Origin of the sequence: Mycobacterium sp. 134 (assembly GCF_048282715.1) — a bacterium.
Lineage (GTDB): Bacteria > Actinomycetota > Actinomycetes > Mycobacteriales > Mycobacteriaceae > Mycobacterium > Mycobacterium septicum.
This window is the reverse complement of the sequence record NZ_JBLVUN010000008.1, coordinates 4079325-4135092: the sequence shown is the minus strand read 5'-3', so window position 1 is coordinate 4135092 and position 55768 is coordinate 4079325. Positions and strand designations below refer to the sequence as shown.

General features: G+C 67.3%; 59 protein-coding genes (2 of these 59 only partly in view). 38 read left to right on the top strand and 21 right to left on the bottom strand.

Features of this window, described 5'->3' with window-relative positions:
- From ACNQVK_RS24525 to ACNQVK_RS24505, 5 genes are all read left to right on the top strand, one after another.
- Positions 1-310 carry the 3' end of an APC family permease gene (locus tag ACNQVK_RS24525; protein WP_418031593.1) on the top strand. 1226 nt of this gene lie to the left of the window's left edge, so the window shows 310 of its 1536 coding nt (coding positions 1227-1536); its start codon lies off the left edge, out of view; the stop codon is at positions 308-310.
- On the top strand, positions 307-2283 hold the full coding sequence (locus ACNQVK_RS24520) for a primary-amine oxidase (RefSeq protein WP_418031592.1): 1977 nt from the start codon (positions 307-309) through the stop codon (positions 2281-2283). Before ACNQVK_RS24525 ends, ACNQVK_RS24520 begins: the two co-directional genes overlap by 4 nt.
- A gap of 153 nt (positions 2284-2436) precedes the next feature.
- Positions 2437-2991 (top strand): hypothetical protein, encoded by a 555-nt coding sequence (locus ACNQVK_RS24515; protein ID WP_044517550.1) that lies wholly within the window; start codon positions 2437-2439, stop codon positions 2989-2991.
- Positions 2992-4155, top strand: coding sequence for a glutathionylspermidine synthase family protein (locus tag ACNQVK_RS24510; protein WP_418031591.1), 1164 nt, complete (start codon positions 2992-2994; stop codon positions 4153-4155).
- Positions 4156-4173: 18 nt separating this feature from the next.
- Positions 4174-4629 (top strand): DUF350 domain-containing protein, encoded by a 456-nt coding sequence (locus ACNQVK_RS24505; protein WP_418031590.1) that lies wholly within the window; start codon positions 4174-4176, stop codon positions 4627-4629.
- A 52-nt stretch (positions 4630-4681) separates the two neighbouring features.
- Here the strand turns inward: ACNQVK_RS24505 and ACNQVK_RS24500 are convergent, their stop codons facing one another.
- Together ACNQVK_RS24500 and ACNQVK_RS24495 are read right to left on the bottom strand one after the other, a co-directional pair.
- A complete protein-coding gene (locus ACNQVK_RS24500; protein ID WP_418031589.1) occupies positions 4682-5803 on the bottom strand; it encodes a glycerate kinase in 1122 nt (373 codons plus the stop codon).
- Between the two features lie 73 nt (positions 5804-5876).
- Positions 5877-6308, bottom strand: a complete 432-nt coding sequence (locus ACNQVK_RS24495) for a MarR family winged helix-turn-helix transcriptional regulator (RefSeq protein ID WP_418031588.1) — start codon at positions 6306-6308, stop codon at positions 5877-5879.
- A 45-nt stretch (positions 6309-6353) separates the two neighbouring features.
- Between ACNQVK_RS24495 and ACNQVK_RS24490 the strand changes: the two genes are divergently transcribed.
- The 4 genes from ACNQVK_RS24490 (at position 6354) to ACNQVK_RS24475 (ending at position 9394) form a co-directional block, all read left to right on the top strand.
- Positions 6354-7046, top strand: coding sequence for a class I SAM-dependent methyltransferase (locus ACNQVK_RS24490; RefSeq protein WP_418031587.1), 693 nt, complete (start codon positions 6354-6356; stop codon positions 7044-7046).
- A 147-nt stretch (positions 7047-7193) separates the two neighbouring features.
- Positions 7194-7943, top strand: coding sequence for a UMP kinase (gene pyrH, locus ACNQVK_RS24485; protein ID WP_044517556.1), 750 nt, complete (start codon positions 7194-7196; stop codon positions 7941-7943).
- A 15-nt stretch (positions 7944-7958) separates the two neighbouring features.
- Positions 7959-8516, top strand: a complete 558-nt coding sequence (frr, locus tag ACNQVK_RS24480) for a ribosome recycling factor (RefSeq protein ID WP_044517557.1) — start codon at positions 7959-7961, stop codon at positions 8514-8516.
- Positions 8516-9394 (top strand): phosphatidate cytidylyltransferase, encoded by an 879-nt coding sequence (locus ACNQVK_RS24475; RefSeq protein WP_418031586.1) that lies wholly within the window; start codon positions 8516-8518, stop codon positions 9392-9394. Before frr ends, ACNQVK_RS24475 begins: the two co-directional genes overlap by 1 nt.
- Here ACNQVK_RS24475 and ACNQVK_RS24470 read toward each other — a convergent pair.
- Positions 9305-10255 (bottom strand): DMT family transporter, encoded by a 951-nt coding sequence (locus ACNQVK_RS24470; RefSeq protein ID WP_418034300.1) that lies wholly within the window; start codon positions 10253-10255, stop codon positions 9305-9307. The genes ACNQVK_RS24475 and ACNQVK_RS24470 overlap by 90 nt on opposite strands.
- 197 nt (positions 10256-10452) lie before the next feature.
- Between ACNQVK_RS24470 and ACNQVK_RS24465 the strand changes: the two genes are divergently transcribed.
- On the top strand, positions 10453-11304 hold the full coding sequence (locus ACNQVK_RS24465) for a LysR family transcriptional regulator (RefSeq protein ID WP_418031585.1): 852 nt from the start codon (positions 10453-10455) through the stop codon (positions 11302-11304).
- 13 nt (positions 11305-11317) lie between these two features.
- Positions 11318-12409: a 23S rRNA (adenine(2503)-C(2))-methyltransferase RlmN gene (rlmN, locus tag ACNQVK_RS24460; protein ID WP_044517560.1), complete on the top strand. Its 1092-nt coding sequence runs from the start codon at positions 11318-11320 to the stop codon at positions 12407-12409.
- An 86-nt stretch (positions 12410-12495) separates the two neighbouring features.
- Here the strand turns inward: rlmN and ACNQVK_RS24455 are convergent, their stop codons facing one another.
- From ACNQVK_RS24455 to ACNQVK_RS24440, 4 genes are all read right to left on the bottom strand, one after another.
- Positions 12496-12906, bottom strand: coding sequence for a nuclear transport factor 2 family protein (locus tag ACNQVK_RS24455; protein ID WP_418031584.1), 411 nt, complete (start codon positions 12904-12906; stop codon positions 12496-12498).
- Between the two features lie 75 nt (positions 12907-12981).
- Entirely contained in the window at positions 12982-14466 is a 1485-nt protein-coding gene (locus ACNQVK_RS24450; protein WP_418031583.1) for an aldehyde dehydrogenase family protein, read from the bottom strand.
- A gap of 136 nt (positions 14467-14602) precedes the next feature.
- A complete protein-coding gene (locus ACNQVK_RS24445) occupies positions 14603-15160 on the bottom strand; it encodes a TetR/AcrR family transcriptional regulator (RefSeq protein WP_276129626.1) in 558 nt (185 codons plus the stop codon).
- 43 nt (positions 15161-15203) lie between these two features.
- Positions 15204-16343: a phosphotransferase gene (locus ACNQVK_RS24440; protein WP_418031582.1), complete on the bottom strand. Its 1140-nt coding sequence runs from the start codon at positions 16341-16343 to the stop codon at positions 15204-15206.
- A 55-nt stretch (positions 16344-16398) separates the two neighbouring features.
- On the opposite strand from ACNQVK_RS24440, the gene ACNQVK_RS24435 reads away from it, so the two are divergent.
- Positions 16399-17580 carry a CaiB/BaiF CoA transferase family protein gene (locus tag ACNQVK_RS24435; RefSeq protein ID WP_418031581.1) on the top strand — a complete coding sequence of 394 codons (1182 nt, stop codon included), beginning with the start codon at positions 16399-16401 and terminating at the stop codon, positions 17578-17580.
- Here the strand turns inward: ACNQVK_RS24435 and ACNQVK_RS24430 are convergent.
- Together ACNQVK_RS24430 and ACNQVK_RS24425 are read right to left on the bottom strand one after the other, a co-directional pair.
- On the bottom strand, positions 17568-19790 hold the full coding sequence (locus ACNQVK_RS24430) for a glycoside hydrolase family 3 C-terminal domain-containing protein (RefSeq protein ID WP_418031580.1): 2223 nt from the start codon (positions 19788-19790) through the stop codon (positions 17568-17570). The genes ACNQVK_RS24435 and ACNQVK_RS24430 overlap by 13 nt on opposite strands.
- A gap of 36 nt (positions 19791-19826) precedes the next feature.
- Positions 19827-20363: a TetR/AcrR family transcriptional regulator gene (locus tag ACNQVK_RS24425; protein ID WP_211153883.1), complete on the bottom strand. Its 537-nt coding sequence runs from the start codon at positions 20361-20363 to the stop codon at positions 19827-19829.
- 87 nt (positions 20364-20450) lie between these two features.
- Here ACNQVK_RS24425 and ACNQVK_RS24420 point away from each other — a divergent pair, with 87 nt between their 5' ends.
- On the top strand, positions 20451-21707 hold the full coding sequence (locus ACNQVK_RS24420; protein WP_418031579.1) for a cytochrome P450: 1257 nt from the start codon (positions 20451-20453) through the stop codon (positions 21705-21707).
- 11 nt (positions 21708-21718) lie between these two features.
- The gene (locus ACNQVK_RS24415; protein WP_418031578.1) at positions 21719-21910 is read left to right on the top strand and encodes a ferredoxin; all 192 of its coding nucleotides are present in this window, start codon (positions 21719-21721) and stop codon (positions 21908-21910) included.
- Between the two features lie 3 nt (positions 21911-21913).
- On the opposite strand, the gene ACNQVK_RS24410 is transcribed toward ACNQVK_RS24415, so the two are convergent.
- A complete protein-coding gene (locus ACNQVK_RS24410) occupies positions 21914-23143 on the bottom strand; it encodes a cytochrome P450 (protein ID WP_418031577.1) in 1230 nt (409 codons plus the stop codon).
- A 29-nt stretch (positions 23144-23172) separates the two neighbouring features.
- Between ACNQVK_RS24410 and ACNQVK_RS24405 the strand changes: the two genes are divergently transcribed.
- Together ACNQVK_RS24405 and ACNQVK_RS24400 are read left to right on the top strand one after the other, a co-directional pair.
- Positions 23173-24081, top strand: coding sequence for a cyclase family protein (locus tag ACNQVK_RS24405; protein ID WP_418031576.1), 909 nt, complete (start codon positions 23173-23175; stop codon positions 24079-24081).
- A complete protein-coding gene (locus ACNQVK_RS24400) occupies positions 24078-25250 on the top strand; it encodes an alpha-hydroxy acid oxidase (protein ID WP_418031575.1) in 1173 nt (390 codons plus the stop codon). The genes ACNQVK_RS24405 and ACNQVK_RS24400 overlap by 4 nt, the downstream gene beginning before the upstream one ends.
- On the opposite strand, the gene ACNQVK_RS24395 is transcribed toward ACNQVK_RS24400, so the two are convergent.
- Positions 25247-26074, bottom strand: a complete 828-nt coding sequence (locus tag ACNQVK_RS24395; protein WP_418031574.1) for a thioesterase family protein — start codon at positions 26072-26074, stop codon at positions 25247-25249. The two genes, ACNQVK_RS24400 and ACNQVK_RS24395, sit on opposite strands and share 4 nt — an antisense overlap.
- Before the next feature lie 12 nt (positions 26075-26086).
- Entirely contained in the window at positions 26087-26956 is an 870-nt protein-coding gene (locus ACNQVK_RS24390) for an SMP-30/gluconolactonase/LRE family protein (protein WP_418031573.1), read from the bottom strand.
- 75 nt (positions 26957-27031) lie between these two features.
- Here ACNQVK_RS24390 and ACNQVK_RS24385 point away from each other — a divergent pair, with 75 nt between their 5' ends.
- The 8 genes from ACNQVK_RS24385 to ACNQVK_RS24350 all read left to right on the top strand — a co-directional run bounded on the left by ACNQVK_RS24385 (position 27032) and on the right by ACNQVK_RS24350 (position 35368).
- Positions 27032-27736 carry an NIPSNAP family protein gene (locus ACNQVK_RS24385; protein WP_276129641.1) on the top strand — a complete coding sequence of 235 codons (705 nt, stop codon included), beginning with the start codon at positions 27032-27034 and terminating at the stop codon, positions 27734-27736.
- Positions 27737-27743: 7 nt separating this feature from the next.
- The gene (locus ACNQVK_RS24380) at positions 27744-28970 is read left to right on the top strand and encodes a cytochrome P450 (protein WP_418031572.1); all 1227 of its coding nucleotides are present in this window, start codon (positions 27744-27746) and stop codon (positions 28968-28970) included.
- Between the two features lies 1 nt (position 28971).
- Positions 28972-29940 (top strand): zinc-binding dehydrogenase, encoded by a 969-nt coding sequence (locus tag ACNQVK_RS24375; protein WP_418031571.1) that lies wholly within the window; start codon positions 28972-28974, stop codon positions 29938-29940.
- Positions 29937-30749 (top strand): HpcH/HpaI aldolase family protein, encoded by an 813-nt coding sequence (locus tag ACNQVK_RS24370; RefSeq protein WP_418031570.1) that lies wholly within the window; start codon positions 29937-29939, stop codon positions 30747-30749. Before ACNQVK_RS24375 ends, ACNQVK_RS24370 begins: the two co-directional genes overlap by 4 nt.
- Positions 30750-30760: 11 nt before the next feature.
- Positions 30761-31492 carry an SDR family NAD(P)-dependent oxidoreductase gene (locus ACNQVK_RS24365; protein ID WP_418031569.1) on the top strand — a complete coding sequence of 244 codons (732 nt, stop codon included), beginning with the start codon at positions 30761-30763 and terminating at the stop codon, positions 31490-31492.
- Positions 31474-33006, top strand: coding sequence for a flavin-containing monooxygenase (locus ACNQVK_RS24360; RefSeq protein ID WP_418031568.1), 1533 nt, complete (start codon positions 31474-31476; stop codon positions 33004-33006). The genes ACNQVK_RS24365 and ACNQVK_RS24360 overlap by 19 nt, the downstream gene beginning before the upstream one ends.
- 3 nt (positions 33007-33009) lie before the next feature.
- Positions 33010-33933: an alpha/beta hydrolase gene (locus ACNQVK_RS24355; protein ID WP_418031567.1), complete on the top strand. Its 924-nt coding sequence runs from the start codon at positions 33010-33012 to the stop codon at positions 33931-33933.
- Between the two features lie 196 nt (positions 33934-34129).
- Positions 34130-35368, top strand: coding sequence for a MinD/ParA family ATP-binding protein (locus ACNQVK_RS24350; protein WP_418031566.1), 1239 nt, complete (start codon positions 34130-34132; stop codon positions 35366-35368).
- 34 nt (positions 35369-35402) lie between these two features.
- Here the strand turns inward: ACNQVK_RS24350 and ACNQVK_RS24345 are convergent, their stop codons facing one another.
- Positions 35403-35876, bottom strand: coding sequence for an SRPBCC family protein (locus ACNQVK_RS24345; protein ID WP_418031565.1), 474 nt, complete (start codon positions 35874-35876; stop codon positions 35403-35405).
- Between the two features lie 46 nt (positions 35877-35922).
- Positions 35923-36630: a DUF427 domain-containing protein gene (locus tag ACNQVK_RS24340; RefSeq protein ID WP_418031564.1), complete on the bottom strand. Its 708-nt coding sequence runs from the start codon at positions 36628-36630 to the stop codon at positions 35923-35925.
- Between the two features lie 209 nt (positions 36631-36839).
- On the opposite strand from ACNQVK_RS24340, the gene ACNQVK_RS24335 reads away from it, so the two are divergent.
- Entirely contained in the window at positions 36840-37433 is a 594-nt protein-coding gene (locus ACNQVK_RS24335; protein ID WP_418031563.1) for a hypothetical protein, read from the top strand.
- Entirely contained in the window at positions 37433-38299 is an 867-nt protein-coding gene (locus ACNQVK_RS24330) for an acyl-CoA thioesterase (protein WP_418031562.1), read from the top strand. Before ACNQVK_RS24335 ends, ACNQVK_RS24330 begins: the two co-directional genes overlap by 1 nt.
- Before the next feature lie 22 nt (positions 38300-38321).
- Here the strand turns inward: ACNQVK_RS24330 and ACNQVK_RS24325 are convergent, their stop codons facing one another.
- On the bottom strand, positions 38322-38576 hold the full coding sequence (locus ACNQVK_RS24325) for a DUF2631 domain-containing protein (protein ID WP_044517600.1): 255 nt from the start codon (positions 38574-38576) through the stop codon (positions 38322-38324).
- 87 nt (positions 38577-38663) lie between these two features.
- On the bottom strand, positions 38664-39998 hold the full coding sequence (locus ACNQVK_RS24320) for a cryptochrome/photolyase family protein (protein ID WP_418031561.1): 1335 nt from the start codon (positions 39996-39998) through the stop codon (positions 38664-38666).
- A 51-nt stretch (positions 39999-40049) separates the two neighbouring features.
- Here ACNQVK_RS24320 and ACNQVK_RS24315 point away from each other — a divergent pair, with 51 nt between their 5' ends.
- The 3 genes from ACNQVK_RS24315 to ACNQVK_RS24305 are packed head-to-tail and all read left to right on the top strand — an operon-like array spanning position 40050 to position 42292.
- Entirely contained in the window at positions 40050-40919 is an 870-nt protein-coding gene (locus ACNQVK_RS24315; RefSeq protein ID WP_418031560.1) for a TIGR03619 family F420-dependent LLM class oxidoreductase, read from the top strand.
- A 56-nt stretch (positions 40920-40975) separates the two neighbouring features.
- Positions 40976-41452, top strand: coding sequence for a histidine kinase (locus ACNQVK_RS24310; protein WP_276129653.1), 477 nt, complete (start codon positions 40976-40978; stop codon positions 41450-41452).
- Between the two features lie 21 nt (positions 41453-41473).
- Complete coding sequence (locus ACNQVK_RS24305) at positions 41474-42292, top strand: DUF4097 family beta strand repeat-containing protein (RefSeq protein WP_418031559.1); 819 nt, start codon at positions 41474-41476, stop codon at positions 42290-42292.
- A gap of 75 nt (positions 42293-42367) precedes the next feature.
- Here ACNQVK_RS24305 and ACNQVK_RS24300 read toward each other — a convergent pair whose 3' ends face one another.
- On the bottom strand, positions 42368-42808 hold the full coding sequence (locus ACNQVK_RS24300; RefSeq protein WP_418034298.1) for a nitroreductase family deazaflavin-dependent oxidoreductase: 441 nt from the start codon (positions 42806-42808) through the stop codon (positions 42368-42370).
- Positions 42809-42832: 24 nt separating this feature from the next.
- A complete protein-coding gene (locus ACNQVK_RS24295; protein ID WP_418031558.1) occupies positions 42833-43675 on the bottom strand; it encodes an NAD(P)H-binding protein in 843 nt (280 codons plus the stop codon).
- A gap of 80 nt (positions 43676-43755) precedes the next feature.
- Between ACNQVK_RS24295 and sigI the strand changes: the two genes are divergently transcribed.
- The 7 genes from sigI to ACNQVK_RS24260 all read left to right on the top strand — a co-directional run bounded on the left by sigI (position 43756) and on the right by ACNQVK_RS24260 (position 51722).
- Positions 43756-44610: an RNA polymerase sigma factor SigI gene (sigI, locus tag ACNQVK_RS24290; RefSeq protein WP_418031557.1), complete on the top strand. Its 855-nt coding sequence runs from the start codon at positions 43756-43758 to the stop codon at positions 44608-44610.
- 53 nt (positions 44611-44663) lie between these two features.
- Positions 44664-45836 (top strand): 1-deoxy-D-xylulose-5-phosphate reductoisomerase, encoded by a 1173-nt coding sequence (gene dxr / locus ACNQVK_RS24285; RefSeq protein WP_418034296.1) that lies wholly within the window; start codon positions 44664-44666, stop codon positions 45834-45836.
- Positions 45833-47053, top strand: a complete 1221-nt coding sequence (locus ACNQVK_RS24280) for a M50 family metallopeptidase (protein WP_418031556.1) — start codon at positions 45833-45835, stop codon at positions 47051-47053. Before dxr ends, ACNQVK_RS24280 begins: the two co-directional genes overlap by 4 nt.
- 30 nt (positions 47054-47083) lie before the next feature.
- The gene (gene ispG, locus ACNQVK_RS24275) at positions 47084-48217 is read left to right on the top strand and encodes a flavodoxin-dependent (E)-4-hydroxy-3-methylbut-2-enyl-diphosphate synthase (protein WP_418034294.1); all 1134 of its coding nucleotides are present in this window, start codon (positions 47084-47086) and stop codon (positions 48215-48217) included.
- A 55-nt stretch (positions 48218-48272) separates the two neighbouring features.
- Complete coding sequence (locus ACNQVK_RS24270; protein ID WP_044517610.1) at positions 48273-49127, top strand: GNAT family N-acetyltransferase; 855 nt, start codon at positions 48273-48275, stop codon at positions 49125-49127.
- Between the two features lie 160 nt (positions 49128-49287).
- A complete protein-coding gene (locus ACNQVK_RS24265) occupies positions 49288-51111 on the top strand; it encodes a penicillin-binding transpeptidase domain-containing protein (protein ID WP_418031555.1) in 1824 nt (607 codons plus the stop codon).
- A gap of 23 nt (positions 51112-51134) precedes the next feature.
- Positions 51135-51722, top strand: a complete 588-nt coding sequence (locus tag ACNQVK_RS24260) for a DUF1707 SHOCT-like domain-containing protein (RefSeq protein WP_090425176.1) — start codon at positions 51135-51137, stop codon at positions 51720-51722.
- Between the two features lie 2 nt (positions 51723-51724).
- On the opposite strand, the gene ACNQVK_RS24255 is transcribed toward ACNQVK_RS24260, so the two are convergent.
- From ACNQVK_RS24255 to ACNQVK_RS24245, 3 genes are all read right to left on the bottom strand, one after another.
- A complete protein-coding gene (locus tag ACNQVK_RS24255) occupies positions 51725-52105 on the bottom strand; it encodes a PaaI family thioesterase (protein WP_044517617.1) in 381 nt (126 codons plus the stop codon).
- Between the two features lie 70 nt (positions 52106-52175).
- Complete coding sequence (locus tag ACNQVK_RS24250) at positions 52176-53360, bottom strand: sulfotransferase family protein (RefSeq protein WP_418031554.1); 1185 nt, start codon at positions 53358-53360, stop codon at positions 52176-52178.
- Positions 53357-54418 carry a DUF1214 domain-containing protein gene (locus tag ACNQVK_RS24245; protein WP_418031553.1) on the bottom strand — a complete coding sequence of 354 codons (1062 nt, stop codon included), beginning with the start codon at positions 54416-54418 and terminating at the stop codon, positions 53357-53359. The genes ACNQVK_RS24250 and ACNQVK_RS24245 overlap by 4 nt, the downstream gene beginning before the upstream one ends.
- Before the next feature lie 41 nt (positions 54419-54459).
- Between ACNQVK_RS24245 and ACNQVK_RS24240 the strand changes: the two genes are divergently transcribed.
- Both ACNQVK_RS24240 and map read left to right on the top strand, forming a co-directional pair.
- The gene (locus tag ACNQVK_RS24240) at positions 54460-55044 is read left to right on the top strand and encodes a TetR family transcriptional regulator (RefSeq protein ID WP_418031552.1); all 585 of its coding nucleotides are present in this window, start codon (positions 54460-54462) and stop codon (positions 55042-55044) included.
- Positions 55045-55060: 16 nt separating this feature from the next.
- Positions 55061-55768 carry the 5' portion of a type I methionyl aminopeptidase gene (gene map, locus ACNQVK_RS24235; protein ID WP_090425177.1) on the top strand. It continues 150 nt past the right edge of the window, so the window shows 708 of its 858 coding nt (coding positions 1-708); it begins with the start codon at positions 55061-55063; its stop codon lies beyond the right edge, outside the window.

Here is a 55768-nt window from a genome sequence, read left to right as displayed (position 1 = left end):
GTTCTGGCGCATCCCCGGCGGCATGGTCGGTGTCTGGATCACCGTGATCGTGGGCACCCTCGGCACCATCGGCGGCGTCTACTACTCGTTCGCGAAATCTTGGCTCACCAGTGCCGGGGTCGGGGATGCCGAGTGGATGAAGTGGGTCGGCAGCATCAGTGTCGGCATGTTCGCACTCGGGCTGGTGGTCTACATCTTCGGCCGCCGCTCGGCGCACAAGGTCTCGCAGGAGGATGCCCTGGCCCATCTCGCGGTGTTCGACCTCACCGCTGACGACTCGACCGCAACCAAGGAGGAACTTCCCAGATGACCATGGACAGCACCCTGGTGCCGGCCGAGTCGACCGACGCCACCAGCCGCTATCCGCTCGATCCGCTGACCGGTGCCGAGGTCGAGGCGGCCGCGGCCGTCATCACCGGATCGGACTACGCCACAACGACATTGAAATTTGTCATGATCCAGCTGGCCGAGCCGGCCAAGACTGCCGCGCTGTCCTTCGCGGACATGACCGAGGTGCCGCGTCAGGCCTTTGTGACGATGTACGACGGTGCCGCCAAGCTGATCTATGAGGCTGTCGTCGACCTCGACGCGAGGGTGATCGATTCGTGGACCCCGATTCCCGGCCGGTTCCCGTCCTATCTCGTCGAACACATGACGGGGGTGGAGGAGAAGGTGCGGGAGGACCCGCGATGGCAGGAGGCCATGCGCAAACGGGGTGTCACCGATTTCAGCCTGGCGATGATCGACCCGTGGCCGGCCGGTTACTACGGTGCGCAGGACCACTACGAGAACTCGCCGCTGATCTGCCGACCGCTGACCTTCATGCGCGCGGCACCGTCGGAGAACGGCTACGCGCGGCCCGTCGAAGGCCTGATCGTCACGTTCGACCTGGACAACATGGAGGTCATGGACATCGAGGACCACGGCACGGTCCCGTTACCGTCCAAGGGCGGCAACTACTCGGGGCAGTTCATGTTCGCGCCCGACAACCGGCCCGCGTTCACGCAGTTCCGTGACGACGTCAAGACCATCGACATCACCCAACCTCACGGGCCCGGTTTCACCGTCGACGGATGGAACGTCACCTGGCAGAAATGGTCGATGCGGGTCGGCTTCAACCCCCGCGAGGGGCTGGTGCTGCATGAGGTGACCTACACCGACCGTGGCGAGGTCCGGCCCATCATGTACCGCGCCGCACTGTCGGAAATGGTGGTGCCATACGGTGATTCGTCGCCGACGCACTGGAACAAGAACGTCTTCGACATGGGTGAGGTGGGGATGGGCTTCTCGGCCAACCCGTTGACCCTTGGCTGTGACTGTCTCGGTGAGATCTTCTACTTCGACGGTACGGTCAACGACTCCAGCGGGAACGCCGTCACCATCCCCAACGCCATCTGCATGCACGAGGAGGACTACGGGATCTCCTGGAAGCACACCGATTTCCGCACCGGGGAGGTCGAGGTTCGGCGGTCCCGGCGGTTGGTGATCTCGATGATCTGCACCGTCGGCAACTACGAGTACGGCTTCTTCTGGTACTTCTACAACGATGCGTCCATCGAGATGGAGGTCAAACTCACCGGGGTGCTGACCACCGGTGCGGTTCCCGACGGCGAGACCCCGCGCTGGGGCAAGATGGTGGCGCCCGGGATGTACGGCCCGAACCATCAGCACTTCTTCAACTTCCGCATGGATATGAGCATCGACGGCCCGGGAAACAGTGTGTACGAGGTGGATTCGATCCCCGAGCCGGACCCGGAGCTGAACCCCCATCACAACGCCTGGATCACCCGGGACACCCTGGTGGCCTCGGAGTCCGAGGGTGCCCGGGACTGGGAGTACTCGACCGGCCGGTACTGGAAGGTGGTCAACCCCGCCAAGCTCAACGAGTTCGGCGCGCCGGTCGGCTACAAGTTGATGCCCAAGGACATCGTCCCGGTGATGGTGCAGGAGGGGTCGGTGATCTACGACCGGGCCAGGTTCGTCCAGCACAACCTGTGGGTCACCCGCTACGACCCCAGGGAGCTCTACGCCGCGGGGGACTACATGTATCAATCCGCGGATGCCCAGGGCCTGCCGGAATATGTCGCCGACGACGCGCCGCTGACGGACACCGACATCGTGCTCTGGTACACCGTGGGTGCCCACCATGTGGTGTGCCCGGAGGACTGGCCGGTGATGCCGTGCCACTACACCGGCTTCAAGCTCAAACCGGTGGGATTCTTCGACGGAAACCCGGCGCTGGATGTTCCGCCCTCACCGCCGGCAGCGTGCCACCACCACTGAGTCACGGCCACTGACAGGCGCGGACGCCCCCGGACACCAGTGAATCGGGGGCGCCCGCGCCTGCTCGCGCGGACATTTCGTCAACTGCCGGGGCGGCGAGTGCCAGCTTGCTCTTATGATGACCGGCAGGTGTCACAGTTTGCGGGGGTGTGAATGACGTCTGGGCCAGACGAGCAGCCGAGCGAGGACGTTCGGGGATCGATACGTTGGCAGGATCCGGCTACGACCACGCCCCGGCCGCCTACGGTGGCCGAGGCGCGCCAGCGAGACAAGGCGCAGAAGGCGCGCGAGGCCGCCGAGGAGTGGGCCAGACAGCAGGAGGAGCAGCGCGAACGTCGCGCCGCCACCGGCAAGAAGGTCCTGATGGGCTCGGTGGCCGTGGTCGGTGTCGTCGGGGTGATCGCACTCGGCTACCACCTGCTGCACAAAGAGGAAATCGCGGCGTCGTGCGTCAAGGAGGGCACCAACGAGGTGGTGCCCGATTCGTACTGCTCCAGTGGCCACAGCGGTTCGGGGGGCACGTTCATCTACCTGGGCTCGCCGTACCGGTACTACTACGGCGGCAACAGCGGCGGGGTGGGCACCATTGCCCGGGGCGGGACCATCGAACAGCCCAAGGGCACCACGGCCAAGACCAAGTCGGGGACGTCGATCTCGCGCGGCGGCTTCGGTTCGTCGTCGAGCTACGGCAAGAGCTCGGGGAGCTGAATGCGCCGTCAACGTAGTTCCCCGCGAGCCGGCTGGGAACAGATCGTCGCTGACCAGGGGATGTGCTACGGGACCCCGGCGCGTGACGCGACCGGTGCCGACCGCCCATACTGGGACGAGTCGGTGCACTACGTCTTCGACATGGACGAGGTGCTGTCGATCGAGGCCTCCGTCGAGGTGCTGCACTCGATGTGCCTGGAGGCCGTCGAGAACGTCGTACTGACCGGGCGTTACCGCGACTTCGGGCTTCCCGAATGGAGCTGGGAGCACATCGAGAAGTCCTGGCGGCGCAGTGATCCGCATCTGTACGGCCGCTTCGATCTTCGCTACGACGGCCGCCGGCCGCCGGTGCTGCTGGAGTACAACGCCGACACCCCGACCACATTGCTGGAGGCGGCGATCCTGCAGTGGCACTGGAAGACGGACGTGTATCCGGAGGACGATCAGTGGAACTCGTTGCACGAGAAGCTGGTTGCCCGTTGGGGCGAGATCCGCGACCGCCTGCCGGGGGCCGAGACGTACTTCACCTGGTCGGGCGCCGAGCTCAGCGGCGAGGATCATGTGACGGTCGCCTACCTGCAGGAATGCGCGGCGGAGGCCGGTCTGAACACCGTGGGCCTGGCGATCGAGGACATCGGGTTCGACGCTGACCTCGGCCGGTTCGTCGACCTCGCGGAAGCGCCCATGGACTCGATCTTCAAGCTCTATCCCTGGGAATGGATGCTCGACGACGATTTCGGTCGCAGGGCGGTCGAGCAGATGCCCGCCACGATGTGGGTGGAACCGCTGTGGAAGACGCTGTTGAGCAACAAGGCGATCCTGGCGGTGCTGTGGGAGATGTACCCCGGGCACCCGAACCTGTTGCCCGCCTACGTCGATGACCCACACGAGCTGACCGAGTACGTGCGCAAGCCCAAGCTGGGGCGTGAGGGTGCCAACATCACCATCGTCGGTCCCGGGTACGAGACCGAGACCGGCGGCGTGTACGGCGAAGAGGGCTACGTGTACCAGTTGCTCGATCCGCTACCGCAATTCGACGACATGCGCCCCGCGTTGGGCGCGTGGATCGTCGGCGACGAATCCGCCGGACTCGGGATCCGCGAGACCTCCGGTCTCGTCACCGACAACGGCGCTGCCTTTGTGCCACATCGCATCCCGCAGTGACTTGGAAGGAATACCCCTATGACAACCACTCTGGTTGCGCTCGGCTCTGATTACTGGTCGGTCCTCGGTCACGGGGTGTCGGCGATCGTGCTGTACTCGATTGTCGGTGTGGCGCTGATGGTCCTGGGTTTCTACGTGATCGACTGGACCACCCCGGGCCCGTTGCGGACCCTGGTGCAGGCCGGGCGTCCCAACGCCGCTGCGGTGGCGGCCTCCGGCGTGGTATCGATGGCATTCATCATCGTGCTGGCCATCTACAGTTCGTCGGGTGACCTTATCCAGGGCCTGATCACCACGCTGGTGTTCGGCCTGTTGGGCATTGCGGCCCAGGCGTTCTCGGTCCGGCTGGTCGGCGCGATCAAGGGGATCGACATCGGCGGCGTCCTGGCCTCCGAAAGGTTCACCCCACAGGTCCTGGTCGTGACGGCTTCCTATGTGGCCTTCGGCCTGATCATCGCGGCGGCGATTCTCTAGCCTTTCCCCGCGAGCAGACAGTGGATTTCGGGTACCTAACTGTCTGCTCGCGCTACAGGGTCCGGCAGACTTCGGCGGCCGCCCGGGTCAATGCCGCCGGGCCGTCACGCAAGGCCTGATCGAGCGGGGTCCCCGGCGCGGTGATCGCCACCAGCTTGTCGACGCCGTTGGCCAGCAGTACGTCGGCGTCGGGGGCCACCCGGCCGGCGAAGATCACCACCCGGGCGCCGGTGCGCGCAGCCACCTGGGCGACGCCGAACGGCGTCTTTCCCAACATGGTCTGGGCGTCGACGCTGCCCTCGCCGGTGAAGACCCAGTCCGCCCCGGTCAGCGATTGCTCCAGTCCGACGGTCTGGGCGATCACTTCGACACCGGGAGCGCAGTCGGCGGCGAGGAACTCCAGCAGGCCGAAGCCCAGGCCGCCCGCGGCACCGGACCCCGGGCGGTCGGGCCGGGCGTGGCCGAGTGCGGTGCCGGTCACCTCCACCAACCGGGCCAGCGCGGCTTCGAGCACCTCGACATCGTCGGGAGTGGCCCCCTTCTGCGGGCCGAAAATCGCACTGGCACCACCGGTTCCGAGCAGCGGCGCGGTGACGTCGGACGCGATCCGGACCCGGACATCGGCCAATCGGGGATCTATACCCGAGACGTCGATGTGCTCCAGCCGGACCAGTGCCGCACCACCGGGCGGCAGTGCGGCGCCGTCGGCGTCGGTGAAGGACACGCCCAGGGCGGTGAGCATGCCGGCTCCACCGTCGTTGGTCGCCGAACCGCCGATCCCGATCAACAGCTCGGTCGCGCCCTGATCCAGCGCCGAGACGATGAGTTGTCCGACTCCGAATGTGCTGGCGCGCAGGATGTCCCGGTCCGCCGGCGCCACCAGCTCCAGGCCGGAGGCGCTGGCCATCTCGATCACGGCCAGGCGGTGTTCGGCGACGTAGCCGTAGGTGGCGCGCGCCGGGCGTCCGAGCGGATCGCTGACCTCGACCGTGACGCGATCCCCGCCGAGTGCGTCGACGACGGCGTCCACGGTGCCTTCACCGCCGTCGGCCATCGGTACCCCGATGCACTCGGCGTCGGGAAGTGCCGACCGGACGCCTTCGCGCAGCGCCGCCACCGCTTGCGACGCGGTCATCGACTCCTTGAAGGAGTCCGGGGCCAGCACGATCTTCATTGGCTGGCGACATTACCCACTGTGGCGCCGCCCGGCGCGCCGTAGCGGACCGCCTCGGGCCGGCCAGGGGAGTTCACGTCACGGCATGGGCCAGGAGCCGCTTGAGTTCGCGTCGCTGCTCGGCGTCCAGCCCCTCGAGCACCTCGTCCTCGGCGGCCAGCACCGCGGCTTCGGCCCGTTTCAGCAAGTCAGTTCCCTCGGCCGTCAGTTCGGCCGGCAGCGCCCGTCCGGAGTCCACGGTGGCCGGTCTGCGTACCGCGCCGCGATCCTGCAGTCCGCGCAGCACGTTGTTCATGGCCTGCGGTGAGACGTTGGTGTGGCGCGCGAGTTCCGCGTTGGACTGACCGGGGGCCATGGACAGCAGTCGCAGGCAGACGAACTCCGGCAGTGTGAGCCCGAGCGGTTGCAGTTGTGCGGCGACCTTGGGCTGCAGCACCGCGACGACGCGATACATCAGGTATCCGAGGGGCTGTTCCTCGAGGATGCCACCCATGTCGGAGTTCATATCAAGCATATTGACACATATCAACCAGGTTGATATACCGGACATATGACCACACCAAGCGAAATGTCTGACGCAATGTTCGAATCGGCTTACCGCGGTGAGGCTCCCGAGTTCGCCGGGGCACGCCCGCCGTGGAGCATCGGCGAACCACAGCCCGAGATCGCGGCCCTGATCGCCGAGGGCAAGTTCCACGGGGAGGTGCTGGACGCCGGTTGCGGTGAGGCGGCCACGGCCCTGGACCTGGCGGAACGGGGATTCACCACCGTCGGGCTGGATCAGTCGGCCACGGCCATCGAAATGGCGCGGGCGGAGGCGGCCAAGCGGGGCCTGACCAACGCCAGCTTCGAGGTTGCCGACATCAGCGCGTTCACCGGCTACGACGGTCGATTCGGCACCATCGTCGACAGCACGCTGTTCCACTCCATGCCGGTGGAACTTCGCGACGGTTACCAGCAGTCGATCGTGCGGGCTGCCGCACCGGGCGCGTCCTACTTCGTGCTGGTGTTCGACAAGGCGACGATGGGCGACACCGGACCCGCCAATCCGGTCAGCGAGGACGAATTGCGCGAGGTCGTCGGCAAGTACTGGGTGATCGACGATGTCCGGCCGGCCCGCATCCACTCCCACGTGCCGGCGGAATTCGCCAACTTCGCCGATTTCGCCGGAATGGACCTCCGCGACGAGGGCAACAACCGCAAATCGATCGCCGCCTGGCTGCTTCAGGCGCACCTCGGGTAGCTGCCGGGCTGACCTGGTCCCGCCGGCGACACTCGGTCTGCGAGGGCTCCCCCCGCTAGGTGTGCTGCCCGCCATAGGGCAGGATAGAGAGGCCGTCCAGGGGTAACCCGGGTGGCTCTCTACATGCGAGGAGTGCCGAGGAGACCGATGGCGGATCCGAATGTCGCCGGCGAGGGCGCAGCACCCATTCGTCCCTTCTACACGAGGGTTCTGCTGAAGCTTGGCGGAGAGATGTTCGGCGGCGGCGAGGTCGGTCTCGACCCCGACGTCGTGCATCAGGTAGCCCGCCAGATCGCCGCCGTCGTGCGCAGCGGGGTCCAGGTCGCGGTCGTGATCGGCGGCGGCAACTTCTTCCGCGGCGCCCAGCTGCAGCAGCGCGGGATGGAACGCACCCGTAGCGACTACATGGGCATGCTCGGGACCGTGATGAACAGCCTTGCGCTGCAGGACTTCCTGCAGAAGGAAGGCATCGACACCCGCGTGCAGACCGCCATCACCATGGGTCAGGTCGCCGAGCCGTACATCCCGTTGCGGGCCGTGCGGCACCTGGAAAAGGGTCGCGTCGTCATCTTCGGTGCCGGCATGGGCCTTCCGTACTTCTCCACCGACACGACCGCTGCGCAGCGCGCCCTGGAAATCGGGGCCGACGTGGTGCTGATGGCCAAGGCCGTCGACGGCGTCTACACCGCCGACCCGCGTGAGGATCCGGACGCCGAGCTGCTCACCGAGGTCAGCCATCGCGAGGTCATCGATCGCGGCCTGCGGGTCGCCGATGCCACCGCCTTCAGTTTGTGCATGGACAACCGGATGCCGATGCTGGTGTTCAACCTGCTCACCGAAGGCAATATCGCCCGCGCGGTGGCGGGTGAGAAGATCGGAACACTGGTCACCACCTAAACGGGAGAAGCCGACGTGATCGACGAAACTCTCTTCGACGCTGAAGAGAAGATGGAAAAGGCCGTGAGTGTGGCCCGTGACGACCTGTCCACCATTCGGACCGGCCGGGCCAATCCCGGCATGTTCTCCCGTATCAACATCGACTACTACGGGGCGATGACGCCGATCACGCAGATGGCGAGCATCAACGTTCCCGAGGCGCGCATGGTCGTCATCAAGCCTTACGAGGCGTCGCAGCTCAAGCCGATCGAGGACGCGATCCGCCATTCCGACCTCGGGGTCAATCCGACCAACGACGGCAGCATCATCCGGATCTCCATCCCGCAGCTCACCGAGGAGCGTCGCCGCGACCTGGTCAAGCAGGCCAAGTCCAAGGGTGAGGACGCCAAGGTGTCGGTGCGCAACATCCGCCGCAAGGCCATGGAAGAGCTCAGCCGGATCAAGAAGGACGGCGAGGCCGGCGAGGACGAGGTCGGACGGGCCGAGAAGGACCTCGACAAGACCACCCACACCTACACCAGCCAGATCGACGACCTGGTCAAGCACAAGGAAGGCGAACTGCTGGAGGTCTAGTGGCCGATCAGCAAATACCTTTCGTGACAAACACACCGGTCGGAGAACCGCAGAAAAAACAATCCCGGGCCGGCCGTGATCTCCCGGCCGCCATCGCCGTCGGCGTCGTCCTCGGCGCCCTGGCGATCGGGACCCTCTTGTTCGCGCCGATCTGGTGGCTGCCGTTGCTCGCGGTGGCCATCGCCATCGCCACCCACGAGGTGATCCGGCGGCTGCGCGAACACGGTTACGTGTTGCCCGCCGTCCCGCTGCTACTCGGTGGCCAGGCGATGATCTGGTTGACCTGGCCGTTCGGGGCAGCCGGTCTGCTGGGTGCCTTTGGGGGCACCATCGTCGTCTGCATGGTGTGGCGTCTGGTCGGGCAGGGGCTGGACCAGCAACCGGTCAATTACCTGCGCGATGTCGCCGCCACGATCCTGCTCGCCACCTGGGTGCCGTTGTTCGCGGCCTTCACCGCGCTGCTGATCTTCGCCGACCACGGCGGAGCCCGGGTGTTCACGATCATCGTCACGGTCGTCTTCGCAGACATCGGCGGTTATGTCGCGGGCGTCCTGTTCGGCAAACACCTGCTGGCGCGGGCGATCAGCCCCAAGAAGTCCTGGGAGGGCCTCGGCGGTTCACTGCTGTTCGGTACCGCCGCTGCCGTTCTCTCTGTGACGTTCCTGCTGGACAAGCCCGCGTGGGTGGGTGTGCCGCTGGGCTTGCTGCTGGTCATCACCGGCGTGCTCGGTGACCTGGTCGAATCGCAGATCAAGCGTGACCTCGGGATCAAGGACATGGGCACGCTGCTACCGGGCCACGGTGGGATCATGGACCGCATCGACGCGATGCTGCCGTCCGCTGTCGTCGGCTGGATTGTGCTGACGCTGCTCGCCTAGGTTGCGTCCGCTGCGTGCACCTGAGGCGTTCAGCCAGCAGGCGACCGCACCCAAGACCAGTCCCGCGGCGATACCGAGGTTCACCCGCTCGCCGAGCATGAACCAGGACAACACCCCTGCGACGGCGGGAATGACGCAGAACAGCATCGCGACCGCCGAGGCGCCGTGCAGATTGATGGCCCGCACGTACAGCGACACCCCGAGCATGGCGTTGAGCAGCACCACGCCGGCCACCGCCAGCACGGCCTTGGTGGCGTCATGCACCTCGACCGGTGTGGTGAGCGCAAGCGCCAAGGCGGGGATGAAGGCGACGGCGTTCTGCACGGACGTCGAGGCCCGGAAGTCGACATCGGAGCAGAATCGCTGTTGATACACCCCGCCGGCGGCCAGGCCGAGCAGCGCGGCCAACAGCAATCCGACCGCGGGGTCGATTCCGCCCGACTGCACCAGCCTCGTCGCGCAGGCCGCCAGCACGGCGGCAACGCCGAGCACCAAGGCGAGCACCCGGCGCGGCGTCAACCGATCGCGCAGGAATATTGCCGCCAGCAGTGCGGTCGCGACCGGGTTCATCGCGATGACGACCGCGCACAGCACCGCCGGGGCGCCATGCTGAATCGCGATGTACAGGGCACAGAACTGCACGGCCTGCATGAGTAGACCCGCCACCGCGACGTGGAGCAGCTTGCGGCCGGTGGGAAAGCCGACCCGGGCCAGTGCCGCCCACGTCCCGAGGAACATGCCCGCGAGCCCGAACCGGAAGGCCAACACCGCCATCGGTGAGAGCGCGTGCACCGCGAGGTTGCCGATCGGATAACCCAGGGCGTAGAAGAACGTCACGGTCGTCGCCGTGCGCATCGGCATCGGCTGGATTGCTCCGTGCGTGCGCAGTGCAGTGGGCGCCATGACGCCAATGGTGGGTGAGCTCCCCACGTGCGGTCCAACGATTATCGGCAATCGCGATTGATCGTTGATGCTAATCAATCAAGCGGAATAACTCGGTGAATAGAAGGAAACGCCTGGTTTTTGATCGTAAGCACTGATCGGAGTACGTTGGCCGCATGGGTCAGGTGCTGGATATCGCACCGCTGCGCAGCCTGGTGGCGGTGGCGGACTGTGGCGGGTTTCACCGCGCCGCCGCGGTGTTGCACATGACGCAGTCCGCCGTCAGTCAGCACGTACGGCGGATCGAGGCCGTCGTCGGCGGTCCCGTCGTCGAACGGTCTGGGCGCGGTGTCGCCTTCACCGAACTGGGGCATCGCGTTCTCGGTCACGCCCGGGGCATCCTTGCCGCGCACGACGCGGCGCTGGCCGATCTCGGTGCGGCCGAAGAACAAGTGCTGCTGATCGGCGCCACCGAGCACGGCGCCGACGTCATGTTGCCCGCCCTCACCGCGGCGCTGGGCGAGCGGTTGCCCAACTGGCGGCTGCGGTTTCGCCTCGACCGCAACGTCATGCTCGCCGACGCCCTCGAACACGGTCTGGTCGATCTGGCCGTGATGCTCGACGGTTCCGGAATGGATCCCGCTCATGCCTCCGGAACGCTTGCGCTGAAGTGGGTTTCGGGCCGCGGCTTCGGCGTGGGTGCAAACCAGCCGTTGCCGGTGGTGATGTTCTCCGAACCGTGCACCTTGCGCGAACCCACGTTCGCCACGCTCGACCGATGCGGGACCGACTACCGCATCGCCGCCGAATCCGCGAACCTGTCCGGCCTGTTCGCAGCGGTGCGTTCCGGCCTGGGCGTGGCACTGCTGCCGATGATCGGCCGACTGCCCGACGGGCTGTGCCTGGCCGAGGGGCTGCCTCCGGCCAGCCGCGCATCGGTGTTCGTCCGCGGCCGCGCCGGGGTGGACACCGGAGTCCTGGACACTGTTGAGCGGACCGTTCATGACGTTCTCGCCGGACAAGCCTGATACTGGAAAAGACATGAAGCAGGAATTGGTCTTCGAAGCCCCGCGACGCCGCATGCCGCCGCGGCACCTTGCCGACCTCGACGAGGACGGCCGTGCTGCTGCCGTCACCGAGCTGGGTCTGCCGAAATTTCGTGCCAAGCAGCTGGCCAATCAGTACTACGGTCGCCTGATCGCCGATCCGAAGCAGATGACCGACCTGCCCGCCGCCGTGCGGGATCAGGTGGCCGAGGCACTGTTCCCGGCGCTGATCGATCCGGTGAAACAGATCCAGTGCGACGCGGGTGAGACCCGCAAGACGCTGTGGCGCGCGGTCGACGGCACGACATTCGAATCGGTGCTGATGCGCTATCCGCAGCGCAATACGGTGTGCATCTCGTCGCAGGCAGGCTGCGGCATGGCCTGCCCGTTCTGCGCCACCGGCCAGGGCGGTCTGATGCGCAACCTGTCCACCGGCGAGATCCTCGAACAGGTGCGGTCGGCGTCGTCGGCCATGCGGCTGGAGCATGACGGGCGGCTGTCCAACATCGTCTTCATGGGCATGGGTGAGCCGTTGGCCAACTACAACCGGGTGCTGGCGGCCGTCAAGCGCATCATCGCCCCGCCGCCGAACGGTTTCGGGATCAGCGCCCGCTCGGTGACGGTGTCGACGGTGGGGCTGGCCCCGGCCATTCGCAAACTCGCCGACGAGCGCCTCGGCGTCACCCTGGCCGTTTCCCTGCACACTCCCGACGACGAACTACGCGACACACTGGTGCCGGTGAACAACCGGTGGAAGGTCGACGAAGTCCTCGATGCCGCGCGGTACTACGCCGATGTCACCGGACGCCGGGTGTCCATCGAGTACGCGCTGATCCGTGATGTCAACGATCAGCCGTGGCGCGCAGACCTTCTCGGCAAGAAGCTGCACGCCAAGCTGGGGCAGCTGGTGCACGTCAACCTCATTCCGCTCAACCCGACACCGGGCAGTGAATGGGACGCCAGTCCCAAACCGGTCGAGCGGGAGTTCGTCAAACGCGTTCAGGCCAAGGGGGTCTCGTGCACCGTGCGCGATACCCGGGGGCGTGAGATCGCCGCGGCCTGTGGCCAGCTGGCCGCCGAGGGCTGAGTCGAGGCGTTGACGCAGCGTTGACTTTGAACTGAGGTCGCAAAAGGCCGAGAAGGCGTCTGCGTGGATTCAATGTCAACGTATCGTCAGGCTTGACCCGGCGGGTTGGTGAACCAGAGATTCTCCTCGCGCAGGCTGCGGCTGCGCCAGCCGTCGGCCGTGCGCACCAGTTCGTGGTGGTAGTACCCGCCGCACGCACTGATCTCCGCCATCCCCGGCAGCTGCATGGGGTTGTAGAACATCGCTCGCACGCTCGCGGTGTCCCCGTCGGTTTCGAGGATCTCGATGTTGGTGATGTAGTGCATGCTCCACGGGATCACCCCGAAGTTGGCAGCGAACCAGTCGACCACCTCGTCACGTGTTCCCACCATGGCGCCCGCTGACGAGTAGTCGATGTGGGCGTCCTCGGTGAACACCGACCGGTACAGCTCCCAGTCTTTGGAGTCGACTGCCCGCGCGTAACGCGTGAGCAGATTGCTGATCTGTAATTCGTCCATCGTTCTCCTCCCGCGAGCGTGCACACAGATCGTGTTCTGGGGCCGGATCGCGATCTGTGTGCACCTTCGGCACGGCTACTCCGGCATCCCGATGGTCTTCGACTCGAAGTACTCCTTGAAGCCTTCCTCGCCGTTACGCCGGCCCAGGCCGCTCTGCTTGGAGCCGCCGAACGGGCTGTTGATGCCGAAGTGGCTGCGGCTGTTGATCGTGACGTTGCCGGTGCGGATGCGGCGCGCGATGCCGAAGGCCCGGTCCACGTCCCCGGACGAAACCTCCCCGGACAGGCCGTAGATGGAGTTGTTGGCGATGGCGACCGCCTCGTCGTCGGAGTCATACGGGGTGACCGTCAGCACGGGACCGAAGATCTCCTCCTGCGCGACCTGCGAATCGGGGTCGACGTCGGCGAGCAGGGTGGGCTGGGTGTAGTAGCCCGTGGGCAGGTTCTCCGGAATGCCTCCGCCGGTGACCAGGCGGGCTCCGGAATCGATGCCGGATTTGATGAGCCCCAGCACCTTGTCACGCTGGGTCGCGCTGATCTGTGGACCCTGCATGATGCCCGGTGTCCACGGGTCTCCGACGGGGAAGTTCTCCATCGCGCCCTTGAGGAGCTCGAGGCCTTCGTCGTAGCGGCTGCGGGGGAGCAGGATTCGGCTGGGCAGGATGCAGGACTGCCCGCTCATGACGCAGGCCATCATCGCGGCGATCGGGAGCGCCGAGTTGAAGTCGGCGTCGTCGAGCACGATGTGGGCCGACTTGCCGCCCAGCTCGAGCATGGTCTTCTTGACCGTGGAGGCACCGGCGGCCAGGATGGCGCGCCCGGTCGCGGTGGAACCGGTGAAGGTGATCATGTCCACCCGCGGGTCCGCCGACAGCGCGGCACCGACCTCGTTGGCATTGGACACCACGACGTTGAACACGCCGGCCGGGATGTCGGTGTGTTCGGCGACGATGCGGCCCAACTCGGTACCCGACCACGGGGTGAGCTGCGCGGGCTTGAGCACCACGGTGTTGCCGGCCATCAACGCCGGCACCGTCTCGGCGATGTTGAGGTAGAACGGCACGTTCCACGGGGTGATCGCGCCGACCACGCCGACCGGCTCGTAGGCGATCTTGCGTCGCGCCGGCCCCAGCTGGGTCTGGTGCACGCCGTTGTCGACGACGTAGTCGAAGCTCCTCCCGTGCTCGGCCCAGTGCTTGACCTCGCCGATCGGGTCCTCGATCTGTGAGCCCGTGACGGTCACCGGACAGCCGACCTCGGTGACCAGCACCCGGCGCAGCCGCTCCTTCTCGGATTCCAGCGCGTCGTGCAGCTGCATCAGGCAGTGGTAGCGGAACTCGACGTCGCGGCTCCAGTCGGTTTCGTCGAATGCCCTTCGCGCGGCGCCCACGGCGCGCTCGATGTCGGCCACCGTGCCGTCGGTCGCCTGGCCGGCCACCTGCTCGCTGGCGGGGTGGATGACGTCGAATTTCGCACCGCTGCCGCTGTATTGGAGTTCACCGTCGATGAGCATCCGCTCGTCACCGGCGAGCACGCCGGTGTCACTCTGCACCTGAGTCATAGGAGACAGCTTTACAAAAATTGCGTGTCGTGTCACCCCTTTGGGAGAAGGATTGACCGATCGGCAAGACTCTGCGATCGTAGAGTGCCGTTGACGCGGGGGCAGGAGGTACCGATGGGCGAACGGTAGAGACGGATCAGTTCGTGTCGGGCTGTTTGATGCCGACGGCGTGGCGCAGTTGTGCGAGGAATTGATCGCCGTCGTCGCTGCGCACGATGTAGTGCGAGATCGCCACCCGGATCGCGGTGGCGGCCTTGACCGGCGCGTTGGCGCCCGACAGGAGTTTGAGCAGCCGCGCCCGCATCAGCGGGATGACGTTGGCCAGTTGGGCGATCACGACTTCGGGCTCGATGTCGACCAGCCGTACCCCGGAATACGACTGTTGGTACTGCACGATGAAACGCAGTGCGGCGTCGAGCTTCTCGGTGCCCCTCAGGCCGACGGTGGCACGGCTCATGCCGTGGTCGAACATCTCGCGCTCGTAGGTGCCGAACGCGGCGAGGAGCTCCTGTTTGTCGGCGAACCACCGGTAGAGCGTGGGCCGGGAAACGCCGGCCTGCAGCGCCACCTCGGAGAGGCTCAGTTTGGTCTGGCCGCTGCGAGCCAGTACCTCGGCAGTCGCGACCAGGATTCGGTTACGCGTCGAGGTGTCGTCTAGCGATAGGTCCCGCTGCGCGGGTACAGGTTCATTCACGTCCAGGCCTTGGTTGATCGTGGTTCACCAAATGGTAGGACCATCACAGCAACTTCTTGAGTATTGCCACAGTCTCCAGGTCTGCCAAAGCTGCCACACCCCGTCTCGCACCCTCCAGCGCGATGCCTTCGTCCTGCATACCGCCGAGTCCGGCGGTGATGACGGGTGCGGTGTACGCATAGATCGCCCCGAGGCGATAACGCTCCCACAACTCGTCGTGCTCCAGGGTCGGGCCGCCCGCCGCGGCGAGTGCCCGCCGGTACTCGTCGAGCAGGTCCCGCTCGGCGGCCTGCCGATCGGCCGTGGTCATGCAGGTGACCAGGGTGTATGCCAGCTCGCGGCCCGGATGGCCGCGGCGCACCGCCTGCCAGTCGAGTAGGCCCGCTTCGCCGTTGCGGAAGAACAGGTTGCCCGGATGTGCGTCACCGTGCATCACGGTGTGCGGCGGGCGGTCCAGCAGCTGTGCCGCCGCACGGTAGTTCTCGTCGATGAATCGGCCGTCGGCCACCGGGATGTCGGTGTTCTCGGCCAGTCGTTTGGTCGACATCTTCAACAGGGAGCCGGTCATCAACGAGGTGTGGTCGCCCGATGCCGAGTACAGCCAGCCCAGCGGCCCGGTTCCGCTCTGTTGCGGCAGGCGGCCCCAGAACGACGCGTGCACGCGGGCCAGCAGCTCAACCGTCATGGCGGCCCGGTCCTTGTCCAGCGGGTGCAGGGTGTCCGGGAACTCGCAGGGACTCAGTGCCAGGTCTTCCAGGACGAGCACGTAACGCCCGGTGAGGGCGTCGAAGGCCGCGCCGTAGGGGCGGGGAACGCCGGGCAGGCCGTCGGCCAGCTGCTGGTAGAACCGAACCTCGGTATGTCCCAGCCGGCCCAGCTCGCCCATCATCCGGGTGGCGCCTGTCTCGGCGGGCATCTTGACGAAGACCGATTCCGGCACGCCGGTGCCCGACAGTGCCAGCCGGGCACGTGACGACGTGCCCGCATCGCCGCCGACCACCGACACCGATTCGACGCGGCACCCGGTCAGTTCGGACAGGTAGGCCGCGTCGAGGTCGGCGATCCGGCGGGGCAGTGACCGCATGCGCCCGATGACCGCGTCGGTTGCGATACGTTGCACGCCGTGGCCGATATGTGCGGCCAGGCCGGCAGCGGGGACGAGGCGGCGGGCCGATGTGAGCATCCGGCAAGTTTACAATTGCGATCGAAATTGTAAAGCGGTTTCGGGAAGGAGCGGCATGGCGGGTCCGATGGAGGGTTTTCGGGTCGTCGAGTTGGGTGTCTGGGTTGCCGCACCGGCGGCCGGCGCGCTCCTTGCCGACTGGGGCGCCGATGTCATCAAGATCGAACCACCCTCGGGCGACCCGGCGAGAACCTTCGGCCGCATGCTCGGCCTGGATCCGGACCTGGGTGTGGCGGCCAACCCGCCCTTCGAGATGGACAACAGGTCCAAGCGCAGCATCGTGCTCGACCTCGGTACCGCCGAGGGGCGGGAGACCGCAGGCGAATTGCTCTCCACCGCAGACGTTTTCCTGACCAACGTGCGGCCGGCCGCGTTGCGCCGGCTGGACCTCGACTTCGAGACCGTCGCGGCACGCAATCCGCGCCTGGTGTACGGGCTGATCACCGGATACGGACTGACCGGACCCGAGGCGGACCGCGCGGCCTACGACGTCGCCGCGTTCTGGGCCCGCGCCGGGCTTGCCGACCTGCTCACCCGGCCCGGGGACACCCCGCCGTTCCAGCGTGGCGGGATGGGCGACCACTCCGCGGGGATGACGCTGGCGGCTGCGGTGTGTGCCGCACTGCTGGCCCGAAATCGCACCGGGACCGGCCAATTGGTCAGCACCTCGCTCTACCGGCAGGGCGCCTACACCGTCAGTTTCGACCTCAACACCGTGCTGATGAGCGGTGAGCAGATCGCGATCGGTCAGCGTGAGGCGATGGCCAACCCGTGCATGAACAACTACACCACCGGTGACGGGAGGCGGTTCTGGATCGTCGGGCTCCAGGGGGACCGGCACTGGCCCGCACTGTGTCGCGTGGTGGCCCGCGAAGACTGGCTGACCGACGCACGTTTCGCCACGGCGCGTGATCGATACGTCAACGCCCGCGAGCTGATCACCGATCTGGACGCCATCTTCGCCGAGCATCCGATGGAGCACTGGGCAACACTGTTCGACGAGGAACCCGACTTCTTCTGGTCACCGATCAACAGTCTCGACGACGTGATCGCCGACGAGCAGTTCCACGCCGCCGGCGGGATTGTCGAAGTCCCCGACGGACTTTCGACGGTGCCGATGGTGGCCAGCCCGGCCGACTTCTCGGCCACCCCGTGGCAGCCGCGCATGGTCGCCCCGGCGCTCGGCGCCCACACGGACGAGATCCTGGCCGAGCTGCGCGGTGGTCAGGATCGCTGAGCGTTGATGCCCGCGAGCAGTTCATCGAGCTGCTCGCGGGTGATCTTGCCTGCCGAGAATGCGGCCATCCGCCCGATCGGCACCGATTCCAGCATTCGCAGCAGATTGCTGCCGAAAGCGGAATCGGCTGTGCCGAACGGGGACGAGCTGCCCAGTATCGCGAGAATCGTCCGCGCCGCCGCCGGGTCGGCAAGCAGCTCGGCCAGCGTCGAATCGCGGGTGAACGGCTGGGTCGGTTCATCGCCGGCCAATGCCACGGTCGCGGCCAGCCGCAGGTCCCGGCTCGATGCGCCGACCGACACGGCATACTCGCCGGATTCGACGACCCAGCGCCCGGCCGTCGTGCTCCAGTACGCGAGTTCGCTTCGACTGACCGGGATTTCGACGGCGCATTGCTCGCCCGGTTCGATCGTCACCGCGGCGAAACCGGCCAGCCACCTCACTGGCCTGCCGACGGTGGATCCGGGCAGCCCGACGTAGGCCTGCACCACCTCACGGCCAGACCGGGCGCCGGTGTTGGTCACCGTGAGCCGCACGGACAGTCCCTCGCCGACGGCGTCGACTTCGAGACCGGAGTAATCGAACCGGGTGTAGGACAGGCCGTGGCCGAACGGGAACGCCACCGGCATGTCCCTGCTGTCATACCAGCGATAGCCGACGAATATCCGTTCGCCGTAGACGGTATGGCCGGATTCGGACGGAAAGTTGAGGTAGGCGGGTGAATCCTGCAGCCGCAGTGGCACGGTCTCGGCCAGCCGGCCCGACGGGTTGACGACGCCGAACAGTGCATCGGCCAGCGCGCCGCCCCCGGCCTGCCCGAGCAGGGCCCCGTCCACGACGGCCGGGGCCAGGGCCGCGACGGTGTCGAGGCGCACCACGCCGCCATGGGACAGGACCACCACGGTGCGGGGCTGGACCTCGACCACGGCCCGGAGCAGATCCAGCTGGGCGGCGGGCAGATCGATGTGCTCGCGGTCGTAGCCCTCGGACTCCTCTTCGGCGGTGAGCCCGAGGAAGACGATTGCGGTGTCGGCGGATTCAGCGGCACCGACCGCGGCCGCGATGTCACTTCCCGAACAGTGGCTCACCGGCTGATCGCCTGCGAGCCTGCGGATCTCGTCCAGCGGGATGTCGAGGCGGGTCGGGTTCACATGGGAACTCCCGCCCCCCTGATACCTCGGCTGTTGGGCGAACTCGCCGATGACCGCCAGCGGCGACGGCGCCAGCGGCAGCAGATCGCCGTCGTTCTTCAGCAGCACGATGGCCCGCTGTGCCGCCTCGCGGGCCAGCTCGTGGTGCGCTTCGATATCGACAGCACTGAATGAAGCTGCGGCGGTGCCGGTTTCGGTGACCCGCTGGATCAGTTGAGCGACGCGCCCCGCGGCGCGGGCGACGACGTCGGCGTCCAGGGATCCGGCATGCACCGCGTTCACCACCTCGCTGTCGGAGAGGCCGCCGGTCGTGGGCATCTCCAGGTCCAGGCCCGCGGCCACGGCCGCCACCCGGTCCGCCACCGCGCCCCAGTCGCTGACCACCACGCCGTCGAAACCCCACTCGTCGCGCAGCACCGTGGTCAGCAGCCAGAGGTTCTCGGACGCGTAGACCCCGTTGATCCGGTTGTAGGAACACATCACGGTCCAGGGCCTGGCCTGGCGCACCACGATCTCGAAAGTCCGCAGATAGATCTCCCGCAGCGTCCGGACGTCGACGTCCGAGCTGGCCCGCATCCGGTCGTGCTCGGCGTTGTTCACCGCGAAGTGCTTGAGCGATGCACCGACACCGCGGCTCTGGACACCGCGCACCCACGCCGTGCCCAGCGTCCCCGACAGCAACGGATCCTCCGAGTAGTACTCGAAGTTGCGCCCGCACCGTGGGTCACGCTTGATGTTGACTCCCGGCCCGAGCAGCACGTGCACGCCGAGTGCGCGGCTTTCGTCGCCGAGTGCCCGGCCGACTCGCTCCACCAATTCGGGATCCCAGGTCTGGCTGAGTCCGACCGCGGGCGGAAAGCAGGTCGCCGGCTCGCTATCGGACAGGCCCAGATGATCTGCGGCGCTGCCGGATTGCCTGCGCACCCCGTGCGGGCCGTCGGTCAGCACGATCGCGGGCACCGCGCCGATCGCCTTGGTGGTCCAGAAGCTGGCGCCGCTGCCCAGCGCGGCCTGCTCGGCCAGGTCGAGCCCGACGATGGGATCAGCTGAGTCCGTCACCGAGACCAGGGTAGTGCCGGAAGTGAAAAGACCTGGTCAATGCTGATGTTTTACCCGGGCGGCGTGGCGTAGCTGCGCCAGAAAATCGTCGGCGTCGTCGCTGCGCACCAGGTAGTGGCAGACCGCCACCCGCACCGCGGTGGCCGCGGCGATGTCGGCATCCGGCCCGGTTGTCAGTCGCTGCAGGCGTTCCCGCATGAGCGGGATCACCTGGGTGAGGCGCTTGATGACATGTTCCGGTTCGATGTCGACCATGCGTAGTCCCGGATAGGACTGCTGATACTCGACGACCGTGCGCAGTGCGGCGTCCAGGTGTTCGTTGTCGGGCAGGTCGGCGGAGGCCTGGGCCACGGCCTGTTCGTAGTACTTGCGCTCCCACACCACGAATGCGTCGAGCAGTTCCTGTTTGGAGGCGAACCAGCGGTAGAGCGTGGGCCGGGAAACCCCGGCCTGCTGGGCGACCTCGGACAGGCTGAGCTTGGTCATGCCGTTGGCGCCGAGCACCTCGGCGGTCGCGGCCAGGATCCGTCCGCGGGTGCTGCTGTCGTCGTCGATGGACGATATTTCCGCCATGCCCACAGCTTTACAAACTATCGACGAACTGTCACGCTAATTCGTGGCGCGACACCGTTGTCGGACGCCCGTGCAGGAGGGAACACCGTGACAGTTGCCAGCTCACCGCAGGCACGCGAATACAGCCCATTCGACATCACGTCGCACGATTTCTGGAGCCGGCCCTTCGCCGAGCGTGACGAGACATTCGCGCAGTTGCGCGCCGGTGAGGGCCTCAGCTGGCATCAGCCGCTGCCGACGCTGTTCGACGTCGAGGAGCCCGGTTTCTGGGCCATCACCCGCCGCGCCGACATCCAGTTCGTGAGCCAGCACCCCGAGTTGTTCACCTCGACCCAGGGCGTTGCGCTGGATCCGATGCCGGCCGACGTGCAGAAGTTCGCCACCTTCTTCCTGATGATGGACCCCCCCGAGCACACGACGTACCGACGCTTGATCAGCTCGGCGTTCACCCCACGCAATGTGCGCAAGATCGAGGAGCAGATTCACCGCAACGCTGTTGCCGTCGTCGACGACCTGATCGGTGCCGGGGACGTCGACTTCGTCGAGGCATGCTCGGCGCAGCTGCCGATGCGGACGATCTCCGACATGCTCGGTGTACCCGCTGCCGATCAGCCCGCGCTGGCCAAGGCGGCCGAGAAGCTGTTCAGCATGAGCGATGACGAGTACTCGTCGCTCGAAGAGCGGGCCATGGCCACCATCAACGAGATCATGCTGATTTCGAACACGGGTGTGGAGCTGGCCAAGTTCCGGCGGTCCAATCCCGGTGACGACCTGATGACCAGCATCGTCAACGCCGAGGTCGACGGGCACCGGCTGACCGATGAGGAGATCGGGGCGTTCCTGATCCTGCTGGCCTCGGCGGGCAATGACACCACCAAGCAGACCACCACCCATGCGATGCTGGCGCTGGCTGCCAATCCGGACCAGAAGGATTGGCTGTTGGAGGATTTCGACAACCGGATCGGTCTGGCCACAGAGGAATTCGTGCGGTGGGCCACCCCGGTGATCCAGTTCGCGCGGCACGCCACCGAGGACGTCGAGCTGGCCGGCCAGCAGATCAGGGCAGGCGAGAAGGTAGGCCTGTTCTACTGCTCGGGCAACCGGGACGAGTCGGTGTTCACCGACCCTCGGCGTTTCGACCTCAGCCGTTCTCCCAATCCGCAGGTCGGGTTCGGCGGTGGCGGCCCGCACTTCTGTCTGGGTAACCAACTGGCCAAGACCGAGTTGCGGCACCTGTTCCGCGAGCTGCTGACCCGGCTGAAGACCGTCGAATTTGGTGAGCCCGAACTGCTGTACAGCAGCTTCGTGCACGGCATCAAGCGCGTGCCCGCGCACGTCGCGTAGGCCGGCGCCCGATGCGCGTCGAAGTCGATCTGGGCAAGTGCACCGGGCATGGCATCTGCGAATCGATCGCCGAGGACGTGTTCGAGGTTTCCGACGAGGGCTGGGTGCACATCCATGGCGATGATCACCCGGAGAGCGACCGGGAACGGTTGCAGCAGGCCGTGACTCAATGCCCGGCGACCGCCCTGCGGATGCAGGGCTGACTTTCAGGCGGCTGCGATCAGCACCCGGCCCGGCCCGCGCACCGTGTAGTTGGTGCCGTAGTCCAGGGGACCGGCCAGCTGCCAATCGTCCACGGTGTCGATCAGCTCCTCGACGAAGATCTGGGCCTCCAGGCGGGCGAGGTTCATGCCGAGGCAACTGTGTAGGCCGAAGGCGAATCCCAGGTGGGACAGCTTGCGCCGGGTGATGTCGAACTCGTCGGGGCGCTCCCAGCGTCGCGGATCGCGGTTGGCCGCGCCCAGCAGCAGGGTGATCCGTTCGCCATCGGCGACGGCGACGTCACCGACAGCCACGCCGTCACCGACCACATCGCGGAAGATGGAGTGCGACACCGTTTCCAGACGGTGCACCTCTTCCGCCGCATCGAGGGCCAAGGCGCGATCCGACTGCAGGATTCGGCGCTGGTCCGGATGGACGGCCAGGGTGGCCACGATCTGGGCGAGCAGCTTGGCGGTGGTCTCGTTGCCGGCGAACACCAATTGGGTATTGCTGGCGACGATCTCCTGTTCGGTCATGTGCTCGCACGCATAGTCGTGGCCGACCATCGTGCCGATCAGATCCCAACTGCCGTCGGCGGGGCGGCCCCGGCGGGGTAGTTGCTCGCGGATGTAGGAATTCAGTTGGGCCGTAGCGTGTTTACCGGCGGCGATCAACTCGGCACCGTGCCCGTCGGGCATGCTGTACCCCTCGGCGGAAGCGCCCATCGCGTCGCTCCACGCGGTGAACTGGCCGACCATCTCCGGTTCCACGCCGAGCAAGTGCGCGATCACCTCGGTCGGGATGCCACGGGTGAGCTCCGAGACCACCTCGACGGTTTCCCCGTCGCGGAGTCTGGCTGCCACCGGCTCCAGCCTGGCGCGCACGATGTCGGTGATCACCGGGCGCAGCTGCGCCAGGGTCCTCGGCCGGAAATCGCCGGACCAGATCGACCTGATCTGGTCGTGGTGTGGGCCGTCGTAGAACTCCATCGTGGGTCCGCCGAACACCGCTGCGTGCTCCACCTGTCCACGTTCGGAGCCGAACCGTGAAGGTGCACTGAGGATCTGCTTGACCAGGTCGAACTCGCCGACCATCCACCGGTTGATCCGCTCGTTGAAGACCACTCCGCCCAGCTCCCGGATCTCGCGGTAGCGCGCCCACGGGGCGGCGACGAACGCCGGGTCGGTGGTGTCGAACGACAGCAGCGGAAAATGGGCGGCGACCATAGCTGCCATGTTGACAATTTTATGCAATTCTGTAAAGCGTGAGTTTCAAGGATCTGGGCCGTGAACTGTCCAACTGGGGTCGGTGGGGGCCCGACGACCAGATCGGCACCCTCAACCTCGTCGAGCCGCGCCACGTGCAGGCCGCAGCGGGTGAAGTCCGTTCGGGCAAGGTGTTTCAGCTGAGCATCCCGGTGGGCAAGGACGGCCCGCAGAGCGGCATCGGCGGCCGGCTCAACCCGGTCCACCTGATGTCGATGCAACCCGACGACTGGGAACCGCACGGGCTGCAGGTCGCCGACGACTGGATCATCATGCCGTTGCAGTCCGGCACCCAATGGGACGCGTTGTCGCACGTCGCCTACGACGACAAGCTGTACAACGGCTACCCCACAGACCAGGTCCGCACCCGTGCCGGAGCCCGTCAGCTGGCTGTCGACGCCTTCACCGACCGGATCGCCGGGCGCGGTGTACTGCTCGACATCGCCCGGTTGCACGGCGTGGACTGGCTCGAAGGCGGTACCGCGATCACCCCGGCCGACCTCGAGGCCGCCGAACAGGCACAGGGTGTGACCGTCGGAGAGGCCGACTTCCTGCTGGTGCGGACCGGCTGGCGGGGCAGACTGCTGGCCCACGGCCGCGACGACTGGATGTCCACCGAACCGGGCCTGGGCATCGACTGCGCACGCTGGTTGCGCGACCGCGGTGTCGCGGCGGTGGGCAGTGACAACTGGGCCATCGAGGTGATCCCCAGCGAGACGGGGGAGACGCTGCCGCTGCACTGCATCCTGATCCGCGACATGGGCATGCCGCTGGCCGAGATCCTCGACCTCGACGCGCTGAGCGCCGACTGTGCCGGCGACGGGGTGTGGAGTTTCCTGTTCGTGGCGCCGCCGCTGCACATCAGCAATGCCGTGGGTTCGCCGGTCACGCCCATCGCGATCAAATGAGCCCGGCCTTCCAGTACCGGCTGCGTACCCCCGCCCCGTTGGTCAGCGTCGAGGACTACCGGCGCGCGGCGCGCCGGGCTCTGCCCGCGATGGTCTGGGCCTATCTCGACGGCGGGGCCGAGGACGAGCGCACATTGCGCGCCAATCGCGGGGCCTTCGCGAATTGGTCACTGCGCCAACGGGTCCTGGCCGGGCATCCTGGTGTTGAGCTGGGGGTGACGATCGACGGGCAGCGACTCGAACTGCCGGTGCTGCTGGCTCCCACCGGGCTCACCGGGCTGGCGCACTGGTCGGGTGAGCTGGCCGCCGCGCAGGCCGCCGAACGGGCAGGCACCCGATTGACACTGTCGACGGCGTCGTCGTACTCCATCGAGGAGGTGGCCGCAGGCACCTCGGCCGACCACTGGTTCCAGCTGTATCCCTGGGGCGATGGCCCGTTCTCGGATTCCATGCTCAGCCGGGCCCGTGACGCCGGTTATCGCACCCTGGTGGTGACCGTCGACGTTCCGGTGCAGGGCAACCGCACCGGGGAGCGGCGCACCGGCATGGGGCACCCGCCGATCCTCACCCCGCGCCGCATCGCCGACGCCGCGATCCGGCCGCGCTGGTGGTACGGACTGCTGCGGCACCAGCGGATGACGATGCGCAGCCTCACCCACACCGCGGGCGCCAAGGGTGCGGTGGAATCCGTGAGCATCCAGAACCGCCGGATCCGGCCCGACCTGAGTTGGCGTGACGTGGCAACGCTCCGCGAGCGCTGGGACGGGCCGTTCGTGGTCAAGGGCGTGTTGGAGCCAGACGACGCGGTGCGTGCGGTCGACGACGTCGGTGCCACCGGGGTGGTGGTGTCCAATCACGGTGGGCGCCAGCTCAATGGCGTGATCGCCTCGGTCGACGCGTTACCTGACATCGCCGACGCCGTCGGCGGACGCGCCACGGTGCTGCTGGACAGCGGTGTGCGATCCGGTAGTGACATCGTGACGGCTCTGGCCCTCGGAGCCGATGCCGTGATGATCGGTCGGCCCTACATCTACGGGCTGGCCGTGGCCGGCGGCGCTGGGGTCGGCGCGGTGCTCGACATCCTGGCCGCCGAGATGCGCTCGACGCTGACGTTGATGGGTGTGGCGAGTGTGGCTGACCTGAACCGGGACTCGCTGGTCGCCCGCTAGCCGCGGGGCGGCTTGGGTGGGCGGGGCCGCACCAGCACCGACTGCTGGATCGCGCCCACCGCGCCGGTCTGGTCGAACAGCGTCCCCACCGTGGCGCCGATGCCGTCGGGACCGTAGTTGGTGTCGGCGCGGATGCCGATCCACTCGCCGTCGGGCACACGGTGGATGTGCACCACCAGGTCCGTGTTGAGGAACGTCCACTTGCGGATGTCGATCTTGGAGCCGATGCCGTTGGCGTCGTCAGCGACGGCGAACAGGCGCTGGAGCGGCGTCATCGACTCGCCCTTGAGCAGGTCGACGGTCGGCTTGAGCCAGGATTCACCCGGGCCGGGCGCCTGCGGCACGGTCAGCCAGCGCCAATCCACGCTGTGCACGTAGTTGGGCTCCCAGTTCTTGGCCATGTCGTGGCTACGGGCCTGCTCCAGCGGCGGCAGCGGTTCGGCAGAGGCGTGCGCGATGGCGGCGGTGTCCAGTTGCAACATCCGCCAACCGCCGGCCCGCGCCACCACCCGGGGAGCACCGTCGGGGCCGGGCGCCAGCATCTCGGCGCTGACCAGTTCGATCTGCTTGCCCGGTCGTTCCAGCTGTGCGCGCACCCACAGGTCGCCTTCCGAAGGCACCCCGCCCATCAGATCGATGGCTACCCGGCTCAACCGGGTGTCGGCGCGGTACTCACAGCGCTCCAGCGCACGCACCAGCAACGCTGACACCGGCGCACCGTGCTGGATGGCCGCCGACCAGGTGCCGCGCGCCATGTCGGTGGCGCGAAACTTCTCGCCGATCGGATCGTTCTCATCGATCAGCTCGTAGTAAGAGTCAGACATATCTACCTGTCGTCAGTGGTGGTGATGTGAGTCGTGATCGCCCGGTGCGGGGGTTTCGACCATCAGCGCGTCGACCCGCGACAGTTTGGTGCCGATCAGGCGTTCCGGATAGGCGTCGGTGGTGGTGACCAGAAACAGGGTGCGCCCCTCGGCGCCGCCCAGGGCACACGCGATCGCGGTGCGGCCGTCGGTGTCGACCCGGTGCGTGACCGTGGCCTCGCCCTGTCCGTCGGCCGCGAACCGCTGGAACTCCTGTGCCAGGGTCAATGCCGCCCACACCCCGCCCTCGACGTCGATCGCGAGGCCGTCCGGCGGGCCATCGAGACCCTCGGCGAACACCCGCCGGTCGGCGAGGCCGCCGTCGGCATCGATGGCGAAGGAGCTCAGTCGTCGCGCGGTGGACTCCGCGACGATCAGGGTGGTGCCATCCGGGGTGATCACCATGCCGTTGGGGAAGTCCAGCTGTTCGGCGACAACCGTCACCTGATCGTCGGGGTCGATACGCACGATTACCCCGTCGGTGCGGGCCTGGGATCCGACATAGGCCCGGCCGTGCTCGTCGACCACCATGTCACCTAGGGCTGCGGGGACCAGGTCGCTGAGATCGGCCAGCAGTTCGACGGTGTCGCCGTCGTAACGCAGCACCTGGCGGCGCTCGGTGGACACGATCAGCAGGGTGCCGTCGGGCCGGAAACCCAGCCCGGACGGCGAATGTCCGGGTACGGGCAGGGTGGTCATGGAGCCCGACAGCGTGACCGTGTGCACGGCTTCGCCCAGCATGTCGGAAAACCACAGCATGCCCTCGAACCAGCGCGGCCCCTCGCCGAAACAGAAACCGTGCGCCAGTTCGGTTGTCCCGGTTTGTTCGGTTCCCGCAGTCATGTCCTCGCGCCTTTACAAAACACGGCTCAAGTGTCACGCTCGCATGGTGCCACTGTCAACTATCGGAGCGGTGTGATGAAGAAGTTCTACGGCCACACGCTGCTGTATTTGCACGAGACCATCGACCTGGGATCAGGTCGGACCGACCAGTTCACGGAGACCTTCGGTGAGGTCTACCGGCCGATGATGGAGGACCTCGGCGCCCGGCTGTTCGCGATCTGGGAAACCACGCCCTACAACGGGCACTGGCCGCAGGTGACGATCATCTGGGAGATCGACGCCTTCGCCGACTACGCCCGTATCGGCAAGGCGCAGTCGGTCGGCGGCAGTCATGAGAAGCCCGCACTCCAGTGGGCGGCATACTTGTCCGAGCTCGGCGCCCGCGGTGAAGGCCGGATCATGTACGCCGGCAAGTACAACAGGACCCTCGCGCAGCTCCAAGAGGCGAACTTCGGTGCGGGCCTGGTGATTCAGGAGATCATGGAGACCAAGCCCGGGCGCCAGGACGACTACATCCGGGAACTCGAGCGGCTGTATGTGCCGTGGTCGGAGAGCACCGGGAAGCGCTGGCTGGGCTCGTTCATCACCACCTTCCGGTTCAACGAGGTGATCCACTACTGGGCGCTCGACGACGACTGGGACTGCTTCGAGAACCACTACCCGTCGTGGAAGGGCAGCCCGCCCGCGGAGATCGTCACCTGGATGAGCGTGGCCCCCGCGCTTCGCGACGGCTGGGAGGATTCCATCCTCTCGGCCCTGCCGCCCTCACCGCTGAAGTAGGCCTGACATGAATCAGCCTGTGCTGCAGGAGTTCACCTACGACCCATTCGATCCGAACGTGATGGCCGACCCGCTGCCGTACTACCGGATCCTGCGTGACGAGCACCCGGTCTACTACATCGACAAATGGGACACCTACGCGCTGTCCCGATTCGACGACATCTGGAACATGCTCGGCGTCAACGACGGCACCTTCGTCGCCTCCGAGGGGACCCTGCCGGCCGCGAACGTGCTGGCACATCGCAACGACGGCCCGGTGCCCGATCCGCCGCAGCATCCCATGCCCTTCCATGCCAATTTCGATTCTCCGCTCTACGAGAACGTGCGGAGGTGTACGTCGGCGCAGTTCCGGCCGCGATCGGCGGCCAAACTGGCCGAGAGGATCCGGACGTTGGCCAACGAGCGTCTGGATGAACTGCTGCCCCGCGGCACGTTCGACCTGACGCAGGACTACGGTGGCATCGTCGCCGCCGCGATGGTCTGCGAATTCGTCGGATTACCTGCTGATCTCGCGCCTGAGGTGCTGGCCACGGTCAACGCGGGCAGCCTCGCGCAACCTGGGGAGGGGGTCGAGGTCGGCAACGCCGCCGGCTACCTGTCCTATCTCACCCCGATCATCGAGCGGCGGCGTGCGGCAGGCCATGACGGCAGCGTGCCGATCGCCGATGCCCTGATCGACTTCCGGCTGCCCGACGGGTCGGCCTTCGGGGACATGGAAGCCGCGGTGCAGATGCTCGGCGTGTTCATCGGTGGTACCGAGACGGTCCCGAAGATCACCGCGACCGGGCTGTGGCAGCTGCTTCGGCACCCCGACCAGTTGGCCGCAGTGCGTTCCGATCTCGACGGCAATGTGCCGGTCGCCCGTGAGGAGATCATCCGGCACAGCGCCCCGGCGCAGTGGTTCGCCCGAACGGTGCGGCGGCCCTACACGGTTCACGGCACCACCATCAATCCCGGCCAACGTGTCATCACGCTCTTGGCCTCGGCGGCCCGCGACGAACGGGAATACGACAATCCGGACGATTTCGTGTGGAACCGGCCCATCGACCGGCTGTTGTCGTTCGGCCACGGGCAGCATTTCTGCCTCGGTGTACACGTGGCCCGGCTCGAGATCACGATCATGCTCCAGGAGTTCCTCAAACGCGTGCCCGACTATCACATCGACGAGGCCGCGGCATCCCGGCCGCCGTCGAGTTTCCAGTGGGGCTGGAACAACATCCCTGTGGAGGTGTGACGTGTGGTCGTATCGGCTCGTCGCTCCGTATGTGTTTGAGCGGACAGATATTTCAGAACCATCGCCGGAATCGTTGACCGACGGCCAGGTACTGCTGGATTTCCTGGCCGCCGGGATCTGCGGCAGCGACCTGCCCGGATTCCGTGGCACCCAAGGCAAGCTGCCGGGGGACACCGGATGCTGTGCGGCGGAGATGACCGGCTTCCCGATCCACGAGATCGTCGGAGAGGTACTGGCCAGCCGACATCCCGATCACCGACCGGGGGAGCGCGTGGTGGGTTGGGCGTCGGGCTTCGATGGCCTGATGGGCCGCGTGATCGCCGACGGAGCCGGGCTCGTCTCCTACGACCCGGCACTGACCCCGGAACTGGCCGTCGGCCTGCAGCCACTGGCATGCGTCCTGTACGCCGTCGAGCAACTGCCGGATCTGCGAGGCCGCCACGTCGCCGTAATCGGACAGGGCTCGATCGGCTTGCTGTTCTCCTATGTGGCAAAGGCTTTCGGTGCCGCGCGGGTCACCGGAGTGGACCCGGTGGACCGTTCTTCGGTGAGCGCGCACTTCGGGGTCGACGACGTGGTCCGGGCCACGAGCGACCGTTGGGTCCGGCACCTGGGACCGGCCGGCAAACCTGATGTCGTCATCGAAGCCGTCGGACACCAGGTCGCCACGCTCAACCACGCGTTGGAAGCCTCCGCGTTCGGGGGCACGGTGTTCTACTTCGGGGTGCCCGACGACGACAGCTATCCGATCAGCATGCGCACCATGTTGCGGAACAACCTGACCCTCAAATCCGGTGTCACACTGGACCGTCAGCGCGTGTTGCGCCGGGCCGACGAGTTCGCCCGGGAGCATCCCGACCTGTTACCCAGGTACGTGACTCACACGTTCGGCTCGGACGATGTGCAGGCGGCGTTCGAACTGGCCTGCCGTCCGGTGCCAGAGCGCGTCAAGATCGCGATCACCCGGTGAGCCCGAGCAGACTGCAGGACGCGTTGGCCGCCAACGCCCAGGTCTGGGGCGGCTGGGTGGTCGGGCCGACGATCCTCGGCCCCGAGGAGTTCGCGGCGGCGGGTTACCACTACGTCGGATTCGACGTCCAGCATGGCTATCTCGATGATGCGGATGTGGCGCTGCTGCTGCGACGGCTCGAGCATGTGCCGATCGCCACCGCGGTGCGGCTGCCCTCGGCCGACCCCGCGCCGATCGGCCGGGTGCTCGACGCGGGCGCCGACGCGGTGATCGTCGCCATGGTGGAATCCGCCGAACAGGCCGCTGCTGCGGTCGCGGCCACCCGTTACGCCCCGGCCGGGGTGCGCAGCTTCGGGCCGCTACGGGCGAGCCTCGGACACGACACCGCCGAGCTGGAGGCCCGGGCGAGTGTGTTCGCGATGATCGAGACCGCGCGGGGTCTGGCCGCTGCCGAGGAGATCTGTGCGGTACCCGGCCTCACCGGGATTTACGTCGGCCCGGCGGACCTGGCCATCTCGATGGGATACCAACTCTCCGATGCCTGGACGCACCCCGAGGTGCGGGCGGCGATGGTCGCGGTTCAGACTGCTGCCCGTGCCGCCGGGCTGGTCTCCGGAATCCATGCCGGGGCAGGAAGGCTCGGAAAGTCCATGGCCGACTTGGGTTTCCAGATGATCACCCTGGCCTCGGAATCTCAGGCGCTGCGCCGTGGTGCCGCCGAGCACCTCGATGAGGCAACAGGAAGGGCCGGCGGTCCGCCCGCATCCGGGCAGGCTGAGACCGGCACCGAACGAGGAGGCTACAACTGAACGCAGGAGCAGTGCCGAGCGGCGACCGGGTCGTGCTGGTGACCGGCGCCGCACGCGGCCAGGGCGCGGCCATCGTGCGCCGACTGGTGGCCGACGGCTACCGGGTGACAGCAGCTGATCTGCTGATCGACGAACTGACTGCCAGCACAGCCGAATTCGGTGACCGGGTGCTGGCCGTCCAGCTGGACGTGACCTCGGCCGAGCAGTGGCAGGCCGCGGTCCGGGCCACCGTCGAGCGGTTCGGTGGCCTCAACGCGCTGGTCAACAACGCCGGTGTGCTGCATCGGGCCCCGATCGCCGAGGAAACGGCGGCTGGATTCGAAGGTTCCTGGCGCGTCAACTGCCTGGGGCCGTTCCTCGGATTGCAGGCGGCTCTCGAGTCGCTCCGGCAGGCCGAAGGTGCTGCCGTGGTGAACACCTGTAGCACCGGCGCCGTCCGGCCGTTTCCGAACCATGCGGCCTACGGGTCGTCGAAGTGGGCACTGCGCGGGCTCACCCAACTGGCGGCCGCCGAACTGGGCCGCGACGGTATCCGGGTCAACGCCGTGTTCCCGGGCCCCGTCGAGACACCGATGCTCGATGAGTCGACCCAGGCGCGCCTGGCCGACCGGGCCACCCTGGGCCGGTTGGGCAAGCCGAACGAAATCGCCGACGCCGTGGCGTTTCTGCTGTCGGGCCAAGCGACCTTCATCACCGGCTCGGAACTCCTCGTCGACGGCGGCCAATGTCTGCAGATCGGATAGTGCGCATGTCCAGCTCACCCTCAGTGGGGATCATCGGTGCCGGCCCGGGTGGGCTGGCGCTCGGAATCTTCCTGAAAAAGGCGGGTTTCGACGATTTCACCATCTTCGACCGCGAAGACGGGGTCGGTGGAACGTGGCGGATCAACACCTATCCGGGCCTGGCCTGCGACGTGAAGTCCCACCTGTACTCCTACTCCTTCGATCTCAACGCCGGCTGGAGCCGGCTGTGGGCCGGGCAACCGGAGATCCTGGAGTACTTCGAGCAGTGCGCCGAGCGCTACCGGCTGGGTTCGCATCTGCGGCTGAACACAGAGATCGTTGCGGCGCAGTGGAATTCCGGAGCCAACAACTGGGTGTTGACCACCGGGTCCGGTGTGCAGCACCGCTTCGACATCGTGGTCTCGGCGATCGGCCTGTTCACCCAACCGCTGCAGCCGGATCTGGTACAGGAGGAGCCGTTCACCGGCACCCTCATGCACACCGCCGAGTGGGACCACGGCGTCGCCCTCGATGGGGCCCGGGTGGCCGTACTCGGTACCGGATCGACTGCCTCCCAGGTGGTTCCGGAGATGGCGAAGGTCGCAGAGAAGGTGTATTCGGTCCAGCGCTCGGCGACCTGGGTGCTGCCGAAACCCGACCGGCCGTACACCGAGCGGGAACGCTGGCTGTTCGCCCACGTGCCGTTCGCGAAGAAGATCTACCGGACCCGGCTCTGGCTGCGCAGCGAGTCCAACATCGCCGTCATCGAGAACGGCAGCGACAAGACCCAGGAGTTCAAGGCGCTCGCGCTCAACCTCCTCGAATCAACCGTGGCCGACGAGGAACTGCGGGCACGGCTCACCCCGGACCATCCGCTGGGTTGCAAGCGGCTGGTGTTCTCGCCGGATTTCATCGCCACCCTGACCCGGCCCAACGTCGAGGTGGTGTCCAGCCCGGCCCGCGCGTTGCGGGCCCGGTCCCTGGTCACCGAGGACGGTCGAGAACTCGACGTCGACGTGGTGGTGTGCGCCACCGGGTATGCGGCCGCCGACTATCTCGGGCAGATCGAGGTGACCGGCGAAAACGGGGTGTCGCTGCACGACACCTGGAATGACGGGGCATTCGCCTACCTGGGGATGGCGGTGCCCGGCTTCCCCAACTTCTTCATGCTCTACGGACCCAACACCAATGTCGGCTCCAACAGCGTCATCTTCATCCTGGAGGCGCAGGCCCGATACGTGGTTCGGGCACTGAAACACCTTCGGCGCAAACGCAAGTCCTATCTGGCGGTGCGTCCCAGCGCCATGGCCGCGTTCCTCGCCGACATCGACCGGTGGATGCAGGGCACAGTGTGGCTGACCCGGTGCAGCAGCTATTTCCGGGCACCCAGCGGCCGGGTGGTCACCCAATGGCCACGCAGTGCCCGCGCATTCTGGTCGATGACCCGCCGGTTCCGGTCCGCCGACTACACTTTCGAACCGCCCACCAACTACCCGGCCCCGGTCTCCGTGGCCGCCGATCGGACGGACGGCTGAGCCATGCCCTGGCTGGAGCGCCTCGACCCCGCGTTGCACGGATTTGCCGAGGCGCGCACCGACCTGTCCACGGAGCAGTTGGGCGTCGTGCGGACCTCACTGGATCAGCGGCGCCGGGACGCTGCGCAGGTCCTGGACACGCCCGGCGTGGAGATCGTCGGCGCCCGCGTCGCGCTCGGGCGACGCACCATCCCGGTGCGGATCTACCGCGGTGGACCCTCGCCGTCGCCCGCGGTGGTGTACTGCCATTCCGGTGCCTTCGTGCTGGGCAACCTCGACACCGACCAGATCCAGTGTGTGGAGTTGGCCCGGCGGGCGCGGTGCACGGTGATCGCGATGGACTACCGGCTCGCGCCCGAGAATCCCTACCCGGCCGCCTTCGATGACGCGATGGTGGTGCTCAACTGGGCGGCCACGCTGGCCGGCGAGCTCGACATCGACGCGGGCCGCATCGCGGTGGCCGGCAACAGCGCGGGCGGCTCGCTGGCCGCGCTGCTGGCGCAGCATGCCGCGGCCGGCTCCGCGCCCCCCATCGTGTTCCAGGCGCTGCACCAGCCGGTGCTCGACGACCGGCCCACCCGGTCGAAGGAGGAGTTCGCCGACACCCCGGGCTTCGACGGTCCGGCGACCGTCGCGATGTGGCGGCACTATGTGGGCGGCCGGGACGTGCCGGAGTCGGCTGTGCCCGCCCGGGCCGTCTCGCTGGCCGGTGTGGCGCCGGCCCTGATCACCTGCTCGGAGCTCGATCCGCTGCGCGACGAAGCGCTCGACTATGCGCGTCGGCTGTTGGCCGAGGGCGTTGCCACGGAACTGCATCTCTTTCCCGGGACGTGCCACGGCTTCGATTCGCTGCTTCCGGAGTGTGAGGTCAGCCAACAACTTTTCGCGCTTCAGGGCGCCGCGCTGCGCCGTGCACTGCATGGTTGAGCTGGTAGCTGGGGCATCCGGGCGGTCGCTCGGCGGTGGTTGTGATCGACGTTGTGGGCAATAATGCAGGTCTGTTGCAAGTGGAACTCGCGCGGACAATCGGTACGGCCGGTGCGACGATGGCCTCGGCGGTGCGGCGGCGCACCCGAGGGCAACCTGGTCGCGTCGGGAGCGAGTGAGCGATTGAGAGGTATTTATGTCGGCCGACGACGACCGGCTTATGTACTCCGGAGATGCCAAACACGCCAGGGACCCGCTGGCGTACGGCGGGCTTGACGCCCTCTTGGGCGGCCCCGTCGCGGCGCTGCCGACCGGGCGGTCCCGGCACGGCGACGCCAGGGTATCGACGCCACCGATCGTTCTGACCTCGAATTTCGCCGCTCCCCGGGAAGCGGAGATCACCACCAAGCTCCCCGTGGTCCCGGGCCGCCCGATCAGCGGGTCGTCCTCGGCGGGCAGCTGGATCCTGGAACAACCGATCCCGGCGGCCGCCCCCGGCGAACCGCGCGCCATCGACAACCTCTCCCGCGTCGGCGTGCGTTCCTCGGTCAAGATGCAGCCACGACGCGGCTGGCGGCGGGCGGTCTACGTCACCACCCGCCTCAACCTCGGGTTGTCCCGCGACGAACTCTACGAACTGGACCTGTATGCCCGGGTGCGCCGCACGGCCCGCGAGTCCCACCAGATCGGGGTGTTCGGCCTGAAGGGCGGCGTCGGCAAGACCGCCGTCACGGTGGCGCTCGGATCGGTGCTGAGCGCGGTGCGCGGCGACCGGATCCTCGCCGTCGACGCCGACCCGGCCGGCGGCAATCTGGCCGACCGGGTGGGACGGCAGTCCGCGGCGACGGTGAGCGACCTCCTGGCCGCCAAGGACCTGTCGCGGTACAACGATGTCCGGGCCTTCACCAGCATGAACGAGTCCAAGCTCGAGGTGCTGTCGAGCGATGAGTACAGCGGTGCCAGCCGAGCCTTCAACGATGCCGACTGGAATGCCGCGACCGCCACGGTCTCCAAGCACTACAACCTGGTCCTGGCCGATTGCGCGGCGGACATGTTCGCCTCCGCGGGCCGCGGCGTGCTGGCGACGGTTTCCGGTGCGGTGATCGTGGCGAGTGCCTCGATCGACGGTGCCCGGCAGGCCGCGGTGACCATGGACTGGCTGCGGCACAACGGCTACCAGGATCTGCTGAACCGCTCCTGCGTCGTGGTCAACCACGTCGGCCCGCGCAAACCCAATGTGAACACCGGCGACCTGGTGCACCAGTTCCAGAAGCATGTGGCCCCGGGCCGGGTGTTCGTGTTGCCGTGGGACAAGCACATCGCCGCGGGCACCGAGATCCATTTCGATCTGTTGCGACCGGCGTTCCGGCGCCGCACGCTGGAGTTGGCGGCGGCGCTGTCCGACGATTTCGAGGGCGGCGCCGCGCTGGTTTGATTCGCGGCTCAGCCGCGCTGGCTTGATTCGCGGCTCAGCGCAGGGCCAGCTCCCGACCCACCGCGGCGTGATACTTGTCGATGTTTGCCGGATTGACCACTCGGAACAGCGCGTCCGGCAGTGGGGAATCCTTGTAGGCCTCGATGGTCATCGTGCGGCTGAACAGTGTGATGTCATTGCCCGGTCGGGTGAACTGGTACTGCACGGTGATCCGGCCTTCCATACCGCCGTTCCCGTCGCTGTCGTGGCCGAGCCGGCCCACCGAGTTGAACACCCACATGCGCGGACGCATGGCGATCGCCAGGTGCCAGGTGTAGATCTGTGCGCCGTCCGGTCCGGCCTCGGTCCAGGTGTCACCGACCTGCAGCGGCAGCCGCTCCGGTAGTCCGCCGATGTGCGCGCTGCCCGGGTACGTCTTCACCCAGTTCGCCGGGTTGGTGACGAAGTCGTAGACCTCCTCGGCGGATTGGGTGAAAGCCGTCTCGGAGCTGGTGGTCACGATGCCCAATGTCGGTTGCCTTCCTCGGTGGTGCGGGTGGTCGTCGGTTTGCAGGTCAGAGTTCGCAGCCGCACGTTGCCGACGTCCCGGACGAGGGGAGTTCGGCGAGCACGTCGACGCGCGTAGCGTCGAAGCTGAGGAACCCCTGGATGGGCAGGGATTCCGGTGGCGTGTCGGGGTAGCTCCAGGCCACATCGGCGATCACGGTGTCGCCGGCGACCGCCGACCAGTAGGCGGCCGTGCCCTTGTAGTTGCAGTACGACGTGGTCGGGCTGGGCCGCAGCAGATCGGTGCGGACCCGGGCGGGATCCACATAGAGCCGCGGTTCCAGGGCCGTCTCGAACACGATGACGGTGTCGTCGGTGTCGACCAGGACCGCGTCGCCGGCGGTCACCCGCAGGCCGCGGCGGGTCGGACGGCAGTCGACCCGGTGGTAGGGGTTGGGCGGGTAGTGCACCAGCTTGCGTCCCTCTTCGAACCACGCGTCGACGGCATCCCAGGGCACCGCGACATAGCCCGGTGCCTCGACCACCGGCTCGCGCGGAAGGTCGCCGACCTCATCGCTGCGGAACGCATAGCTGAGCGGGTGACCGGCGCGGTGCACCATCAGGGCGTGCTCGGTGTCGAGCAGCGCGGCATCGCCGCGGAAGGCCTGGATGCGGCGCGGGTGGGGCTCGATGTAGACCGTGCCATCTGCCAGCGGGGGCGTGAACCAACCGGCCGGTTGTGTACTCAACGGACCCCGCCCTGCGACGAGACTCATTGCAACACCTCCAATTTGGCTGATGGGCCGGGACCCGGGCGCGTCTGTGGGACGCATCGGTGCCGATCGTCCGGCCGACCGCTGCGTCAAGATAGAAGCTTTACAGATTCTCTTGGAAATGTCACGCTGTTGGGTGAGGCGGGCCACACCGCAACACCCCCGTCGAGAGTGCCGGCCGATCAGCCCCTTGGACCCGGATTGGATGCCCTATGTCCCCACAGTCAGGAATGTCCGCACAGTTGTCCGAGGTGCGCGGCGGCGGCGATGCGCTCGCGGTCCCGTTCGCCCGGCCTCGGATCCGTCCCGAGAAGGCTCTGCAGTACGAGCTGAACGTGGTGGCGGACGATGTCGCCGATGTGGTGTCGGGCATCGGCGGATGGCTGTTCGACCGGGCGATGGCGGGCTGGCGGGTCAGCGTCGCCGCCGACGAGGTCGGAGATGAGCGTGCGCTGGGCATCCTCGGGCTGAAAGCCGTTGGCCCGAGCGGGCTGTGGCGATCGGCGGAGGCGGACGCGGTGGTGATGACGGCCATCGGCACCTCCCGCTTCGAGCCCGGTGACCACGGGCTCACCTTGCGCAATCCGGGTGGCGATGTGGTGTTTTTCGGATCGCGGGGACCAGACGGTCTCGGCCTGCAGATCCAGCGGGCGCGGTACCGGCCGAGCGCGGCCGCGCTGGCGTTCAAGGCTCACGCGTTGGCGGTGGCCGGGATGGACCCGGCGTCGGCAGACACGGTGGAGACCCTGTTCCGGTGCGGGCGGTCCGCGGGCCTGCTCGATGCGGACCTGGTTCCGGTGTGTTGATGCCGGTGCAGGCATCGGTCGCGGGCCTGCTCGAGGTGTTCGACGTGACACCTGCCGGTCCAGATCGATTCGTCGGCGTGACCGGACCGGCCGGAACCGACGGCAGGCGGGTGGCCAAGGGTGCGCAGGCGCTGGGCCAGGCCATCGTTGCGACGGCAAAGCGATTCCCGGACAAGACGATTCGGTCCGCACACGCGGTCTTCACCCGGCCGGTCGAGATCGACTCCACGGTTGAGCTGGCCGTCAGCGTGGTGCACGAGGGGCGCTCGACGGCGACCGCGGTGGTCGCCGTGGGTCAGGATTCACGGCTGTGCGCGACCGTGACTGTGCTGGCCGATGTGCCCACCGACGATGTGGTCAGCCACCATGCATTGCGACCCGACGTCGAGACACCGGACGACGCCCATCCGGCCGGGCGGGCCATGCTCGGCCACGAGTTGCGGCTGGTCGACGTGGTCGATGTCAACAGTCCCGACGAGGTGGGACCGCCCGAACTCTATGCGTGGCTGCGCTACGACCCGATTCCCGAACGCGACGACCTCGCCAAGGCGTTGTTGGCGTATTTCACCGGGCAACTCGGCATCTCGACCACCATGCGACCGCATCGCGGGGTGGGCACAGCGCAGGCGCACGCCACGGTGTCGACGGCGTTGATGTCGACATCGGTGAGTTTCCACGAGGCCGTGGAGTGGGACGGCTGGCTGCTCTACAGCCATGAGAGCACCGCGGCCGGACAGGGAATGTCTTATGTGCGCGGTCAGGTGCACACCGAGGACGGTGAACTGCTGGCGTCATTCGCCCAGGAAGGGCTGATCCGGCCGATGCGGCCGGTGGATACCTCGATCGATGTGCCGGCCCGGTTGTAGGGCCGGCGTGCGCGATGTGCGGCTAGCGAATCCAGCCGCGGCGACGCATCCAGATGTTCCGGGCCACGGCCAGGAAGATGAGCGCCGCGAACGTGATGAGGAACCAGTTCTCAACGTGCCCGATGTGGTTGCCGTGCATCATGACCAGCAGGAAGATCGCGGACAGAATGCCGCCGATGTGGATCACCTTGATGTTCAGATCCGACCAGCCCCACGCTGCCGAGGGCACGTCCTCGACGTCGACGCCGTTGCTGCGCTCCACCTCGGTGCTGACCACTTTTGCTCCTCCGGATCGAACTGGCTTCTGGCTTGGCTTGCGGACATTCTGGCATACGACGCTGTGTCGTATGCCGGCCGTGGGGGGTCAACCCAGGTGTCGGTACCTCCGCAGCGCCTCCAGTCGCTCCTCGGCGTGGTCGGCGATCGGTTCCGGGTACGACACCGGCCGGTCGGTACCCAGTTTGTGCACGTCGACGACATCGGCCAACTCCGGGACCCAGCGTCGGATGTAATCGCCGTCCGGGTCGAACTTCGCTCCCTGCAGGCCAGGATTGAAAACACGGAAGTACGGCGCGGCGTCGGTGCCGCAACCGGCTGCCCACTGCCACCCGTGCTGGTTGTTGGCCACATCGCCGTCGACCAACTGCTCGAGAAACCAGCGCGCACCCCATTGCCAGGGCAGATGCAGGTCCTTGACCAGGAACGAAGCCACGATCATGCGCACCCGGTTGTGCATGAACCCGGTGGCGGCCAGTTGTCGCATCCCGGCATCGACGATCGGGAATCCGGTCCGGCCGTCCTTCCAGGCCTCGAACGCCCGCACGGCCGCATCGTCGTCATCGGTTTCGATCGCGTCGAAATCGCGGTTCCAGTTCTGCCACGCACTGTCGGGCCAGTGGTGCAGCACCGCCGCGTAGAAATCTCGGAAGGCCATCTCCCGCAGATAGGCGTCATCGCCGGAGTCGAGGTCAGCTGCCATGGTCCGAGGGTGGATGGTGCCGAACTTGAGGTGTGCCGACATCCGACTGGTGGAGTCGAGGTCAGGGCGGTCGCGATGGGCCGGGTAGTCGGGCAATCCCTGCTCCACGAATTCCCGCCACTGCGCCCTCGCCGCGCGCTCACCCACATCGAACGTCAGAGCCTCTGTCACAGAAGGAATTTCGATGCGATCGCAGCTGCCCGCCGGTACGTCCGCGGGGTCCATCCAGCGCGCCGATTCGGGTCCGCTGTCCGCTGGAACACGCCAGCCGTGCCGGCGCCAGGCGCGGAAGAACGGCGTGAACACCCGGTACGGCGCGCCGTCCGGTTTGGTTATCCGGCCGGGCGACACCAGGTAGCCCGATCCCGTTGCGCACAGGGCGGTCTCGCCGAGTGCCGCCGCGACCGTGTCGTCGCGACGGCGCCCGAACGGCGCGTGGTCCTGCGAGATGTGCACCGAGGTGGCGCTGACGGCCCGCGCCAGCGCCGGAATCCGCTGCTCGGGTCGGCCGCGGGTCACCAGCAGATTTCCGTCGAGGTTGTCGGACAGTTCGTGCAACGCCCGATACAGATATTGCAGGCGACGCGCACCCGCGGATGCTTCCAATCGCGGATCGAGCACATAGCAGGCGAGTACCTCGCCGTCCCGTTGTGCTGCCTCCAGCAGGGCGGGATGGTCGAAGCAACGCAGGTCGCGCCGAAACCAGAGCAGCGTGGGCATGTGGTCCATGCTGCCTGTGAACACACCGGAAAACACGGAGGGGTTTGGTAGATGCAGTTCTGGAGCGGTACGGCATTCATGGATGTCGCCGACGCGCTGACGGTGGCGCCGTTGCTCGACGAAGCCGGCTACCACGGCATGGTGTGCTCGGACCACATGATCTACCCGCGCGAACTGTCGTCGCCCTACCCGGATTCGCCGACCGGTAAGCCCCCGTGGGCGCCCGAGACCAGCTGGCCGGACTCCTGGGTACTGATCGGGGCGATGGCGGCGCTCACGCGTCGGCTGCGATTCTCCAACGCCGTGTACGTGGCACCCGCGCGTCCGCTGCTCGAGGTTGCCAAGCAGGTCGCAACGGCCGCGGTGATCTCGGGTGGGCGGGTGTCCCTCGGCGTCGGGGTCGGGTGGATGCGGGAGGAGTTCGAGCTCATGGGCCAGGATTTCGACACCCGCGGCAAGCGGCTCGACGAGATGATCCCGGCGCTGCGCGAGATCTGGCGCGGCGGTTGGGTGTCGTACGAGGGGCGCTACTACTCGGTCCCCGAGCTGATGATCGAGCCTCACCCGCCCGGGCCGGTGCCGATCCTGTGTGGTGGTGAATCCGAGGCGGCGCTGCGGCGCGCGGCCCGCTCCTGTGACGGTTGGATCGGCTACGCCTACACCCTGGAACAGGCGACCCCGTACGCCAACAGGCTGGCCGAACTGCGCCGGGAATACGGGCGGCAACACGAGCCGTTCGACATCATCCTGGCCCTGCTCGATCCGCCCTCGCCGGATCTGTACAAGCGGGCCGAGGATCTCGGCATCACCGCGGTGATGTGCGCGCCCTGGCTGACAGCGCCCAACGGTGCCACCGGCGCCGACCGGTTCCGCGGCCCCATCGAGCGGTTCGCGGAGACCTTCATCGCCAAGGTGGGCTAGCGCCGCGCGTCAGAATGACGCTTGCGATGACATCAGAATGATGTCATCATGACATCATGGATCTGCAGCCGTATGTCGAGACCGTCCGGCACGAGCTCGCCGTCGCCGCGGCCGCGGGAGGCGCCGAGGCTGAGGCGTTGGCCCAGCGGCTGACCGCGCCGCTGGAATCGGCGTTGCGGCTCGCACTGCTGGAAGCGCTGTCCGAAGCGGCCGAGCAGATCACGCGTGAACTCGCGCCCGGATCGGTACATGTCCGGCTCAACGGCCGTGACCCCGAGTTCACCGTCGAGCCCGCGGAGGCCGATGTTCCAGCGGCAGCGCCGTCGGTGGATGTCCCCGACGATGACGGCGGCGGCACCTGGCGGGTGTCCCTGCGACTCCCGGAGAGCCTGCGCGCCGGGGTGGAGGGCGCCGCCCGTCGTGACGGCGTGTCGGTGAACACCTGGCTCGTGCGTTCCGCCGCGGCGGCCCTCGGTGGGGCCGGTCGGCAGAGCCGTGGCGGCGACAAGACCTTCAGCGGCTGGGTCCGCTGAACCTGACCGAAGGAGAATCCGATGCCCACGTTCCACACCTCCGAACCCATCACGGCCGTCGTCGAGGTCGTTGCCGGTGCGGTGCACCTGGCAGCCACCGACCGTGACGACACCGTGGTCGACATCGCGCCGCGGGATCCCGAACGGTCCTCCGATGTGCGCGCGGCCGAACAGGCCCGCGTCGATTTTCACAACGGCACCCTGGTGGTGACCGCGGGCAGAAAGGTCTTGTCGTTGGGGCGCGGGGGAGCGGTTCGCGTGGACATCGCCCTGCCGACAGGGTCCCGGCTGAACCTGTCTTCCGCATCGGCCGACATCGACGCGGACGGCGTCTACTCGGACTGCCGCTGTGCCTCTGCCAGCGGTGCGATCCGGGTGGCGACCGTCACCGGGAACATCAAGGCGGACAGCGCATCCGGCGATGTCTCGATCGGCGATGTCGCGGGCAACGCACGCATCGCCACGGCGTCCGGTGATGCATCGATCGACCGCATCGACGGAGACGTCAAGTTCCAGGCGGCCAGCGGCAGCCTGGCCGTCGGGACACTGCGTGGGCACGTCAAGCACCAGACCGCATCGGGTTCCGTCACGGTCGGTGTCGGGGTCAGCGGTGCCCTGAGCGCGCAAACCGGCAGCGGTGAAGTCGAAGTCGGCATTCCCGAGGGCACCGCGGCGCGGCTCGAGCTCAAGACCCACTCCGGCACCGTCGACAACGGCTTGGACGCCTCCGACGGGCCGGTTGACGGCGACGAGACGTTCATGGTGCACGCCCGCACCGGCTCGGGAGACATCTCGATCCGCCGTTCGGTCGCGTCGGCGGCATCCGGTCCGTCCGCTTAGGTTGTGTCCGTGGCGAGGATTGCAGTCACATACTGACCGCAATCCTCGGCGTTATCGCGCGAAAGCCTCGAATCGCTAGGCGGGATCGAACCGAAACACGGTCAGCCGCCCGGCCAGCTTCTCGAATTCATCGGGCGTGCCGTCGATCACGAGACCGCTGCGCTTGGCGAAGCCGACTCCGACCGGAACCTTGACCGCGAACGCGCGCAGCACCGGACGCGACTGGTCGGGCGTCAGTTCGACGATGCGGACCTGTCGGGATCGCCGGCCCCTGGTGAGGGTGCCGGTGCCGGCCGCACGTGCATTGGCCGCCCAGTCCGAGCCGGGATAGCCCGCCACCGTGTACAGGCCACCTTTGTGATCGAACGGCGTCATCGGAGTGCTGCGGAGCTTGCCCGTCTTGCGTCCCGGGACGGTGAGCACCATGGCCGGCCCGGTCGGAAGTCCGAGGCGCTGCACCGCCATCATCACCTTGTTCATGGGTTTGAGCCAGCGTGGTGGTTGCGGCTCGGTCATATTCTGTGACATGTCTTGTCCTCCTCAACTATTGGTGAACAACCCACGATGTGCGTCGACCCAGTCGGCGAACGTCGTCGCGGGGCGTCCGAGAATCTTGTCGACCTCATGGGTCACCAGCGCCGGCCGTTCTACGGTGTCGGCCAGCAGACCCATGTACGCATCGGCGAACGGCGCCGGAAAGCCCAGGTCGACGAACCGCCGGCGCACCACGTCAGTGGGCACCTCGCGGTAGTGCAGCGGCCGCTCCAGCACCCGTCCGATCGTGTCCACCAGCTCGGTGTTGGTCAGTGCCTGCGGTCCGGTCAGCGGGATGCGTTGTCCCACAAGGTCGTCGGTCAGTAGCGCCACGGCGGCCACGGCGGAGATGTCGGCATCGACGATCACCGCGGTGGATGCGTCGGCGTACGGGCCGCTCACCACATCGCCGGCCCGGATCTGCGCCGACCACATGCCCGCGAAATTGGACGCGAACACGGTGGGGCGCAGGCTGACCCATTCCAGGCCGGAGGCCACGGCCAGCTGCTCGACTTCGCGGTTGCGGTCCCCGCGCACGCGCGACGGTTGCCTAGAGTCGTCGTCATCGGCGTTGATCGCCGACAACGCGACCAGACGCTGCACACCCGCGGCCCGGGCCAGTTCGACCGTCGGGGCCAATTCCTGCTCGAGCGCACGGGAGTTGAGAAGTACCGCGGAGGCGCCCGCCACGCCCTCGGCGGCGGATCGGACCAGTTCGACACCGGGCGGAAACCCGGCGGTTTCGGGGCTGCGGGTGAGGGCGCGCACGTGGGCACCGGCACGGACGAGTTCGGTGACAAGCGGGCGGCCGACATTGCCGGTTGCGCCCGTGACGAGAATTGTGTTCATGCCATCAAGGACGGGGCGGTCGCCGGAAAAGTTACAACCGCCACCGGTAACTTTCCGGGCCCCTGATTCGTCGTAAGCACATGAACGGATCAGCGGGTCTCGAGGCGGCCTGGCGGGAACACCACCCGTACCTGGTCAATCTCGCCTATCAGATGGTGGGCGACATCGGCGATGCCGAAGATGTCGCCCAGGAGGCATTCCTGCGGCTGGCCCGTACCGACCGCGAGCACCTCGACGACGTACGCGCCTGGCTCACGGTGGTGACCGGACGGCTCTGCCTCGATCACGTTCGATCCGCCCGTTCCCGGCTCGAGCGTCCCGATCCGGGCGTCGTCCTGGAATCGACGGCGTCGGCGGACGCGGACCCGGCCGACCGGGTCACGCTCGACGACGAGGTCCGCGCCGCCTTGTTCGAGGTGCTGAACCGCCTCAGCCCCGGGGAGCGGGTGGCATTCGTACTGCACGATGTCTTCGCGGTGCCGTTCGACGAGATCGCCGAGACGGTCGGCAGGCCGGTGGGAACCTGCCGGCAGCTGGCGCGCCGGGCCAGGACGAAGTTCACCACCGCCGCGCACCGGCCCGTCGATGTCGCCGTCGTCGAACACCGCCAGGTGATGGAGAAGTTCATCTCCGCATGCGCCACCGGCGATGTGCAGGCGCTGACCTCGGTGCTCGACCCGACCGTGTGGGGCGTCGGTACGGTCTTGGCCTATCCGGCGCCGCCTCCACAGATCAACCACGGCCCCGACGCCGTCGCGACGAACCTGCTGCGCTACCTGGGACCGGGCGCGACCCTGGTGTGCGGGGCGGCCGGGGCTCCGGTGCTCCTGGCATACGACCGCCGCCGGCTGTTCGCGGTCGTCACCCTGACCATCCGCGACGGCCTGGTGCTCAAGATCGAGGCCACCGCCGACCCGTCGGCCCGGATGCGGTGACCGTCGGCGCCACCGGGCCCGGCACGCGGCACAATGGACCGGTGAGCGACAGAATGCGTGTGCTGATACTCGGAAGCACCGGATCGATCGGCACCCAGGCGCTCGAGGTCATCGCGGCCAACCCCGACCGGTTCGAGGTCGTCGGTCTGGCTGCCGGCGGCGGTAACCCCGACCTGCTCGCCGCCCAGCGCGCCGCGACCGGCGTCGGCAACATCGCGGTCGCCGACCAGCGGGCCGCCGACAAGGTCGGCGACGTGACCTACGCCGGGCCCGACGCGGTCACCCGGCTGGTCGAGAACACCGAGGCCGATGTGGTGCTCAACGCACTGGTCGGCGCGTTGGGGCTGGCGCCGACGCTGGCTGCCCTGGCCACCGGCGCGCGCCTGGCCCTGGCCAACAAGGAGTCGCTGGTCGCAGGTGGGCCGCTGGTGCTCAAGGCTGCCGCACCGGGTCAGATCGTTCCCGTCGACTCCGAGCATTCCGCGATGGCCCAGTGCCTGCGCGGGGGCACCGCCGACGAGGTCGCCAAGATCGTCCTCACCGCCTCGGGCGGCCCGTTCCTGGGATGGTCGGCCGCCGACCTGGAATCGGTCACCCCGGAGCAGGCCGGCAAGCACCCGACCTGGTCGATGGGCCCGATGAACACGCTGAACTCGGCGACCCTGGTCAACAAGGGTCTGGAGCTGATCGAGACCCATCTGCTGTTCGGCATCGACTACGACCACATCGAGGTCGTGGTGCATCCGCAGTCGATCGTGCACTCGATGGCCACCTTCACCGACGGTTCGACCCTGGCCCAGGCCAGCCCGCCGGACATGAAACTGCCGATCGCGCTGGCGCTGGGCTGGCCGGCGCGGGTCCCGGGAGCAGCGTTGGCCTGCGACTTCACCACCGCTTCCACCTGGGAATTCCTGCCCCTGGACAACGAGGTGTTCCCCGCGGTGAATCTGGCCCGGCAGGCCGGAACCCGCGGCGGCTGCCTGACCGCGGTGTACAACGCGGCCAACGAAGAAGCGGCGGAGGCCTTCCTTCAGGGCAGGATCAACTTTCCCACCATCGTGCAAACCGTCGGTGACGTGTTGCACGCTGCCGACCAGTGGGCGGTCGAACCCGCTACCGTGGAAGAAGTACTCGACGCGCAGCGGTGGGCCAGAGAAAAGGCACGAGAGGGCATCGGCACGCGCTTTGAGGAGAAATCCATGAGAAAAGGGCTCGTCACCAAATGATGTTCGTTATCGGCATCGCGCTCTTCGCGCTGGCCATCCTGGTATCGGTGGCACTGCACGAATGCGGGCACATGTGGGTGGCGCGCGCCACCGGGATGAAGGTGCGCCGCTACTTCGTCGGCTTCGGTCCCACGCTGTGGTCGACGCGGCGTCCCAACGAGCTGGGAGAGACCGAGTACGGCATCAAGGCCATCCCGCTGGGCGGGTTCTGCGATATCGCGGGCATGACTTCGGTCGATGAGATCGCGCCAGAAGACCGGCCGTACGCCATGTACAAGCAGAAGGTGTGGAAGCGCGTCGCGGTGCTGTTCGCCGGGCCCGCAATGAACTTCATCATCGGCCTGGTGCTCCTGTACGCCATCGCGATCATGTGGGGTCTGCCCAACATCACTCAGCCCACCACCGCCATCGTCGGCGAAACCGGTTGTGTCGCAGCGCAACTGAGTCTCGACAAGATGGACGAGTGCACGGGGCCGGGACCTGCGGCGCAAGCCGGCATCCGATCCGGCGACGAGATCGTCAAGGTCGGCGACACCAAGGTCTCCGATTTCAGCCAGATGGCCGCCGCGGTGCGCAAGCTCGACGGCCCGGTGACCATCGAGCTCAAGCGCGACGGCCAGACCATCACGACCGTCGTCGACGTCACCCAGACCCAGCGATTCACCAGCGCGGACGCCAAGACGCCCGCCACCGTCGGCGCGATCGGCGTCAGCGCGGTCAAGGTTGCCCCGCCCACCCCGTACAACCCGATCGCCGCTGTGCCGGCCACGATCTCGTTCACCGGCGACATGGCCGTCGAGCTCGGCAAATCGCTGGCCAAGATCCCCACCAAGATCGGCGCCCTCGTGCAGGCCATCGGCGGCGGTGAGCGGGACAAGGAAACGCCGATCAGCGTGGTCGGCGCCAGCATCATCGGCGGCGAGACCGTCGAGGCTGGGTTGTGGGTGGCGTTCTGGTTCTTCCTGGCGCAGTTGAACTTCGTGCTCGGCGCGATCAACCTGGTGCCGCTGCTTCCGTTCGACGGCGGCCACATCGCGGTGGCGACATACGAGAAGATCCGCAACATGATCCGTGCGGCCCGCGGCAAAGTCGCCGCAGGCCCGGTCAACTACCTCAAGCTCATGCCGGCCACCTATGTGGTGTTGGTGGTCGTGCTCGGCTATACGTTGCTGACCGTCACGGCAGACCTGGTCAACCCCCTCAGCATCTTCCAGTAGGAGAACCTTGTGACGTCCATCGGTCTGGGCATGCCGGCGCCGCCCGCGCCAACTCTGGCGCCGCGGCGCAAGACCCGTCAGCTCGATGTCGGCGGTGTGGGCATCGGAAGTGAGCACCCGATCGCGGTGCAGTCCATGTGCACCACCAAGACTCACGACGTGAACTCGACGCTGCAGCAGATCGCCGAGCTGACCGCCTCGGGCTGCGACATCGTCCGGGTGGCCTGCCCCCGGCAGGAGGACGCCGACGCGCTCGCCGAGATCGCCCGGCACAGCCAGATCCCGGTCATCGCGGACATCCACTTCCAGCCCAAGTACATCTTCGCCGCGATCGACGCCGGCTGTGCGGCCGTGCGCGTCAACCCCGGCAACATCAAGGAGTTCGACGGCCGGGTCAAGGAGGTGGCCAAGGCCGCAGGCGCCGCGGGCATCCCGATCCGCATCGGCGTCAACGCCGGCTCGCTGGATCCGCGGTTGATGCAGAAGTACGGCAAGGCGACTCCAGAGGCGCTGGTCGAATCCGCGCTGTGGGAGGCGTCGCTGTTCGAGGAGCACGGCTACGGCGACATCAAGATCAGCGTCAAGCACAACGACCCGGTGATCATGGTCGAGGCCTACCGGCAATTGGCCGCCCAGTGCGACTACCCGCTGCACCTCGGTGTCACCGAAGCCGGACCGGCGTTCCAGGGCACCATCAAGTCCGCGGTGGCGTTCGGCGCGCTGCTGTCGCAGGGCATCGGCGACACCATCCGGGTGTCGCTGTCGGCCCCGCCGGCCGAAGAGGTCAAGGTCGGCAATCAGATCCTGGAGTCGCTGAACCTGCGGCCGCGTGGTCTGGAGATCGTGTCCTGCCCGTCCTGCGGTCGGGCACAGGTCGACGTGTACACCTTGGCCAACGCGGTGAGCGCGGGCCTGGACGGTCTCGATGTCCCGCTGCGGGTGGCGGTGATGGGCTGCGTGGTCAACGGTCCGGGCGAGGCCCGCGAGGCCGATCTCGGGGTCGCCTCCGGCAACGGCAAGGGCCAGATCTTCGTCAAGGGTGAGGTCATCAAGACCGTGCCCGAGGCGCAGATCGTCGAGACACTCATCGAAGAGGCCATGCGCCTGGCGGAGGCGGCGGATTCAGATGATGCCACCGGTTCGCCAGTGGTGACCGTAAGCTGATAGCGACCCTGTGGGCGGGGTCACCCAACCTTGGCTTGAGCAGAGGGAATCGCCAATGTCGGCACCGCCGCTGTTCCGACTCGTCGACGAGCGACGGGTTTCCGTGGTGCGTGACGCCACCCCCTGCATGCAGGTGTTCGAGGAGGACCCGGTGGGGTCCTGCATGGTCGCCGCACGGGTCGCCGAGTTCGGCGTCGAACATGGCGCGATCGGCGGGGAGCTGTGGACCAGGCGCGGCGTTACCGAGTCACTGTGTTACGCCGGCCCCAACCTGATCCCGTTGCGCGGCGATGCCGAGGACCTCAAGGCGTTCTCGGACAAGGCGATGAGTACCGCGCGTCGGTGCTCCTCCCTGGTCGGCCGGGCCGAATTGGTGATGCCGATGTGGCGGCGGCTGGAATCGGTGTGGGGTACCGCCCGTGACGTCCGCGAGCAACAACCGTTGATGGCGCTGAACTCGATGCCGCAGTGCGCGATCGACCCGGCGGTCCGCCCGGTGCGCATGGAGGAACTCGACGCCTACCTTGTCGCGGCCGTCGACATGTTCATCGGCGAGGTCGGTGTCGACCCGCGGCTGGGCGACGGCGGCCGTGGTTACCGCCGCCGGATTGCCGGGCTGATCGCTGCGGGACGGGCGTGGGCCCGGTTCGAGCGCGGCGAGGTGGTGTTCAAGGCCGAGGTCGGATCGCAGTCTCCGTCGGTCGGCCAGATCCAGGGGGTGTGGGTGCATCCCGAGTGGCGCGGCCACGGGCTGGGAACCACGGGGACAGCAGCGCTGGCGACCGCCGTTGTGGGGTCGGGTCGCATCGCGAGCTTGTACGTCAACAGCTACAACACTGTCGCCAGGGCGACATACGCCCGCATCGGATTCGAGCAGGTCGGTACGTTCGCGACGGTGTTGCTGGACTGAGCCCTGCGGGAGCGGGCGTCACCGGCGCGATCTCGAGATCCTGTTGCGTGCTCTGGACCTGTGAAGCGGGCGGGGCAACTTGTCGGTCTCACGACAGTCTCGGTTCGGTATCGGTGCGCCTCCGACGAAACCGGCGTCCGCGTTTCTAACATCAGCCTCAATGGCAACTCAAACAACATCAGTCACACGGACCGCCGGCCTGTTGACGGTCATCGCGGTCCTCGGGGCAACGGCGCTGAGTGCCTGCACCCCACGCCCTGACGGGCCCGAGCCCGCTGCCGAGCAGTTCTTCGCGGCACTGGCCACTGGTGACACCGCGGCCGCCGCCGCGCTGGCCGATCGGCCCGAGGATGCCAAGACCGCCCTCGGCGAAGCCTGGAACGGCTTGCAGGCCACCCGACTCGACGCGCAGATCCTGGGCTCGAAGTACGCCGAGGACACCGGCAGCGTCACCTACCGCTACACCTGGCACCTGCCCAAGAACCGCACCTGGACCTATGACGGTCAGCTCAACATGATCCGTGACGAGGGCCGGTGGGAGGTGCGCTGGAATGCCACCGGACTGCACCCGAGACTGGGTGAGCACCAAACCTTCGCGCTGCGGGCCGATGCTCCGCGACGGGCCTCGGTCAACGAGCGGGGCGGCACCGATGTGCTGGTGCCCGGCTACATCTATCACTTCGCGCTGGATGCCAGGGCGGCCGGAGCCTCGCTGATGCCGACGGCCCGGGCGGTGGCCGATGCGCTGCGCCCGTTCGACCCCGCCCTGGGCGACCCCCAGCGGCTTGCCGAACAGGCCAGCGCGTCCGCACAGCCGATGAGCCTGATCACGCTGCGTCAATCCGACAATGACCGGATCGCTCCGGCCATCGGCCGACTCCCTGGCGTCGTCGTCACCCCGCAGCCCGAAATGTTGCCCACCGACGAGACTTTCGCTCCGGCGATCGTCAACGAGGTCAAGAAATCGGTGACCGACCAACTCAACGGCCAGCCGGGCTGGCGCGTGGTCACGGTCAACCAGAACGGCGTCGACGTCGATGTGCTCAACGAGGTGGCGGGCGATCCGGCGCCGTCGATCACCATCAGCCTGGACCGCGCCGTGCAGAACGCCGCGCAGAACGCGGTCAACAGCACCGGCAAGCAGGCGATGATCGTCGCGATCAAACCGTCCACCGGAGAGATCCTCGCGGTCGCGCAGAACGCTTCCGCCGATGTCGCCGGACCGCTGGCAACCATGGGTCAGTTCCCGCCCGGTTCGACCTTCAAGATGATCACCGCAGGGGCCGCCATCGAGCGCGACATGGCAACGCCCAACACGCTTTTGGGGTGCCCCGGCACGCTCGACATCGGCCACCGGACCGTCACCAACTACGACGCGTTCGATCTCGGCACGGTGCCGATGTCGCGGGCTTTCGCCAATTCGTGCAACACCACCTTCGGGGAACTCGCCAGCCGGATGCCCCCACGTGGCCTCACCCAGGCCGCCGCGCGCTACGGGATCGGCACCGACTACCAGGTGGACGGCATCCCCACGCTGACCGGTTCGGTGCCGCCGACGGTAGACCTGGCCGAGCGCACCGAGGATGGCTTCGGCCAGGGCAAGGTGCTGGTCAGCCCGTTCGGTATGGCACTGGCGGCTGCGACCGTGGCGGCAGGCAAGACTCCGGTGCCCCAACTCATCGAGGGACGCCAGACCATGGTCGACCGCGCGGGCGCCCCGATCAGCCCGAAGATGATCGACGGACTGCGGCCGATGATGCGGCTGGTGGTGACCAACGGCACGGCCAAGGACCTCAACGGCCTCGGCGATGTGCGTGGGAAGACCGGCGAGGCCGAGTTCATGGGTGGCTCGCACTCCTGGTTCGCCGGATACCGCGGGGACATGGCATTCGCGGCGCTCATCGTCGGCGGCGGCAGTTCGGAGTACGCGGTGCGGATGTGCAAGACCATGTTCGACAGCCTGCCCACGGACTACCTGGCCTGAACGGCGGTACCGTTGAACCTGCCATGACAGGGATCAATGAACAATCGGTGGACCTGCGCGTCTCCGATGCGGACCGCAACGGCACGCTGCGGCGGCTGCACAATGCCGTGGCACTCGGGCTGATCGACATCGCCGAGTTCGAGGAGCGCTCGGCGTTGGTGTCGCACGCTCGGCTGCATTCGGACCTGGACGCCTTGGTGGGGGACCTGCCCGGACCGGGAGCGATCGTCACCACCGCCACCGACCGGGTCGAGTTGCGCGGGGTGCTCGGTTCGCTGAAGCGCCAGGGTGAATGGACCGTTCCGACCCGGCTGGCATTGGTGCGCCGCATGGGTTCGGTGGAGCTGGACCTGACCCGGGCCCGGTTCGCCGGGCCGATGGTGGTCATCGAGCTGGACATGAAATTCGGGTCTGTGGAGATCCGGCTGCCCGAAGGGGCCAGTGCGTCGATCGATGACGTCGAGGTGATCGTGGGCAGCGCCGACGATCACCGCCGCGATGCGCCTGCCGACGGCACCCCGCACATCATCCTGACCGGCAAGGTGGTGTGCGGGTCGGTGGATATCCGTGGGCCGCGCCGGAACTGGAAGCTGACGCTGCGCCGGACCTGATGTCAGCGTGGCTCAAGCACCGCGAACGTCAGCGTCGCGCGGGCGGCCAGCCGATCACGCGTGACATCGGTGACATCGACCGACGTCACGATGAGGCGTTTACCGGCCCGCACGATCTTCGCCTCCGCGCGGGCTGTGCCCATGATCGGTGCCAGGAAGTGGATGTTGAGGTCAGCGGTCGTCACGTCATAGCCGACACCGCTGGCGTTGCCGGCCAGCATGCCCGCCGCGATGTCGATCAGGGTGGCGACCAGCCCGCCCTGCAGGGCACCGCGAACGTTGGCGAGGTCGGGCCGGTTGTCCATCTCCAGCACCAGCCGGTCAGCTGTGGACTCCACCTCGCGGTAGTCCAGCAGGTGCAGCACATGAACGGTTTCGGTCATCGCCGTGCCTCAGTCATCTCCGTACGGTAACACCATTACCGCTTGTTGAGAGGGGCGCTCTCCTACGGCGTCATCGCAGTGCCTCGGTGGGGACGCCGAACCGTTCCTGATAGCCGGTGACCTGGGCACGGACCTCCCCGGCATCCAGACCGGTGTTGCGCCAGGAATATCGCGCACCGCCGTTGTCCCCGGGGTGGGCGGCCAGGAAGTCCCGCATGCGCTGCTCGGCCACGGGGGTGAACTCGCGGTCCAGTGCTTCGTAGATCCCGCCGATGGTGGCGAACGGATCGCGGATGAAGTCGGCGAACTGGACGTCGACGATCTGGCCGGGGGCCAGTACCCCGGAGTCGCGGGCCTTCATCGAGTGCTCCAGTCCGACGATGATCTCCTCGCGCGATTGCTGGGCGCACTCGGTGATGTCGCTGTGATCGGAGGCCAGTCGACGCAGGTGCGTGGTGAGGGCCGCGATCGAGGAGATGACGTTGAGCGGATCACGGTGGGTCTGCACGATCAGCGCGTCCGGGTACTCGGCGACCAACGCTTCCAGCTGCCACAGGTGTGCGGGCGACTTGAGCAGCCATTGGGTGGGTGCACCGATTCCCGGCACGCCGGACTGCAAGTGCTGCAGGAACATCCGGTGGTAACGGTAGGCGTCGCGATGGTCGGCGTCATGCAGCAGCCAGCGGTAGTAGGTGGGCAGCCGGTACTGCACCGAGAAGATCATGCTGCAGAACTGCCCGGCTGACATGCGCACGCACTCCTGCCCGACCAGCGCACCCATCGGGTGATGCGCGAGTAATCCGGGCACCAGCTGCTCGGACATCTCGATGTTGGCCTGGATCTGGGCGATTCGCGGATCTGTGGTGTAGGTATCGGGCTGCGGCAACGGCCACGGAGCATCGACCTCCCAGGTGAGCGGGGGCCGCAACGCGGGATCCTGCGCGAGCAGATCGAACAGGATCGTGGTGCCGGTGCGGGGCTGGCCGACGATGAAGATCGGGCGGGTGACCGGAGTGGTGGCGACGGCGGGATTTTCGCTACGCCACTGCATGATTCGGAGCCGGTTGACCAGCGGCCCGACGATGTCCATCACGGCGATCTCAACGCCCAGGTCGTTCAGCTGGGCCTCGGCTGCCAGTCCGTCGGCCAGCAGTGCGAGGTGCTCGCGCCAGCCGGCGGGTTCGCCGAAATCGTCGGTGCCCGCGATTTCGCAAGCTTGTGCGATCAGGGTGTCGGGGTCGAATCGGTTGGTCATCGCACCGTCACCTTCACGTCGGGCGCCGCGGGGTTGTCCAGCCAACGCAACACCACAAACCCTCGGCGGCGGCCACCGGTATCCAGCCAGTGGCCGTTGCCGGAGTCCTTGCCGCCGATGGCAATTCGGACTCTTCCGTCAGCGCCGGGAGAAACCCCCTTGTCGGTCACCGAGCTGTGTCTACGCCGCGGTTCGATGCATTCGTGCCAGATGTTCTCCAGCGTCACGTTCCAGTAGCGAGTGTCCGGCGGGGTGAACTCCAGGTGCAGTGTCTCGTCGTCGGCAAGGTCGAACGTGCCGATCATGTAGAGGTTGTCGGGTGTGGTGTCGGCGGACCCCAGGGCGGCGGCTTCGGCGGTGACGAGCTCGTTGGGCCGGGTGAGCAGCTCCGGCTTGATGGTGCGGTGCAGAGTCGTCAGCTTCATCAGCGTCCAGGCCATCGCGGTGAACTGCTCGGCCACCTCGGCATCGGTCAGCGCCTGTGGGGGACCGGCGTCGAGGGTCTCGATCTGCAGGGCCGCCGGCGACTCGGCGGCCGCGTCACCGATGTACTCGCGCACCACGATCGAGGCGGCGTCGGTGGGGATCTGCAGCCATTGCGCGCCGTCGAGTCCGGCCGGGCGCTCGGCCGACACGATGATCGTGAAGGTGCCGTCGTCGAGCTTCAGCTCGGTATCGCTGAGGTAGCCGGCCATCCGTCGCGGGGTCATGCCGGTGCCGGCGAGCACCTGGAAACCCAGATAGGCGCTGGAGCCCCGGGTTCCGGTGATCCGGTAGGTGCGGTCGCCGCGGATCATCGCGAGCAGGTAGCGGCCGTCGGGATTTGGGCCGCCGACCATCCTGGTGGGGGAGCACATGTCGAAGAACCACGGCAGTTCCGGGTCGGCCTCCACGGACAGCTCCGAGCACAGCGCCGTCACCCGGGACACCACCCGCAGCCCGTCGAGCAGTTCACGTTCATCGCGGGCGTCGGCTTTCACGATCTCGGTGATATCGCCGAGCATCTTCTGCACGAACTGCCAGGCCTCGGCGGTTTTGGGGGCGCGTTCTTCGCTCATGTGAGACACAATCTCAAATGAGACGTAGTCTCATACGGGAAATGACTGAACCGATTCCTCTCAACATCCGCAAGCGTCAGGCCACCCGGGACCGGATCGCCGCGAGCGCCGCGACGCTCGTGGCCGCCGACGGGCTGGCCGCGACCACCGTGGAGCGGATCGCCGCCGAGGCCGAGGTCGGACGGGCCACCTTCTTCCGGTACTTCTCCTCCAAGGAGGACGCCGTCGCCGACGGGATGACCAGGCACTGGCTGGACGTGATCACCGCGCAACTGGCTGTCCAGCCCAGTGGATTGTCGGCGCGCGACGCCGTGGTGGCCGCGTTCCGGGACCTCGGCGACGGCTTCGACACCATCAGTGATCAGGTGCGCGAGCTGGCCGTACTGACCAGGTCATCCGAGGCGCTCAACGCCTGGACGCTGAACATCTACGTCGGTTACGAGACGGCCATCGCCGAGCTGGTGGCTCCCCGATTCGCCGACCTGGCCCCAGGTGACCCCCGGCCCCGTCTCATCGGCGCATTGGCGATGGCGTCGGTGCGCATCGCATTGGACGATTGGCTGCAACACGGCGGATCGCTGCCACAGCGGGTGCGCACGGCGCTGGAGGCGTTGTCGGTGGGCTGACGATTAAGCTGTCCACATGCCAGTTCGTACCGCCCTGCGCCCCGGCGTGCTCTCACCGACCCTGATGGTTCCCAAGTCGATCCCACGGCCGGAGTACGCCTGGCAACCCACCGTGCAGGAGGGCAGCGAACCCTGGGTGCAAACCCCTGAGGTGATCGAGAAGATGCGCGTCGCCGGCCAGATCGCGGCAGCAGCCCTGGCCGAGGCCGGCAAGGCCGTGGCGCCCGGCGTCACCACCGACGAGCTGGACCGCATCGCCCACGAGTACATGATCGATCACGGCGCCTATCCATCGACTCTGGGCTACAAGGGGTTTCCCAAATCCTGCTGCACCTCGCTGAATGAGGTGATCTGCCACGGCATCCCGGACTCGACCGTGGTTGAGGACGGCGACATCGTCAACATCGACGTCACCGCCTACATCGACGGAGTCCACGGCGACACCAACGCCACCTTCCTGGCCGGAGACGTCTCGGAGGAACACCGGCTGCTCGTCGAGCGCACTCACGAGGCGACCATGCGGGCCATCAAGGCGGTCAAGCCCGGGCGCGCGCTGTCGATCGTCGGCCGGGTGATCGAGGCTTACGCGAACCGGTTCGGCTACAACGTGGTCCGTGACTTCACCGGCCACGGTATCGGCACCACGTTCCACAACGGGCTGGTAGTGCTGCACTACGACCAGCCCGCGGTCGAGACCGTGCTGGAACCGGGCATGACCTTCACC

Coding starts and splice junctions, on each gene's coding strand:
- ACNQVK_RS24440 (WP_418031582.1), bottom strand. CDS start 16,343: ATGCTCACATCGGCCCGCCGCCTCGTCCCCGCTGCCGGCCTGGCCGCA.
- ACNQVK_RS24260 (WP_090425176.1), top strand. CDS start 51,135: ATGACAGGGATCAATGAACAATCGGTGGACCTGCGCGTCTCCGATGCG.
- ACNQVK_RS24355 (WP_418031567.1), top strand. CDS start 33,010: ATGCCCTGGCTGGAGCGCCTCGACCCCGCGTTGCACGGATTTGCCGAG.
- ACNQVK_RS24380 (WP_418031572.1), top strand. CDS start 27,744: ATGAATCAGCCTGTGCTGCAGGAGTTCACCTACGACCCATTCGATCCG.
- ACNQVK_RS24495 (WP_418031588.1), bottom strand. CDS start 6,308: ATGAACTCCGACATGGGTGGCATCCTCGAGGAACAGCCCCTCGGATAC.
- ACNQVK_RS24400 (WP_418031575.1), top strand. CDS start 24,078: ATGAGCCCGGCCTTCCAGTACCGGCTGCGTACCCCCGCCCCGTTGGTC.
- ACNQVK_RS24510 (WP_418031591.1), top strand. CDS start 2,992: ATGCGCCGTCAACGTAGTTCCCCGCGAGCCGGCTGGGAACAGATCGTC.
- ACNQVK_RS24395 (WP_418031574.1), bottom strand. CDS start 26,074: ATGTCTGACTCTTACTACGAGCTGATCGATGAGAACGATCCGATCGGC.
- ACNQVK_RS24385 (WP_276129641.1), top strand. CDS start 27,032: ATGAAGAAGTTCTACGGCCACACGCTGCTGTATTTGCACGAGACCATC.
- ACNQVK_RS24505 (WP_418031590.1), top strand. CDS start 4,174: ATGACAACCACTCTGGTTGCGCTCGGCTCTGATTACTGGTCGGTCCTC.
- ACNQVK_RS24520 (WP_418031592.1), top strand. CDS start 307: ATGACCATGGACAGCACCCTGGTGCCGGCCGAGTCGACCGACGCCACC.
- ACNQVK_RS24255 (WP_044517617.1), bottom strand. CDS start 52,105: ATGACCGAAACCGTTCATGTGCTGCACCTGCTGGACTACCGCGAGGTG.
- ACNQVK_RS24265 (WP_418031555.1), top strand. CDS start 49,288: ATGGCAACTCAAACAACATCAGTCACACGGACCGCCGGCCTGTTGACG.
- ACNQVK_RS24450 (WP_418031583.1), bottom strand. CDS start 14,466: ATGACTCAGGTGCAGAGTGACACCGGCGTGCTCGCCGGTGACGAGCGG.
- ACNQVK_RS24465 (WP_418031585.1), top strand. CDS start 10,453: ATGGGTCAGGTGCTGGATATCGCACCGCTGCGCAGCCTGGTGGCGGTG.
- ACNQVK_RS24415 (WP_418031578.1), top strand. CDS start 21,719: ATGCGCGTCGAAGTCGATCTGGGCAAGTGCACCGGGCATGGCATCTGC.
- ACNQVK_RS24490 (WP_418031587.1), top strand. CDS start 6,354: ATGACCACACCAAGCGAAATGTCTGACGCAATGTTCGAATCGGCTTAC.
- dxr (WP_418034296.1), top strand. CDS start 44,664: ATGCGTGTGCTGATACTCGGAAGCACCGGATCGATCGGCACCCAGGCG.
- ACNQVK_RS24360 (WP_418031568.1), top strand. CDS start 31,474: ATGTCTGCAGATCGGATAGTGCGCATGTCCAGCTCACCCTCAGTGGGG.
- ACNQVK_RS24305 (WP_418031559.1), top strand. CDS start 41,474: ATGCCCACGTTCCACACCTCCGAACCCATCACGGCCGTCGTCGAGGTC.
- sigI (WP_418031557.1), top strand. CDS start 43,756: ATGAACGGATCAGCGGGTCTCGAGGCGGCCTGGCGGGAACACCACCCG.
- ACNQVK_RS24435 (WP_418031581.1), top strand. CDS start 16,399: ATGGCGGGTCCGATGGAGGGTTTTCGGGTCGTCGAGTTGGGTGTCTGG.
- ACNQVK_RS24350 (WP_418031566.1), top strand. CDS start 34,130: ATGTCGGCCGACGACGACCGGCTTATGTACTCCGGAGATGCCAAACAC.
- ACNQVK_RS24310 (WP_276129653.1), top strand. CDS start 40,976: ATGGATCTGCAGCCGTATGTCGAGACCGTCCGGCACGAGCTCGCCGTC.
- ACNQVK_RS24390 (WP_418031573.1), bottom strand. CDS start 26,956: ATGACTGCGGGAACCGAACAAACCGGGACAACCGAACTGGCGCACGGT.
- ACNQVK_RS24330 (WP_418031562.1), top strand. CDS start 37,433: ATGCCGGTGCAGGCATCGGTCGCGGGCCTGCTCGAGGTGTTCGACGTG.
- ACNQVK_RS24250 (WP_418031554.1), bottom strand. CDS start 53,360: ATGACCAACCGATTCGACCCCGACACCCTGATCGCACAAGCTTGCGAA.
- ACNQVK_RS24315 (WP_418031560.1), top strand. CDS start 40,050: ATGCAGTTCTGGAGCGGTACGGCATTCATGGATGTCGCCGACGCGCTG.
- ACNQVK_RS24500 (WP_418031589.1), bottom strand. CDS start 5,803: ATGAAGATCGTGCTGGCCCCGGACTCCTTCAAGGAGTCGATGACCGCG.
- ACNQVK_RS24320 (WP_418031561.1), bottom strand. CDS start 39,998: ATGCCCACGCTGCTCTGGTTTCGGCGCGACCTGCGTTGCTTCGACCAT.
- rlmN (WP_044517560.1), top strand. CDS start 11,318: ATGAAGCAGGAATTGGTCTTCGAAGCCCCGCGACGCCGCATGCCGCCG.
- ACNQVK_RS24515 (WP_044517550.1), top strand. CDS start 2,437: ATGACGTCTGGGCCAGACGAGCAGCCGAGCGAGGACGTTCGGGGATCG.
- ACNQVK_RS24295 (WP_418031558.1), bottom strand. CDS start 43,675: ATGAACACAATTCTCGTCACGGGCGCAACCGGCAATGTCGGCCGCCCG.
- ACNQVK_RS24470 (WP_418034300.1), bottom strand. CDS start 10,255: ATGCCGATGCGCACGGCGACGACCGTGACGTTCTTCTACGCCCTGGGT.
- ACNQVK_RS24410 (WP_418031577.1), bottom strand. CDS start 23,143: ATGGCAGCTATGGTCGCCGCCCATTTTCCGCTGCTGTCGTTCGACACC.
- ACNQVK_RS24340 (WP_418031564.1), bottom strand. CDS start 36,630: ATGAGTCTCGTCGCAGGGCGGGGTCCGTTGAGTACACAACCGGCCGGT.
- pyrH (WP_044517556.1), top strand. CDS start 7,194: ATGGCGGATCCGAATGTCGCCGGCGAGGGCGCAGCACCCATTCGTCCC.
- ACNQVK_RS24270 (WP_044517610.1), top strand. CDS start 48,273: ATGTCGGCACCGCCGCTGTTCCGACTCGTCGACGAGCGACGGGTTTCC.
- ACNQVK_RS24280 (WP_418031556.1), top strand. CDS start 45,833: ATGATGTTCGTTATCGGCATCGCGCTCTTCGCGCTGGCCATCCTGGTA.
- ACNQVK_RS24425 (WP_211153883.1), bottom strand. CDS start 20,363: ATGGCGGAAATATCGTCCATCGACGACGACAGCAGCACCCGCGGACGG.
- ACNQVK_RS24455 (WP_418031584.1), bottom strand. CDS start 12,906: ATGGACGAATTACAGATCAGCAATCTGCTCACGCGTTACGCGCGGGCA.
- ACNQVK_RS24245 (WP_418031553.1), bottom strand. CDS start 54,418: ATGAGCGAAGAACGCGCCCCCAAAACCGCCGAGGCCTGGCAGTTCGTG.
- ACNQVK_RS24300 (WP_418034298.1), bottom strand. CDS start 42,808: ATGACCGAGCCGCAACCACCACGCTGGCTCAAACCCATGAACAAGGTG.
- ACNQVK_RS24335 (WP_418031563.1), top strand. CDS start 36,840: ATGTCCCCACAGTCAGGAATGTCCGCACAGTTGTCCGAGGTGCGCGGC.
- ispG (WP_418034294.1), top strand. CDS start 47,084: ATGCCGGCGCCGCCCGCGCCAACTCTGGCGCCGCGGCGCAAGACCCGT.
- ACNQVK_RS24240 (WP_418031552.1), top strand. CDS start 54,460: ATGACTGAACCGATTCCTCTCAACATCCGCAAGCGTCAGGCCACCCGG.